58 protein-coding genes and 1 riboswitch (2 of these 59 running past the window's edge) are annotated in these 54,491 nt (G+C 72.4%); of the genes, 23 read left to right on the top strand and 35 right to left on the bottom strand.

Annotated elements, in window-relative coordinates; genetic code table 11:
* Positions 1-476: the 5' end (the start) of an APC family permease gene (locus AV521_RS09805; RefSeq protein WP_076086443.1), read on the bottom strand. Its footprint begins 1,165 nt before the window's first position; only the first 476 of its 1,641 coding nucleotides appear in the window; the start codon lies at positions 474-476; its stop codon lies off the left edge, out of view.
* A gap of 227 nt (positions 477-703) precedes the next feature.
* Positions 704-1,111, bottom strand: coding sequence for a CoA-binding protein (locus AV521_RS09800; RefSeq protein ID WP_076086440.1), 408 nt, complete (start codon positions 1,109-1,111; stop codon positions 704-706).
* Positions 1,112-1,257: 146 nt separating this feature from the next.
* On the opposite strand from AV521_RS09800, the gene AV521_RS50650 reads away from it, so the two are divergent.
* From AV521_RS50650 to AV521_RS09770, 5 genes are all read left to right on the top strand, one after another.
* Entirely contained in the window at positions 1,258-2,214 is a 957-nt protein-coding gene (locus AV521_RS50650) for a hypothetical protein (protein ID WP_256725485.1), read from the top strand.
* Positions 2,211-2,753, top strand: a complete 543-nt coding sequence (locus AV521_RS09785; RefSeq protein WP_076086437.1) for a histidine phosphatase family protein — start codon at positions 2,211-2,213, stop codon at positions 2,751-2,753. Before AV521_RS50650 ends, AV521_RS09785 begins: the two co-directional genes overlap by 4 nt.
* 45 nt (positions 2,754-2,798) lie before the next feature.
* Positions 2,799-3,428, top strand: a complete 630-nt coding sequence (locus tag AV521_RS09780; RefSeq protein ID WP_076086434.1) for a YigZ family protein — start codon at positions 2,799-2,801, stop codon at positions 3,426-3,428.
* A gap of 107 nt (positions 3,429-3,535) precedes the next feature.
* Positions 3,536-4,699: an exonuclease SbcCD subunit D gene (locus AV521_RS09775; RefSeq protein WP_076086431.1), complete on the top strand. Its 1,164-nt coding sequence runs from the start codon at positions 3,536-3,538 to the stop codon at positions 4,697-4,699.
* Complete coding sequence (locus tag AV521_RS09770) at positions 4,696-7,686, top strand: AAA family ATPase (RefSeq protein WP_076086428.1); 2,991 nt, start codon at positions 4,696-4,698, stop codon at positions 7,684-7,686. Before AV521_RS09775 ends, AV521_RS09770 begins: the two co-directional genes overlap by 4 nt.
* A 5-nt stretch (positions 7,687-7,691) precedes the next feature.
* Here the strand turns inward: AV521_RS09770 and AV521_RS09765 are convergent, their stop codons facing one another.
* Entirely contained in the window at positions 7,692-8,138 is a 447-nt protein-coding gene (locus tag AV521_RS09765; protein ID WP_076086425.1) for an Lrp/AsnC family transcriptional regulator, read from the bottom strand.
* Positions 8,139-8,231: 93 nt separating this feature from the next.
* On the opposite strand from AV521_RS09765, the gene AV521_RS09760 reads away from it, so the two are divergent.
* Both AV521_RS09760 and AV521_RS09755 read left to right on the top strand, forming a co-directional pair.
* On the top strand, positions 8,232-8,717 hold the full coding sequence (locus tag AV521_RS09760; protein ID WP_076086422.1) for a rhodanese-like domain-containing protein: 486 nt from the start codon (positions 8,232-8,234) through the stop codon (positions 8,715-8,717).
* Positions 8,718-8,742: 25 nt separating this feature from the next.
* Positions 8,743-9,258, top strand: a complete 516-nt coding sequence (locus AV521_RS09755; protein ID WP_076086419.1) for an immunity 21 family protein — start codon at positions 8,743-8,745, stop codon at positions 9,256-9,258.
* A gap of 19 nt (positions 9,259-9,277) precedes the next feature.
* Here AV521_RS09755 and AV521_RS09750 read toward each other — a convergent pair whose 3' ends face one another.
* From AV521_RS09750 to AV521_RS09735, 4 genes are all read right to left on the bottom strand, one after another.
* A complete protein-coding gene (locus tag AV521_RS09750; RefSeq protein WP_076086416.1) occupies positions 9,278-10,516 on the bottom strand; it encodes a cytochrome P450 in 1,239 nt (412 codons plus the stop codon).
* Positions 10,517-10,550: 34 nt separating this feature from the next.
* On the bottom strand, positions 10,551-11,942 hold the full coding sequence (locus AV521_RS09745) for an NAD(P)/FAD-dependent oxidoreductase (RefSeq protein ID WP_076086413.1): 1,392 nt from the start codon (positions 11,940-11,942) through the stop codon (positions 10,551-10,553).
* Positions 11,932-12,177 carry a ferredoxin gene (locus tag AV521_RS09740; RefSeq protein WP_076086410.1) on the bottom strand — a complete coding sequence of 82 codons (246 nt, stop codon included), beginning with the start codon at positions 12,175-12,177 and terminating at the stop codon, positions 11,932-11,934. The genes AV521_RS09745 and AV521_RS09740 overlap by 11 nt, the downstream gene beginning before the upstream one ends.
* 218 nt (positions 12,178-12,395) lie before the next feature.
* A complete protein-coding gene (locus AV521_RS09735) occupies positions 12,396-13,067 on the bottom strand; it encodes a hypothetical protein (RefSeq protein ID WP_076086407.1) in 672 nt (223 codons plus the stop codon).
* A 453-nt stretch (positions 13,068-13,520) separates the two neighbouring features.
* Between AV521_RS09735 and AV521_RS09730 the strand changes: the two genes are divergently transcribed.
* Positions 13,521-14,363 carry an SDR family oxidoreductase gene (locus AV521_RS09730; RefSeq protein ID WP_076086403.1) on the top strand — a complete coding sequence of 281 codons (843 nt, stop codon included), beginning with the start codon at positions 13,521-13,523 and terminating at the stop codon, positions 14,361-14,363.
* A gap of 95 nt (positions 14,364-14,458) precedes the next feature.
* Here the strand turns inward: AV521_RS09730 and AV521_RS09725 are convergent, their stop codons facing one another.
* Together AV521_RS09725 and AV521_RS09720 are read right to left on the bottom strand one after the other, a co-directional pair.
* The gene (locus AV521_RS09725) at positions 14,459-16,150 is read right to left on the bottom strand and encodes a DUF885 domain-containing protein (RefSeq protein ID WP_076086400.1); all 1,692 of its coding nucleotides are present in this window, start codon (positions 16,148-16,150) and stop codon (positions 14,459-14,461) included.
* Between the two features lie 51 nt (positions 16,151-16,201).
* A complete protein-coding gene (locus AV521_RS09720; protein WP_076086397.1) occupies positions 16,202-16,687 on the bottom strand; it encodes an Lrp/AsnC family transcriptional regulator in 486 nt (161 codons plus the stop codon).
* Between the two features lie 60 nt (positions 16,688-16,747).
* Between AV521_RS09720 and AV521_RS09715 the strand changes: the two genes are divergently transcribed.
* On the top strand, positions 16,748-17,947 hold the full coding sequence (locus AV521_RS09715; protein ID WP_076086394.1) for a PLP-dependent aspartate aminotransferase family protein: 1,200 nt from the start codon (positions 16,748-16,750) through the stop codon (positions 17,945-17,947).
* A 152-nt stretch (positions 17,948-18,099) separates the two neighbouring features.
* Here AV521_RS09715 and AV521_RS09710 read toward each other — a convergent pair whose 3' ends face one another.
* The 4 genes from AV521_RS09710 to AV521_RS09695 form a co-directional block, all read right to left on the bottom strand.
* On the bottom strand, positions 18,100-19,533 hold the full coding sequence (locus AV521_RS09710; protein WP_076086391.1) for a GNAT family N-acetyltransferase: 1,434 nt from the start codon (positions 19,531-19,533) through the stop codon (positions 18,100-18,102).
* Positions 19,534-19,816: 283 nt separating this feature from the next.
* Positions 19,817-21,400 carry an alkaline phosphatase gene (locus AV521_RS09705; protein ID WP_076086388.1) on the bottom strand — a complete coding sequence of 528 codons (1,584 nt, stop codon included), beginning with the start codon at positions 21,398-21,400 and terminating at the stop codon, positions 19,817-19,819.
* A gap of 239 nt (positions 21,401-21,639) precedes the next feature.
* On the bottom strand, positions 21,640-22,473 hold the full coding sequence (locus AV521_RS09700) for an alpha/beta fold hydrolase (protein ID WP_076086385.1): 834 nt from the start codon (positions 22,471-22,473) through the stop codon (positions 21,640-21,642).
* Positions 22,474-22,577: 104 nt separating this feature from the next.
* Positions 22,578-23,231, bottom strand: a complete 654-nt coding sequence (locus AV521_RS09695) for an NADPH-dependent F420 reductase (protein ID WP_076086382.1) — start codon at positions 23,229-23,231, stop codon at positions 22,578-22,580.
* 122 nt (positions 23,232-23,353) lie between these two features.
* Here AV521_RS09695 and AV521_RS09690 point away from each other — a divergent pair, with 122 nt between their 5' ends.
* A complete protein-coding gene (locus AV521_RS09690; RefSeq protein WP_076086379.1) occupies positions 23,354-24,238 on the top strand; it encodes an RNA polymerase sigma-70 factor in 885 nt (294 codons plus the stop codon).
* 240 nt (positions 24,239-24,478) lie between these two features.
* Complete coding sequence (locus tag AV521_RS09685) at positions 24,479-25,240, top strand: GntR family transcriptional regulator (protein WP_076086376.1); 762 nt, start codon at positions 24,479-24,481, stop codon at positions 25,238-25,240.
* A 190-nt stretch (positions 25,241-25,430) separates the two neighbouring features.
* Here AV521_RS09685 and AV521_RS09680 read toward each other — a convergent pair whose 3' ends face one another.
* The 3 genes from AV521_RS09680 to AV521_RS09670 all read right to left on the bottom strand — a co-directional run bounded on the left by AV521_RS09680 (position 25,431) and on the right by AV521_RS09670 (position 28,539).
* Positions 25,431-26,585, bottom strand: coding sequence for an ROK family transcriptional regulator (locus AV521_RS09680; protein ID WP_076086740.1), 1,155 nt, complete (start codon positions 26,583-26,585; stop codon positions 25,431-25,433).
* 101 nt (positions 26,586-26,686) lie between these two features.
* Positions 26,687-27,343, bottom strand: a complete 657-nt coding sequence (locus AV521_RS09675; protein ID WP_076086373.1) for a response regulator transcription factor — start codon at positions 27,341-27,343, stop codon at positions 26,687-26,689.
* 41 nt (positions 27,344-27,384) lie between these two features.
* The gene (locus AV521_RS09670; protein WP_076086370.1) at positions 27,385-28,539 is read right to left on the bottom strand and encodes a sensor histidine kinase; all 1,155 of its coding nucleotides are present in this window, start codon (positions 28,537-28,539) and stop codon (positions 27,385-27,387) included.
* Between the two features lie 107 nt (positions 28,540-28,646).
* Here AV521_RS09670 and AV521_RS09665 point away from each other — a divergent pair, with 107 nt between their 5' ends.
* Genes AV521_RS09665 through AV521_RS09655 form a run of 3 tightly spaced genes read left to right on the top strand, consistent with a single transcriptional unit; the run spans position 28,647 to position 30,765 of the window.
* Positions 28,647-29,567, top strand: coding sequence for an ATP-binding cassette domain-containing protein (locus tag AV521_RS09665; RefSeq protein ID WP_076086366.1), 921 nt, complete (start codon positions 28,647-28,649; stop codon positions 29,565-29,567).
* A 2-nt stretch (positions 29,568-29,569) separates the two neighbouring features.
* On the top strand, positions 29,570-30,280 hold the full coding sequence (locus tag AV521_RS09660; protein ID WP_076086364.1) for an ABC transporter permease: 711 nt from the start codon (positions 29,570-29,572) through the stop codon (positions 30,278-30,280).
* Positions 30,281-30,321: 41 nt separating this feature from the next.
* Positions 30,322-30,765 carry a hypothetical protein gene (locus AV521_RS09655; protein ID WP_076086361.1) on the top strand — a complete coding sequence of 148 codons (444 nt, stop codon included), beginning with the start codon at positions 30,322-30,324 and terminating at the stop codon, positions 30,763-30,765.
* A gap of 13 nt (positions 30,766-30,778) precedes the next feature.
* Here the strand turns inward: AV521_RS09655 and mug are convergent, their stop codons facing one another.
* The 9 genes from mug to AV521_RS09610 all read right to left on the bottom strand — a co-directional run bounded on the left by mug (position 30,779) and on the right by AV521_RS09610 (position 40,494).
* Positions 30,779-31,294 (bottom strand): G/U mismatch-specific DNA glycosylase, encoded by a 516-nt coding sequence (gene mug, locus AV521_RS09650; RefSeq protein WP_076086738.1) that lies wholly within the window; start codon positions 31,292-31,294, stop codon positions 30,779-30,781.
* A gap of 38 nt (positions 31,295-31,332) precedes the next feature.
* Positions 31,333-32,775, bottom strand: coding sequence for an adenylosuccinate lyase (gene purB, locus AV521_RS09645; protein ID WP_076086359.1), 1,443 nt, complete (start codon positions 32,773-32,775; stop codon positions 31,333-31,335).
* A gap of 73 nt (positions 32,776-32,848) precedes the next feature.
* Entirely contained in the window at positions 32,849-33,190 is a 342-nt protein-coding gene (locus AV521_RS09640) for a DUF4326 domain-containing protein (RefSeq protein WP_076086356.1), read from the bottom strand.
* 11 nt (positions 33,191-33,201) lie between these two features.
* Positions 33,202-33,990, bottom strand: a complete 789-nt coding sequence (locus tag AV521_RS09635; protein ID WP_076086353.1) for an SGNH/GDSL hydrolase family protein — start codon at positions 33,988-33,990, stop codon at positions 33,202-33,204.
* Between the two features lie 62 nt (positions 33,991-34,052).
* On the bottom strand, positions 34,053-35,072 hold the full coding sequence (locus AV521_RS09630) for a hemolysin family protein (protein WP_076086351.1): 1,020 nt from the start codon (positions 35,070-35,072) through the stop codon (positions 34,053-34,055).
* Positions 35,069-36,412 (bottom strand): hemolysin family protein, encoded by a 1,344-nt coding sequence (locus AV521_RS09625; protein ID WP_076086348.1) that lies wholly within the window; start codon positions 36,410-36,412, stop codon positions 35,069-35,071. Before AV521_RS09625 ends, AV521_RS09630 begins: the two co-directional genes overlap by 4 nt.
* A gap of 152 nt (positions 36,413-36,564) precedes the next feature.
* The gene (locus AV521_RS09620) at positions 36,565-36,990 is read right to left on the bottom strand and encodes a GNAT family N-acetyltransferase (RefSeq protein ID WP_076086344.1); all 426 of its coding nucleotides are present in this window, start codon (positions 36,988-36,990) and stop codon (positions 36,565-36,567) included.
* A gap of 128 nt (positions 36,991-37,118) precedes the next feature.
* The gene (locus AV521_RS09615) at positions 37,119-39,689 is read right to left on the bottom strand and encodes an ABC transporter permease (protein ID WP_076086736.1); all 2,571 of its coding nucleotides are present in this window, start codon (positions 39,687-39,689) and stop codon (positions 37,119-37,121) included.
* Between the two features lie 4 nt (positions 39,690-39,693).
* Positions 39,694-40,494: an ABC transporter ATP-binding protein gene (locus AV521_RS09610; protein ID WP_076086341.1), complete on the bottom strand. Its 801-nt coding sequence runs from the start codon at positions 40,492-40,494 to the stop codon at positions 39,694-39,696.
* Positions 40,495-40,656: 162 nt separating this feature from the next.
* On the opposite strand from AV521_RS09610, the gene AV521_RS09605 reads away from it, so the two are divergent.
* Together AV521_RS09605 and AV521_RS09600 are read left to right on the top strand one after the other, a co-directional pair.
* Positions 40,657-40,896, top strand: a complete 240-nt coding sequence (locus tag AV521_RS09605; RefSeq protein WP_076086338.1) for a toxin-antitoxin system, antitoxin component — start codon at positions 40,657-40,659, stop codon at positions 40,894-40,896.
* Between the two features lie 4 nt (positions 40,897-40,900).
* Positions 40,901-41,275 carry a hypothetical protein gene (locus AV521_RS09600; RefSeq protein ID WP_023552541.1) on the top strand — a complete coding sequence of 125 codons (375 nt, stop codon included), beginning with the start codon at positions 40,901-40,903 and terminating at the stop codon, positions 41,273-41,275.
* Here the strand turns inward: AV521_RS09600 and AV521_RS09595 are convergent, their stop codons facing one another.
* From AV521_RS09595 to bioB, 4 genes are all read right to left on the bottom strand, one after another.
* Positions 41,276-41,968: a class I SAM-dependent methyltransferase gene (locus AV521_RS09595; RefSeq protein ID WP_076086335.1), complete on the bottom strand. Its 693-nt coding sequence runs from the start codon at positions 41,966-41,968 to the stop codon at positions 41,276-41,278.
* A gap of 232 nt (positions 41,969-42,200) precedes the next feature.
* The gene (gene bioD / locus AV521_RS09590) at positions 42,201-42,917 is read right to left on the bottom strand and encodes a dethiobiotin synthase (protein ID WP_079249191.1); all 717 of its coding nucleotides are present in this window, start codon (positions 42,915-42,917) and stop codon (positions 42,201-42,203) included.
* Between the two features lies 1 nt (position 42,918).
* Positions 42,919-44,217: an adenosylmethionine--8-amino-7-oxononanoate transaminase gene (locus tag AV521_RS09585; RefSeq protein ID WP_076086332.1), complete on the bottom strand. Its 1,299-nt coding sequence runs from the start codon at positions 44,215-44,217 to the stop codon at positions 42,919-42,921.
* Positions 44,210-45,397, bottom strand: coding sequence for a biotin synthase BioB (gene bioB / locus AV521_RS09580; RefSeq protein ID WP_076086329.1), 1,188 nt, complete (start codon positions 45,395-45,397; stop codon positions 44,210-44,212). The genes AV521_RS09585 and bioB overlap by 8 nt, the downstream gene beginning before the upstream one ends.
* Positions 45,398-45,544: 147 nt before the next feature.
* Between bioB and AV521_RS09575 the strand changes: the two genes are divergently transcribed.
* The gene (locus AV521_RS09575) at positions 45,545-46,672 is read left to right on the top strand and encodes an 8-amino-7-oxononanoate synthase (protein ID WP_076086326.1); all 1,128 of its coding nucleotides are present in this window, start codon (positions 45,545-45,547) and stop codon (positions 46,670-46,672) included.
* A gap of 56 nt (positions 46,673-46,728) precedes the next feature.
* Here AV521_RS09575 and AV521_RS09570 read toward each other — a convergent pair whose 3' ends face one another.
* Entirely contained in the window at positions 46,729-46,950 is a 222-nt protein-coding gene (locus tag AV521_RS09570) for a DUF397 domain-containing protein (protein WP_076086323.1), read from the bottom strand.
* Between the two features lie 9 nt (positions 46,951-46,959).
* Complete coding sequence (locus tag AV521_RS09565; RefSeq protein WP_076086320.1) at positions 46,960-47,820, bottom strand: helix-turn-helix transcriptional regulator; 861 nt, start codon at positions 47,818-47,820, stop codon at positions 46,960-46,962.
* A gap of 213 nt (positions 47,821-48,033) precedes the next feature.
* Here AV521_RS09565 and AV521_RS09560 point away from each other — a divergent pair, with 213 nt between their 5' ends.
* Positions 48,034-48,471 (top strand): ATP-binding protein, encoded by a 438-nt coding sequence (locus AV521_RS09560; protein ID WP_076086317.1) that lies wholly within the window; start codon positions 48,034-48,036, stop codon positions 48,469-48,471.
* Between the two features lie 22 nt (positions 48,472-48,493).
* Here the strand turns inward: AV521_RS09560 and AV521_RS09555 are convergent, their stop codons facing one another.
* On the bottom strand, positions 48,494-49,405 hold the full coding sequence (locus tag AV521_RS09555) for a LysR family transcriptional regulator (protein WP_076086314.1): 912 nt from the start codon (positions 49,403-49,405) through the stop codon (positions 48,494-48,496).
* A gap of 83 nt (positions 49,406-49,488) precedes the next feature.
* Here AV521_RS09555 and AV521_RS09550 point away from each other — a divergent pair, with 83 nt between their 5' ends.
* Positions 49,489-50,106, top strand: a complete 618-nt coding sequence (locus tag AV521_RS09550; protein WP_076086311.1) for a LysE family translocator — start codon at positions 49,489-49,491, stop codon at positions 50,104-50,106.
* 7 nt (positions 50,107-50,113) lie between these two features.
* On the opposite strand, the gene AV521_RS09545 is transcribed toward AV521_RS09550, so the two are convergent.
* The 3 genes from AV521_RS09545 to AV521_RS09535 form a co-directional block, all read right to left on the bottom strand.
* Positions 50,114-50,587 carry a C40 family peptidase gene (locus tag AV521_RS09545; RefSeq protein ID WP_076086308.1) on the bottom strand — a complete coding sequence of 158 codons (474 nt, stop codon included), beginning with the start codon at positions 50,585-50,587 and terminating at the stop codon, positions 50,114-50,116.
* A 2-nt stretch (positions 50,588-50,589) separates the two neighbouring features.
* Positions 50,590-50,728: riboswitch (cyclic di-AMP (ydaO/yuaA leader) on the bottom strand.
* 435 nt (positions 50,729-51,163) lie between these two features.
* Positions 51,164-51,469 carry a hypothetical protein gene (locus AV521_RS09540; protein WP_076086305.1) on the bottom strand — a complete coding sequence of 102 codons (306 nt, stop codon included), beginning with the start codon at positions 51,467-51,469 and terminating at the stop codon, positions 51,164-51,166.
* Between the two features lie 7 nt (positions 51,470-51,476).
* Entirely contained in the window at positions 51,477-52,112 is a 636-nt protein-coding gene (locus tag AV521_RS09535) for an ATP-dependent Clp protease proteolytic subunit (protein ID WP_076086302.1), read from the bottom strand.
* An 87-nt stretch (positions 52,113-52,199) separates the two neighbouring features.
* Here AV521_RS09535 and AV521_RS09530 point away from each other — a divergent pair, with 87 nt between their 5' ends.
* The 4 genes from AV521_RS09530 to AV521_RS09515 all read left to right on the top strand — a co-directional run.
* Positions 52,200-52,478: a type II toxin-antitoxin system Phd/YefM family antitoxin gene (locus AV521_RS09530; protein WP_076086299.1), complete on the top strand. Its 279-nt coding sequence runs from the start codon at positions 52,200-52,202 to the stop codon at positions 52,476-52,478.
* Positions 52,479-52,704: 226 nt separating this feature from the next.
* A complete protein-coding gene (locus AV521_RS09525; protein WP_076086296.1) occupies positions 52,705-53,007 on the top strand; it encodes an urease subunit gamma in 303 nt (100 codons plus the stop codon).
* Between the two features lie 10 nt (positions 53,008-53,017).
* Entirely contained in the window at positions 53,018-53,329 is a 312-nt protein-coding gene (locus tag AV521_RS09520; protein WP_076086293.1) for an urease subunit beta, read from the top strand.
* Positions 53,322-54,491, top strand: partial view of an urease subunit alpha gene (locus AV521_RS09515; protein ID WP_076086290.1) — the 5' portion only. It continues 552 nt past the right edge of the window; only the first 1,170 of its 1,722 coding nucleotides appear in the window; it begins with the start codon at positions 53,322-53,324; the stop codon falls past the right edge of the window. The genes AV521_RS09520 and AV521_RS09515 overlap by 8 nt, the downstream gene beginning before the upstream one ends.

The raw sequence follows: 54,491 nt of genomic DNA, 5'->3' as shown, positions 1-54,491 counted from the left end.
GCGACGAATACCGCCATGAGCAGGACCGCGACGACGATGCCGCTGGTCGTGAGCGTGCCGTTGGCGTTCTGCAGCCCGTCGGCGAAATGCCAGTGCTTGGCATAGCCGATCATGGCCTCGACCTCGATCGGGGCCACCGTCGCGGCCTGGAGCCAGGAGAACCAGCCGAAGGACATACCGGCCAGGCCGCCGAAGGCGTAGTGCGGGTAGCGGGCGGTACCGCCGGCCACGGGGAACATGCCGCCGAGCTCGGCGTGCACGAGCGCGAGCAGCACGATGGCCACCGCGCCGATCACCCACGAGATGATCGCCGCGGGGCCCGCCGCCACGACCGCTTTCTCGGCACCGAAGAGCCAGCCGGACCCGATGATCGAGCCGACAGAGGCCCACATCAGACCGATGAGTCCGACGTCTCGGCGCAGACCACCACCGGTGTCGCTTGTGGCTACCGGTGCAGCCTGGTCGACATTCGCCATGTCAAGTGGCCTCTCAGATCGTAAACGCAGGTTTAACGGGGATGGAGCTGCCACAGGCTAGGGATGCATTCCGAGCGAGCAAAAGAGTGTTAACCAAATTTTGACCTTCGATCTTAGGTGTCTTGGGCGCACGTTCGGTCACCGACTTGTCACAGCTCAGACGCCCAGTCGGAATGTCAATATTCAGCGGCGAATTGTAAGTAGAAGGAGAGATTCGCTGGGATTCACTACCCCAGCAGGGGAAATTCGATAGCCGGGCAGCGGTCCATGACCATGTCCAGACCGGCTGACCGGGTCCGCTCGTAGGCGGACTCGTCCACCACGCCGAGCTGGAACCACACCGCCCTGGCGCCCTTCGCCACCGCCTCGTCGGCCACCGCGCCGGCCAGCTCGCTGTTCACGAAGACGTCGACCACGTCGACGTCGAAGGGGATGTCCGCCAGGGAGGCATAGCCCCGTTCGCCGTGGACCGTCTCGGCCCTGGGATGCACCGGCACGATCCGCTTGCCGTACCGCTGGAGCACCAGCGCCACCCGGTAGGCGATCCGGTTCTGGTTGGTGGACAGGCCCACCACCGCCCAGGTGTCGCCCAGCTCGTTCAGGATCCTGCGGATCGTCGCATCGTCGCCGTACACGGCCGTCTCCTCGGGCTGCGGTGAACTGTTTCCCCCGCCAACAGCACCCCGGCGGGTCCGGATTCCCGGCCCCGTGACCCCGCCACCATGTCCGGAATCGGCGCAAGGTGCCTGCGTACGGCCGTCCGCCCGCCTACGCTCAGCCCGTGCTGCGCATCCTCGACGCCCGAACCGGTCAGCCCGTCCCCGCCGCCCCCGCCCGCCGTGGCCTGACCCGCATCGAGGCCCGTGCCTCCGGCCTCGACCCCACGGCACTGCGGGTGCTGCTCACCGCCGACCTGCTCGTCCGCGCCCTGGAACTGGGCGGCACCCCGGTCTGGACGATCCTGACCGCGCCCCACCGCCACGCCGAGCTGCGCGCCGCCGCGACGACCCTGTCCATCCGCCCCTTCGAGGACGGCCACGACCTGGCGTCGGGACTGGGCGAGGCCCAGGCGATCCACGTGACGGCCGAGGGCACGGACGTCCCCGGCGGTGGGCCGGTGGTGCGGGTTGCTCCGGTGGAGTGGACGGGGGAGCTGTCGGAGGGCCGGGGGGCGGGGTGGTCTTCGGCGGGGGACGTGGACACGTCGCCGGGTGCGGCCGGATCGCCGGGCGGCACCGCGGAGCCCGGCGTTCCGGGTCAGGCGGAGCCCGCGTCCGAGTCCGCTCCTGGGCGCGCGTCGGAGTCTGCTCCTGGGCGTACGTCCGAGCCCGCGTTCCGGCCCGTGCCCGGCCGTACGTCCGAGCCTGCCGCTCACCCCGCCCTCCCGGCCCTGCTCGCCGATCCCGCCGCTCTCCGGCTCGCCCTGCTCGCCGTCCCGCGCGGTGCGCCCGTCCGGCTGGACGCCGCGGCGCTGGAGGAGGCCGCCGGATGGCTCGCGGGCCGGCGGCGGGACGTGGCCGGGTGGGCGCGGCAGCCCTCGCGGCCGGTGCCCGACGAGGTGCGGGCGCGGTTGCGCTCCGCGTGGGAGGACGACCTCGACCTCCCCGCGGTGCTGGAGGTGCTGCGGGCCGTGGCGAGCGCCCCCGGCCTGTCCGACGGAGCCCGCTTCGAGACGTACGTCTACGCCGACCGCCTGCTGGCCCTCGACCTCGCCCGCGACCTCGGGAGCCTCGCGTGATCGCGCGGGCGGGCACCGGCCCGCTGCGCCGGCTCGTGGTGCTGCGGCACGCCAAGTCCGCCTGGCCCGAGGGTGTCGAGGACCACGAGAGGCCACTCGCCACGCGCGGCCGGCGCGACGCCCCGGCCGCCGGACGCGCCCTCGCCGAGGCCGACTGCCTGCCCGACCTGGTCCTGTGCTCCACGGCCGTACGCGCCCGCCGCACCTGGGAGCTGGCCTCCGCCGAGTGGGGCACGCCACCGCCGGTGCGCTACGACGAGCGGCTGTACGCGGCCGACGTACCGGATCTGCTGGAGGTGGTGCGCGAGGCGCCGCCCGAGGTGGAGACGCTGCTGGTGGTCGGGCACAACCCCGGGCTGGAGGAGCTGGTCCTGGAGCTGGCGCGGGAGGGTCTCGACGACACGCTGGACCGGGTGCGGACGAAGTTCCCCACGTCCGCGATCGCCGTCCTGTCCTGGCACGGCACCGGCTGGCCGGCCCTCGCCCCCGGCACGGCCCTTCTGACGTCGCTGACCGTGCCGCGCGGGAGCAAGGAGTGACACCGCGCGCGTACCGCGCCCCGCGTCACCGCATAGGGTGATCGGATGCAGGACGAGTACCGCACAGTCGCCCACGCGGGCGTGCACGAGATCGAGATCAACCGCTCCCGCTTTCTGTGCGCCCTCGCCCCGGCCGCCACCGAGCAGGAGGCGCAGGACTTCATCGCCTCCGTGCGCAAGGAGCACGCCGACGCCACCCACAACTGCTGGGCGTACGTCATCGGTGCCGACGCCTCCGTGCAGAAGGCCAGCGACGACGGCGAACCGGGCGGCACCGCCGGCGTCCCCATGCTCCAGATGCTGCTGCGCCGTGAGATGCGCTACGTCGTCGCGGTCGTCACCCGTTACTACGGAGGCGTCAAGCTCGGCGCCGGCGGACTCATCCGCGCCTACGGCGGCGCCGTCGGCGAGGCCCTCGACACGCTCGGCACGCTCACCCGGCGCCGCTTCCGGCTCGCCACGGTGACCGTCGACCACCAGCGCGCGGGCAAGGTCCAGAACGACCTGCACGCCACCGGACGCGAGGTGCGGGACGTCCGCTACGGCGCCGAGGCCGTCACCATCGAGATCGGCCTGCCCGACGCCGACGTGGACGCCTTCCGTGCCTGGCTCGCGGACGCGACGGCGGGCACGGCGGGATTCGAACTGGGCGGAGAAGCCTACGGAGATGCATGACATACGTCCTTAATCGGGCATAAGGGGAGCTGAAGTAGCCGGTCATGACGGGCTGATACGGGAGTAACCGCCCGTGCTGTCAGACCCGGCCGTTAGTCTCGGGGATCATGAGACTCCTGCACACGTCCGACTGGCATCTCGGCCGGGCCTTCCACCGGGTGAACATGCTCGGGGCCCAGGCCGAGTTCATCGGTCACCTCGTTACCACCGTGCGCGAGCGCGAGGTGGACGCGGTGGTCGTGTCGGGTGATGTGTACGACCGCGCGGTGCCCCCGCTCGCCGCGGTCGAGCTGTTCGACGAAGCGCTGCACCGCCTCGCCGGCCTCGGCGTGCCCACGGTGATGATCTCCGGCAACCACGACTCGGCCCGCCGCCTCGGCGTCGGCGCCGGACTCATCGACCGCGCCGGCATCCACCTGCGCACCGAGCCGTCCGCCGCCGCCACCCCGGTCGTCCTCGGCGACGCCCACGGCGACGTCGCCTTCTACGGTCTGCCGTACCTCGAACCCGCCCTGGTGAAGGACGAGTTCGCGGTCGACAAGGCCGGTCATGAAGCGGTGCTCGGCGCCGCCATGGACCGCGTCCGCGCCGACCTCGCCACGCGTGCTCCCGGCACCCGCTCGGTCGTCCTCGCCCACGCCTTCGTCACCGGCGGCCAGGCCAGCGACAGCGAGCGGGACATCACCGTCGGCGGGGTCGCCGCCGTGCCCGCCGGGGTCTTCGACGGGGTCGACTATGTGGCGCTCGGCCATCTGCACGGCTGCCAGACCCTCACCGAGCGCGTGCGCTACTCCGGCTCCCCGCTCGCCTACTCCTTCTCCGAGACCGACCACCGCAAGAGCACATGGCTGGTCGACCTCGATGCCGACGGCTCCGTCTCGGCCGAGCGCGTCGACTGCCCGGTGCCCCGCCCGCTGGCCCGCATCAAGGGCACGCTGGACGGCCTCCTCGCCGATCCCGGCCTCGCCCGGCACGAGGAGGCCTGGGTCGAGGCCACCCTCACCGACGCGGTCCGCCCCGCCGACCCCATGGCCCGGCTCACCGAGCGCTTCCCGCACACCCTCAGCCTGGTCTTCGCCCCCGAGCGCGCCCCGGACGACCCCTCGGTGTCGTACGCCCGGCGCCTCGCCGGCCGCAGCGACCAGCAGATCGCCCAGGACTTCGTCGCCCATGTGCGCGGCCTCGGGCCCGACGAGCGCGAGACGGCCGTCCTGCGCGAGGCCTTCGACGCCGCGCGCGCCGACGCCGTCGTACGGGAGGTGGCCCGATGAGGCTGCACCGGCTCGACATCACAGCCTTCGGGCCCTTCGGCGGCTCCCGCGGCGTCGACTTCGACGCCCTGTCCGCCGCAGGGCTCTTCCTGCTGCACGGCCCCACCGGCGCCGGCAAGACCTCCGTCCTGGACGCCGTCTGCTACGCCCTGTACGGCTCCGTCCCCGGCGCCCGGCAGAGCGGCCAGGGCATGCACCTGCGCAGCGACCACGCCGAGCCGCGCACCCGCACCGAGGTCCGCCTCGACCTCACCGTCGCCGGACGCCGGCTGGAGATCATCCGGCAGCCACCGTGGGAGCGGCCCAAACTGCGCGGCACGGGCACGACCGTCGACAAGGCCCAGACCTGGCTGCGCGAGTACGACGCCACGGCCGGAGCCTGGAAGGACCTCAGCCGCTCCCACCAGGAGATCGGTGAGGAGATCACCCAGCTGCTCGGCATGAGCCGCGAGCAGTTCTGCCAGGTCGTGCTGCTGCCACAGGGCGACTTCGCCCGCTTCCTGCGCGCCGACGCCGAGGCCCGCGGCAAGCTGCTGGGCCGCCTCTTCGACACCCAGCGGTTCGCCGACGTCGAGAAGCGCCTCGCCGAGCGCCGCAGGGCCACCGAGGCCCGTGTACGGGAAGGCGACGCGGCGCTGCTCGCCGACGCCCACCGCATGCAGCAGGAAGCCGGCGACGCCATGGAGCTGCCCGAGCTGGCGCCCGGCGAACCCGGCCTGGCCGACGCCGTCCTCGACGCCGCGGCCCTCGCCCGCGCCACCGCCCGCGAGCGCCTCACTGTCGCGCACTGCCGCCTCGCCGCCGCCGAGTCCGCGCACACCGAGACCCGGCACGCCCTGGACGACGTACGCGAACTCGCCCGGCTGCAGAGCCGGTTCACCGAGGCCCGGCAGCGCGCCGAGCGGCTCCAGGAGCGGGCCGGCGCCCACCACGAGGCGCAGCGGCGCATGGAGCGGTCCCGCAAGGCGGAGGCGGTCGCGCCCGCGCTTGAGCTGCGCGAGGCCGCCGAGGAGGAGCACCACAGGGCGGCCCGCGCCGAGGCACACGCGCGTGGCATGCTGCCCGACTCCTACGCCGACGCGGGCGCGGCCGGACTCGCCTCCGCCGCCCGCCGGGCCGCGGAAGAGCTGGGCGGCCTGGACGCGGCCCGCCGCGCCGAGCGGCGGCTCGCCGGTCTGGCCGAGGAGCGGTCCGGGCTCGACCGCCAGGAGCGCGCCGACGAGGAGGTGCTGCGCGAGGCCGACACCTGGCTCGACGCGTGGGACGCCACGCGCGCGGCCCTGCAGTCCCGCGTCGACTCCGCCCAGGAGGCCGCCACCCGCGCCGAGCAGCTTGCCGTCCAGCGCGACCCGATGCGCAGGCGGCTCACCGCGGCCCGCACCCGGGACACGCTGGCCGCCGACCTGGAGGACGCACAGCGCCGGGCGCTCGCCTCCGAGCAGCAGGCGCTCGGTTCCCGCGCCCACTGGCTAGACCTCAAGGAACAGCGCCTGAACGGCATCGCCGCGGAGCTGGCCGCCCACCTCACCGACGGCGAGCCCTGCGCCGTCTGCGGAGCCACCGAACACCCCGCACCGGCCCGCAAGGTCGCCGGACACATCGACCGTGAGGCGGAGGGAAAGGCCCACAAGGCCTCCCAGCAGGCCGACCGGCAGCACACCGAGGACGAGCGGCGGCTCGGCGTCGTCCGCGAGGCCCTGGCCGCCGCCACGGCCGAGGCCGGTGACACTGCCACCGCGCAACTCGAAGAGAGCGCCGCCGAGTTGGAGCAGGAGTACGCCCGCGCCCGTCGTGCCGCCTCCGCCCTGCACGCCGCCCACGAAGAGCTGCGGGGCGCCGAGCGTGAGCGCGAGCAGCGTCTCGCCGACCGCCAGCAGGCCGCCGTGCGGGCCGCGTCCCGGGTCACCCGGCGCGAGACCCTGGAGCATGAACAGGGCCAGTTGGAGGAGGAGTTGCGCAAGGCACGCGGCAGCTCCGGCAGCGTGGCCGCGCGGGCCGCGCAGCTGGAGCGGCAGGTGGCGCTGCTCACCGAAGCCGCCGACGCCGCGCGCACCGCCGAGGACACCGCGCAGCGCCTGAAGGACGCCGACGCCCGTCTCGCCGACGCCGCCTACCGTGCCGGTTTCGACACCCCGCAGGCCGCGGCCGCCGCTCTCCTGGACGCCACCGCCCACCGTGAGCTGCAGCACCGCCTGGACGCCTGGCAGACGGAGGAGGCCGCCGTACGCGCGGTGCTCGCGGAGGCCGGCACCGCGGCTGCCGCCCAGCTACCGGCCGCCGACCCGGCCACGGCCGAGCACGCGGCGACGAGGGCCGAACTCCGGCTGCGCGAGGCGGCGTCCGCGTGGGACGCGGCCGCCCGCTGCTGTGCCGAGCTGGACCGCCTCTCCGCGCGCGCCACCGAGGCCGTACGCCGCCTCGCCCCGCTCCGCGAGGAGTACGACCGGGTCGCCCGCCTCGCCGCCCTCACCGCGGGCACCTCCGCCGACAACGAACGCAGGATGCGCCTGGAGTCGTATGTGCTCGCGGCCCGGCTGGAACAGGTCGCCGCCGCCGCGACCGCCCGGCTGCAGCGCATGTCGGCGGGCCGCTACACGCTCGTCCACTCCGACGACCGCACCGGACGCGGCCGCAGCGGCCTCGGGCTGCACGTGGTCGACGCCTGGACCGGACGGGAACGCGACACCGCCACCCTGTCCGGCGGCGAGACCTTCTTCGCCTCCCTCGCGCTCGCCCTCGGCCTCGCGGACGTCGTCACCGACGAGGCCGGCGGCGTCCGCCTCGACACGCTCTTCATCGACGAGGGCTTCGGCAGCCTCGACGACCAGACCCTCGACGAGGTCCTCGACGTCCTCGACTCGCTGCGCGAACGCGACCGCAGCGTCGGCATCGTCAGCCACGTCCCCGACCTGCGCCGCCGCATCCATGCCCAGCTGGAGGTCGTCAAGGGCAGAGCGGGCTCGACGCTCCGGCAGCGGGGGGTCTGACCGGTTCAGCGGCCCAGCGGGCGCCGGGGCAGGGGAGAGGAGTACACGACACTGGTGGTCACTGAGCCCAGTGCGCCGATCCTCCCGGAGATCTCCTCCAGATGCGCCATGGACCGCGCGGCGACCTTGATGACGAAACAGTCGTCGCCCGTCACATGGTGCGCTTCCAGGATCTCGGGCGTCGCGGCCACCAGGTCGTGGAACGGCTTGTAGTTGCCGTTCGGATACCGCAGCCGTACGAACGCCAGGATCGGCAGCCCGAGCCGCTCGGGGTCGACGACCGCCGCGTACCCCTGGATCACGCCCGCCTCCTCAAGCCGCCGGACCCGCTCGGTGACGGCGCTCGGCGACATGGAGACGGCGCGCGCCAGCTCGGCGTAGCTGGCCCGGCCCTCCCGCTGGAGGACCTCGAGAATGCGCCAGTCGGTGGCGTCCGGGGAATACACGGTCATCCCGGATGGATAGCAGGGAATTCCCGGCTCGGGCAAGGCCGCGCCGTGGATTGTCACTTCAGGGACTCGGCTTCGGGCCGTAGATTTCCAGTCATGATCACCAAGACCGCCCAGACCTCTGTGAACCCCGTCCTGCGGGTCGCTCCCGCCGCTCCCGCCGAGGCCGCGGCCTACTTCCGGGCGAGCCTGGCCTTCCACGCCGACGTCTCCGACGTGGCCGCCGCGCTCGCGGCCGGCGGCGACCCCGGCTTCGCCGTCGTCGACACACGCTCGACCGAGTCCTGGGACCAGGGCCACATCCCGGGCGCCGTCCACCTGCCCACCGCGCTCATCCCCGAGCAGGCCGGGCAGCTCCTGGACAAGTCCGTGCCGGTGGTGACGTACTGCTGGGGCCCCGGCTGCAACGGCGCCACCCGTGCCGCGCTCGCCCTCGCCGAACTCGGCTACCAGGTCAAGGAGATGCTCGGCGGCTTCGAGTACTGGGCCCGCGAGGGCTTCGCCTACGACACCTGGCAGGGTCCCGGCCGTCGCGAAGCCGACCCGCTGACCGCGCCCGTCGAAGGCGAGTGCGGCTGCTGACGAACGCCGTGTAGGTTCTCTGCCCATGGCTCGATACGCGGATCCAGGCGCGCTGGAGTGGGTGGAATCGGGCGGTGGCCCGCTGATAGCCGTCCCGGAGACGGTGCTGCCGTTCTGGGCGGGCGCCGACAGCGAGGAACTCGACACCGACTACGACCGGGCGTGCGAGGTCGACGGGTATGTCGGCCTGCTGCCCGTCGGCGACAGCGCGGCCCTGGTGTTCGGTGACGACCCCGCCTCCACCTCGTTCCTGCCGGACCACGCCACCTTCGTACGGTGGTCCGCCGCGAGCTCCGAGGCGGAACTGCTCGCCACCGTCCCCGCCGCCCTCGACGCGGCGGTGTGGGGGAGCGAGGTGCGCTGGCGGGTGCCCGGCCCGGTGCTGCTGTTCGACTCGGCCTGGCCCGGCCAGGCCGCCGACCGCACCGAACACCTCCGGGTGCCGCTGGAGGCGGGCACGTACGCGGTGCGGGCCGCCTATGTGCAGCCGGGGCCGGAGACCTGGGTCGGGCTGGTACGGCTCACCCGGCTCGCGCACTGACCCGGCGCGTGTCCTGACGTCACACGGTCTGCCGCAACCCGTCGAAGGCGATCTCCAGATGCCGGGGGCCGCGCAGCACCGCGTTCTGCCGGTACGGCGGCGGATCCGCCACCAGGCGGGGATGCTCCAGCCGCCGGGCCAGCTCGGACAGCGCGATCTGGGCCTCCAGCCGGGCCAGCGGGGCGCCGAAGCAGCTGTGGATGCCGCTGCCGAAACCCAGGTGCTGGATGTCCTCGCGATCCGGGTCGAAGCGCTCGGGATCCTGGAAACGCTCGGGGTCGCGGTTGCCCGCGGCCAGCATCAGCCAGATGCGCGAGCCCTTGGGGATGGTCACCCCGCGCACCTCGATGTCGGCGATACACGTGCGCTGCGGCACGATCTGCACCGGCGGCTCGTAGCGCAGCAGCTCCTCCACGATCCGCACCGACAGGCCCGGATCGTTGCGCAGCCGCTCCAGGACCTCCGGATGGCGCAGCAGCGTGAGCATGCCGTTGGTGATGAGGTTGACGGTCGTCTCATGGCCCGCGATGAGGAGCAGGACCGCAGTGCTGAGTACTTCCATCGTCGTCATGGCGCCGTCCGGACCGCGGCTGTTCACCAGGTCGGAGAGCATGTCGTCGCGAGGTTCCTTGGCGCGCTGTTCCACCAGCCCGTTCAAGTACATGCCGAGCTGCAACCGTGCCTCCTGCGCGGTCCGCTGGGATTCGGCGCTCGTACGAGTGTCGGGGTCCAGACCGGCGACGATCGGGTCGACCCAGGCACGGAAGCGGGGCTCGTCCTCGCGCGGAACGCCGAGCAGTCGGCAGATCACGGTCACCGGGAAGGGGTACGCGAACTGGTCGACCAGGTCGATCTGCCGCGCGTCCCCGAAGCCGTCGATCAGCCCGGTGACGATCTCGCCCAGCTCGCTCCGCATGTTCTCGATCCGGCGTGGCCTGTGCGGTGGCCCGAAGGAGCTGTTGGCGATCCTCCGCAGCCGGTCGTGCTCCGGCGGGTCGAGTCGGATGAAGCTCGGAGGCAGCCCCGTCGCTTCCGGCCCGGCCGGCTCGTCGTCCCCGGGCGCGGCCAGATTGGCGGCGTCGGAGCTGATCCGCGGATCGTGCAGCAGCGCCTCGATGTCCCAGTACGAGCTGAGGACGTACGGACCGCCCTCCTCCTCGTGCAGGACCGGGTTCTTGCGCAGCTCCTCGTACAGCGGGTACGGGTTGGCGCGGTTGGCGAAGTCGGTGATCTGCTGGAACAGCGGGGCTCGCGTCATGACAGGTCCTCGGAGCGTCGGGGCCGTGCGGCGATCAGTGCCGCGCCGGGTGGAAGACCAGCTGCTGGTCGGCCGGTGAGTAACCGGTGAGGGTCACGGTCGGGCCGTGGGTCGGCAGGGACGGGTCGGGGAAATCCGCCGCCATCGGCTGCCGGCCCTCGGGACGCCGGTCCATCGTCGGGAACTCCACCGGGAACGGAGCGCCCCGTTCGATCTGCCGCGCGTAGAACTCCAGCCACCGGGTGTTGTCGAAGCTCACGGCGGCGATGACGCGTCCCTGGTAGCCGTACACGCCGATGAACCGGCGTTCGGCCAGCGAACCCTGCGTGATCATGAGCTGGTCACCCATGGGCGGCACCCCGACCGACTTGATGTTCACACCGAACATCGACGACCAGAAGGCGGGCATCCACAGATGCGGGCGCCGGTCGGCGCCGTGGCAGATCATGTTGTGGGCGGCCGTCTCCGCCTGGGCCACGGCGTTGCCCCAGTGCTCCAGCGAGAGGAACTGATAGCCGAACAGCGCGTGCGGGGAGCGTGCGACATCGCCCGCGACGAACACGTCGTCGGTGACGATGCCCCGGAAGTCGAAGGCACGGCAGCCCGCGTCACAGGCGATGCCCCGGGGCCCCGCGCCCAGCCCCGACCCGGTCAGCCAGTCGGTGTTGCGCACCGAGCCCAGCGAGACCACGACCACGTCCGCCTCGACGACACTCTCGTCGGACAGATGGACCGCACGCACCCTGCCGACCGAGTCGCCCTCCAGCGAGGTCACCGTGACATGGGTGCGCAGGTCCACGCCGTTCTCGGTCTGCAGATCGGCGGCGACCGCGCCGATCACGCCGCCGAGCGCCCCCACCAGAGGCGCACCCGCGCGCTCCGCCACGGTCACGGGGGTGCCCATCTCCCGGCACGCCGAGGCGACCTCCGAACCGGCGAACCCGGCGCCGATCACGAACACCCGGTGCGGCCCCGCCTTCAACCGCTGGTACAGACCGGCCGCGTCGTCCCGCGTGCGCAGCAGGCAGACGCCGTCCAGCCGGGCCTCGTCCGCCTTCGGCCAGGGCCGGGCGCGCACCCCGGTCGCGATGAGCAGCCGGTCGTACTCGACCTCGTCCCCGTCGGCCAGCTTGACCCGTTTGGCCGGCAGATCCAGACCGGTCGCCGCGACGCCGAGCCGCCACTTGGCGTCGATCTCCCGGCGGTGCGGCAGCTCGGTCCGGTGCGGGGACGCCATGCCCAGCAGGACCGACTTGGACAGCGGCGGCCGGTCGTACGGCTCGTACGGCTCGTCACCGATCAGGGTCAGCTCACCGGCGAAACCCTCCGCACGCAGGGTCTCGGCGGCCCGCAGACCCGCCAGCGAGGCGCCGACGATCACGATCCGGCCCTCGCGCCTGAGCCAGTCGAGATAGTCAGCGGGCATCGCGCGCCTCCTGGGCGGAGTCGGCGCCCCGCCCACCCGTGCCGTCCAGCCCGTCCGCCGTGATCGCCTGCACCGGGCAGGCCGCGACGGCTCGGGCCAGCCGCTCGCGCTGTTCCTCGGGCGCGTGCGGGTTGTAGACCAGTGACTCCTCGCCGTGCATGGCGAAGACATCGGGAGCGAGGAACGCGCACTGGGCGTACCCCTGACATTTGTTGAGATCGACGACGAGCCGCATCGACGCTCCGCCCTTCCGGTGGCAGGTCCGGCGCGCACCGGTCTTTCGCACGGCACTCCCGGACGGCGGTCATGTCCCGTTTGCCAGCATGAGTGCGACGGAGCAACATCGCCCGTCGGGAAACCCCCCATTCGGGCCGCGGTGCGGCTGGGCCACCGGGGCGCCGCGCTGCCGGGCCGCAGGCCGCCCGGTGCACGGGCGCCACGGCGATGCGTCCGTCACGGGTTCGCAGCGGTGCGGGACCGGGCGCGGCCGCTCGCCAGGATGATGTAGACGCTCAGCACCAGCGACCAGGCGGGGAAGACCAGCTCCGCCCAGGGCACGTTGGACGCGGCGAAGAGCAGCGTGAGGGCGGTCAGCAGACCCAGGACCGACAGCCAGCGGGGCTGGATGCCCAGGCGGTGGCCGATCACCGACATGGAGCAGGCGAAGACGGCCGCCATCCGCGTGGCGTACTCCGTCATCAGCGTGTACGCGAGATGCCGGCCGAAGTCCCAGGAGGACGGCGCGGGCGTCGTAGCGGCGGGATGGCTGACCACGAGGACGGCACCGGCGGCCGCGGCGGCGCCGAACACGGTGGCGGTGAAGACGAGCCCGCTGCCGAGGAAGACGGTGGCCAGGAACTTGTCCTCGCCGGTACCGATGTGCGCCCGGACCGCGCCGATGAACCACAGGAAGAAGATCCCGGCGAACGGCACGAGCGCGAGGGCGGCACGCACCGCGCTGCGGCGCCCGGAATCGGTGAACCCCCAAGCGGTGACCGACTCCGCCCCCTCGGGAATGCCCAGCCGCACCAGGACGATCGCCGCCGCCAGCAACAGCGCGAACACGACTCCCGCCAGCCCGGCGGCCCGCGGAGTCTCCAGCACCCGTTGCGCCTGCTGCTGCATGCCGCTCCGCCTCCTCCACCTCGCCTCCGGCACCAGCTAGCCGCCGCCGGGCCGGTTACGCCACCGGGGGACGGCCGGACGGCCGAGCGCCCGGCGGCACGGCCACAGGGCGAGGCGAGTCGCCAGGCTCCGGACCCACCCGGACGGCCTTCGCCGAGGACGGCGAAGTCCGGTCGCTCCGCGATCGGCCCGGGACGGTGAGGGCTTTTGCGGCGTGGACCAGGGAGATCGCCGACGCGGGGCAGAAGCGTCGGCCTGCACCGTACGACAGGTGAGCCAACCGTTGCCCGGGCTCGTCCCGGGAGGACCCCACACGATGATCGTCCAGGGCCTGCGGTTCACTGCAGGCCTACGTCACTGCTCGCATGCCTGTGCGTGGAAGACGTCCGTGGGCCGGACCGCGCCCCCTGATTCGCTCGCGCGGCGCTCCGCACGCCCCTAGGCTGATCCGCCATGCCCTCCCCTGTGCGCCCTGCCCCGGAAGACCTGCGTCGTGACCCGCAGCCGCTGCGCGGTCGTACCGCCCTCGTGACCGGCGCGAGTCGGCGTGCCGGGATCGGACATGCCGTGGCGAGGCGGCTGGCCGCGTACGGGGCGAGCGTGTATCTGCATCATCATGTGGCGCACGACCGGGCCATGCCGTGGGGCGCCGACAGCATCGAGGCGGTCGTCGGTTCCGTGCGTGAGGTGGTGGGGGATCCGGGGGCGCGGGTCGTCGCGGGCCCCGGGGATCTGGCCGACCCGGCCGAACCGGCACGGCTGATCGACACCGTCGTCGGCGAGTTCGGCCGACTGGACATTCTCGTCGCCAATCACGCCCTCAGCGGTTCGGACGGCACCCTGGACGAGATCGACGCCGCGATGCTCGACGCGCACTGGGCGGTCGACACCCGCTCGGTCCTGCTGCTCGTGCAGGCCTACGCCCGTGCGCGCGCCGCACTGCCTGATGGCGTCCCCGGCGGGCGCGTGGTGCTGATGACGTCGGGGCAGGACATCGCAGGCGGTATGCCGGGCGAGATCGCCTACGCCCTCCAGAAGGGCGCCCTCGCCTCGATCACCCGATCCCTGGCCGACACGCTCGCCGAGCGCGGCATCACGGTGAACGCGGTCAACCCGGGCCCGGTGGACACCGGTTACGCGACCGGTGAGGTCCACGCCGCCGTGGCCGCGCGGTTCCCCGGCGGACGCTGGGGCCTCCCCGACGATCCGGCCCGCCTCGTCGCCTGGCTGGTGACGGACGAGGCCGGGTGGATCACCGGGGAGGTCATCAACTCGGAAGGCGGCTTCCGGCGTTGAGGCCTGGGACCCTCTGGGGACCCAGGGAGGACCTCTGAGACCCCCGGGGCGCCTGAGAACTTCTGGGATCTTCGGGCGCCAGGGACCCCTGGCCGTCAGAGCTGGGACAGTTCGTCCACCAGGTCGTCCAGGCCCAGCGAGCCCTGGGACAGGGCCGCCATGTGCCAGGCCTTCAGATCGAAGGCGTCACCGTGCCGCGCGCGGGCGTTCTCCCGGCCCAGCAGCCACGCCCGCTCGCCGAGCTTGTAGCCGATCGCCTGGCCCGGAATCGTCAGGTACCGGGTCAGCTCGCTCTCCACGAAGTCCGCCGGCCGGCTGCTGTGCGAGCCGAAGAACTCCTGCGCCAGCTCCGGAGTCCACCGCTCACCGGGGTGGAACGGCGAGTCGGCGGGAATCTCCAGCTCCAGATGCATGCCGATGTCCACGATCACCCGCGCCGCCCGCATCATCTGCGCGTCCAGATAGCCGAGCCGCTCATCGGGACTGGTGAGGTAGCCCAGCTCGTCCATCAGCCGCTCCGCGTACAGCGCCCAGCCCTCGGCGTTGGCGCTGACCCCGCCGATCGTCGCCTGGTAGCGGGAGAGGTTCTCGGCCACGTGCGCCCACTGCGCGAGCTGCAGATGATGCCCGGGCACACCCTCGTGGTACCAGGTCGAGACGAGGTCGTACACCGGGAACCGCGTCTGGCCCATCGTCGGCAGCCAGGTGCGGCCCGGGCGGGAGAAGTCCTCCGACGGTGCCGTGTAGTAGGGAGCCGCGGCACCGCCGGGCGGCGCGATGCGCGATTCCACCTTCCGCACCCGCTCGGCGAGTTCGAAGTGCGTGCCGTCCAGGTCCTCGATGGCCTTGTCCATCAGGCCCTGCAGCCACTCCCGGACCTCTTCCACGCCCTCGATGTGCCGGCCGTGCTCGTCGAGGTGCGCGAGCGCCACCCAGGGGGTCTCGGCGCCGGGCAGGATCTTGTCCGCCTCCTGCTTCATCTCGCCGAGGATCCGGTGGAACTCCGCCCAGCCGTACGCGTACGCCTCGTCCAGGTCCAGATCGGTGCCGTTGAAGTAGCGGGCCCAGCGCGCATACCGCTCGCGGCCCACCGTGTTCGGGGCGCCCTCGATCGCCGGCGCGTACACGTCCCGCAGCCAGTCCCGCAGCTCCACCAGCGCGCCGGTCGCCGCGCGGGCCGCCTCGTCCAGCTCCGTGCGCAGCGCCTCGGGACCCGCGGCGGCGAAGTCCTCGTACCAGCCGCGGCCCTGGCCGTCCGTGTCCGTCCACTCGGTGAGCTGCTGGATGTACGTCGCCGTCGGCCGCGGCGCCGCGAACAGCTTGCGGTCCAGGCCCAGTTGCAGCGATTCACGGTAGCCCGCGAGCGCGCCCGGCACCGCGCGCAGCCGCTCGGCGATCGCCGCCCAGTCCTCGTCCGTCTGCGCCGGGGTGACCGTGAAGATGTCCCGCACCGAGTGGCCCGGCGTGCTCATGTTGCCGACCGCGCGCAGGTGCTCGTCCGCCTCGTGCACGGCGAGTTCGGCGGTCAGCCGCTCCCGCAGCAGCCGCCCGCAGCGCCGCTCCACGTCACTGTCCGCACCGGGCTGCCGCTCCGCCGCGTCCAGCTTCGTGAGGGTGGCCCGGGCCAGCTCCGCGAGGGCCGCCTGGCCCGCGGGCGAGTAGTCGGGCAGCCGGCTCGAACTCTCCTTCACACCGAGGTAGGTTCCGGTGACCGGGTCGAGGGCGATGAGGTCGTCCACGTACGCGTCGGCGACCTGACGGGGCAGCGGGCTCTTCGTCTCAGACATGTCGCCATCCTCGTACGACAACGATCTCCGCGTCACCCACGTTTGGGGGATTCAGCTCTGGGCGTGGCCGGGAGGCAACAGCGGGCCGCACTCCCACTGCTGGAAGATCAACCGGGTCTCCACCCGTGCCACCTCGCGCCGCGCGGTGAACTCGTCGAGCACCAGACGCTGCAGATCGGCCATGTCCGCGACGGCCACATGCACCAGATAGTCGTCCGGCCCGGTCAGATGGAACACCGTCCGTGCTTCCGGCAGCGCCCGGATCCGCTCGACGAAGGGGCCGACCAGCTCCCGCCGGTGCGGCCTGACCTGCACCAGCAGCAGTGCCTGCAGCCCGCGCCCCAGCTTGGCCGGATCCAGCCGCAGCTCATGGCCGAGGATCACGCCCGAGCGGCGCAGCCGGGTCACCCGGTCCAGACACGTCGACGGCGCCACACCCACCTGTTCGGCGAGGTCGCGGTAGGTGATCCGGGCGTCGTTCTGCAGCAGCCGCAGCAGATGAAGATCAACCGGATCCAGTACGACAGATTCGGCCATGACTCGAACGTAGCACGGTGTTCGATCCCAGAGAACCGCTCACTGTTCACCCTTCCGCCCATGGACACAGCGACCACCGGTGCCTACGACGGCGTACGCACCGCATCGAGAGCCCTGGCCACCGAGGCCGTGCATGCCGGCCGCGACGATCTCGCCCGCCAGGGCCTGCACGCCCCGCCGATCGACCTGTCCACCACCTACCCCTCCTACGACAGCCGCGCCGAGGCCGCCCGTATCGACGCCTTCGCCACCGACGGCGCCGACCCGGTGGGACCGCCCGTCTACGGCCGTCTCGGCAACCCGACCGTCGCCCGCTTCGAGACCGCCCTCGCCCGGCTGGAGGGCACCGAGTCCGCGGTCGCCTTCGCCAGCGGCATGGCGGCGCTCAGCGCCGTCCTGCTGGCTCGCTCCTCCCTGGGCCTGCGCCATGTGGTCGCGGTACGGCCCCTGTACGGCTGCAGCGACCATCTGCTCACCGCCGGGCTGCTCGGCACCGAGGTCACCTGGACCGACCCGGCCGGCATCGCCGACGCGGTGCGCCCGGACACCGGCCTGGTGATGGTCGAGTCCCCGGCCAACCCGACCCTCGCCGAGCTGGACCTGCGGGCCATCGCGCACGCCTGCGGCGCGGTACCGCTGCTCGCCGACAACACCTTCGCCACACCCGTACTGCAACGCCCGGCCGAGCACGGCGCCCGTATGGTGCTGCACAGCGCCACCAAGTACCTCGGCGGGCACGGCGATGTGCTCGCCGGAGTGGTCGCCTGCGACGAGGAGTTCGCCGGCCGGCTCCGCCAGATACGGTTCGCCACCGGCGGTGTGCTGCATCCGCTGGCCGGCTATCTGCTGCTGCGCGGGCTGTCCACCCTGCCGGTGCGGGTGCGGGCGGCCTCCGCGAACGCCGCCGAACTGGCCCGCCGGCTCGCCGCCGACCCGCGAGTGGCCCGCGTCCACTACCCACGGCTCGGCGGCGCGATGATCGCCTTCGAGGTGGACGGCGACCCCCACGAGGTCATCTCCCGGGTCCGGCTCGTCACCCCTGCGGTCAGCCTGGGCAGCGTCGACACGCTCATCCAGCACCCCGCCTCCATCAGCCACCGCATCGTCGACGCCGACGACCGGCGCGGGGCCGGGGTGAGCGACCGGCTCCTGCGGTTGTCGGTGGGGCTGGAGGACGTCGACGATCTCTGGGCCGACCTGGATCAGGCGTTGGGGGAACGGACCCGGGAGCCGCTACCGCTTCAGGAAGCGGCACGCTGAGCGGTACCGGTCGACGGTGGGCTGCGCAGAGAGGGGCACCGCCGCGGACGCCGACGTCGTGGCCGAGAGCCGTCGCGGCGGATTCGTCCGGGCTGGTGCACCGCGTGCGGCTCGGCCGAGGGCACCGGGCCGTCGTCCCCGCGTGAGCGCTGTCAGTCGCGGCGGGCCGGGTCGCCGAGCCGGCGCCCGGTGTCCTGCCGCAGCCGGGAAGCGGCCGGTACGACGTCCAGGCGGGCCGTGATCACCAGCGTGCCCTCCTCGATCTGGTAGTCCAGCGGCAGCCCGAGACCGCGCATCGCGGCGACCATGCCGGTGTTGGAGGCCTGCGTGACGGCGTACACGCTCTCGCAGCCGGCTTCCACGGCCATCGCCACGAGCCGACCGAGCAGCTCGCCGCCGATGCCGCGCTGCTGCCACTCGTCCTCGATCAGCAGCGCGACCTCGGTCTCGTCGCCGTCCCACAGCAGATGCCCGAGGCCGACTATGCGGCCGGAGGCGGTCTGCGCGGCCAGGGTGCGGCCGAAACGGGGGCTGAGCAGGTGGTTCAGATAGCGGCCCGCGTCGCTGACCGGGCCGTGGTAGCGCAGGTCGAGGGTGCGCGGCGAGCACCGCTCGTGCATCGCCTTCGCCGCGGCCACGTCTGTGGTGTCGACCCGGCGGACCGTGATGTCGTTGCCCTCGGGCAGCGTCAGCACGTCCTTGCCGCGCGGGATGCGCGGACCGAGCCGGTTGTCCAGCTCCACCAGGGCACGGGCCCTGGCGAACTCGGTCGGTGTGAACGGCAGATACGGCCGCTCCACGGTGAGCACGCCGCCCTCCGGCGCCCGCAGCCGCATCACGGTGTCCTCCAGCACGCCCTCGACCGGCACCGGCTGCGGCCCGCGGTCCCCGCCGACCGGTGTCCCGGGCAGTGAGCGGATCGTGCACCGGCCCAGCAACTGGCGCAGTGCCAGCGGCAGTTCGGCGGCGTCCAGCGCGGTGCGCGCGGCCAGGCCGAGCACCCGGGTGGGGGCGTCGACCAGGTCGTGGGCATCGGCCCGCTCGATCCAGGTGGACGCGCCGCCGGCCAGCGAGACCACTCGGCTGATCTCGCCCGCCGCCAGCGCGCCGGGCGCCCGCAGCAGGAACTCGTCCACGGTGCCGTCGGCCAGCGGGTGTGTCTGGAGGCTCAGGATGTCGACGTGCCGCTCGGCCAGCGCCGTGCACAGCGCCGCCAGCGAACCCGGCTCGTCCTTGACCGTCGTCCGCATCCGCCACAGGGCACCGGCGGCCGCCGTGTCGTCCGCCGGCTCGCCCGGCCGCTCGCAGGGCCCGGCCGACCGCGTCTCGGCGGACGGCCGGGCGCCGGTATCTTCGGTCGGCGGTGCGTGTCCGTGGCGCCGTGCCCACCATGTGTGGAAGCCTGCCGTCGCGGCCAGCACGAGGGCCGAGATGACCAGCAGAGCGGGGCCGTCGGGGCCGTGCCCGATCAGATTCGCCACTCCGTCGGCGACCGCCACGGCGGTGAACAGGGCAGCGAGTTCCACGAGATCGCGCCGCCAATGGTGGACGGGCCGGCCGTGCTTCGCCCGGGTCACATCAGACATGTCTGCACTCATGCACCCACTGTGAAGGAAGGGTGTTGCGTGATCACGAACTGTTTGTGACCGATGGGTAAAGCATGCTCCGTCCTTTTTGTGTTGAATTTTACGATCGGGCGGGCTCGCACCGTGCGGCCCCAGATCGTGGCGTTGTCGTCCTCCGCCGACTTCGGCGCGGAGGGACGGGAAAGGGTCATGGCCTGCAGTGATCGCGTCATACGAAAACCGTAGCCGCGACCACTGACAATCGGCCTGACCTGCGAAAAGGGCTGCTGGGTCCAGGGGTTGCCTACTGGCCGACCCGGCCCGGCCGGAGCGTCTGCGTGAACAGCACCGTGCCGTCGTACTCGCGCAGCCGGACCGTCAGTTCGCCGCTGTCGCCGTCGATGTCCACCTCGCCGAAGAACTGGTAGCCCTCGGCCGGTGACACGTTCGCGGTGGTGGGTGCCTTGACGTACACCCGGTCCGGGCCGAACGTGCCGTCCAGGGCGTTGGCCGGGAAGGCGCCGGCGTTGAGCGGGCCCGAGACGAACTCCCAGAACGGCTCGAAGTCCTTGAACGCGGCTCGCGAGGGGTCGTAGTGCTGGGCGGAGGTGTGGTGCACGTCGGCCGTCAGCCACACCGTGCCGGTGATCCGCCGGTGCTTGATGAAGCGCAGCAACTCGGCGATCTGCAGCTCGCGGCCGAGCGGGGCGCCCGGGTCGCCCTGCGCCACCGCCTCGAAGTTCGGCTTGCCCTCCACCGGGTCGGGCACGACCAGCCCGAGCGGCATGTCGTTGGCGATCACCTTCCACACCGCACGGGACTTCGCCAGCTCGCGCTTGAGCCACTCCAGCTGCTCACGGCCGAGGATGCCCACCGGGTCCGTGGTCTGGTTGTCCGGCGAGTTCGCGTTGCGGTAGGTGCGCATGTCGAGCACGAACACGTCGAGCAGCGGACCGTGGCTGATGACGCGGTAGATGCGGCCGTCCGGGCGTCCGCTGATCGTGGAGATCGGGAAGTACTCGGAGAAGGCCTGCCGGGAGCGCAGCGCCAGGTCGTCGAGCCTGGTGCCGGCCGGGTACGGGGTGCCGGTGCCGATGACCTCGCCCGGGTACCAGTTGTTGCGCACCTCGTGGTCGTCCCACTGGATGATGTTCGGCACCTGGGCGTTGAACCGGCGCAGTGCCGAGTCCAGCAGGTTGTAGCGGAAGTTGCCCCGGTAGTCGTCCAGGGTGACCGCGACGTGCGACTTCTCCTCGGTCGTGACGTTCCGGTAGACGCCGCCGTCGGGCAGGCTCGCGGTTGCCGCGATCGGGCCGTCGGCGTAGATGTTGTCGCCGCTGCACAGGAAGAAGTCCGGGTCGACCTTCGCCATGGCGTCGAAGATGCGGTAGCCGCCGATGGACTCGTTGATGCCCCAACCCTGTCCGGCCAGGTCGCCCGACCACACGAACCGCACGTCCTGGCGCCGCTTGACGGGCGCCGTGCGGAAGGTGCCGGTCACCGGCTCGCCGGTGCGGCGCGGGTCGTCCGGGTCGGCGAGCAGCACGCGGTAATGGATCTGCTCGCCGGAGGGCAGGCCGTGCAGCCGCGTGGTGCCGGTGAAGTCCGTGCCGGCGCCCAGCAAGGGACCGTGCCATCTGCGCGGATTGCGGAACGACTCGGTGGCCGCGGTCTCCACGATCATCCGCGCCGGCCGGTCCGAACGCACCCACACCAGGCCGGAGTCGGTGGTCACGTCACCCGCCTGCACACCCCAGCCGGCCTGAGGGCGCCCGGAGCGGGCGAACGCCGGGGCGGCGCCGAGACCGACGGGCAGGGCGAGGGCCGCCGACGCGGCGAGGGAGCCGCGCAGCACGCTGCGGCGGCCGGGGAACGAACGGTCTGACATGGCTGCGCCTCCAGGGAAAGGATCCGGCCGGTGTGCCGGAACAACACCTACTGGGACGCTGCGGCGCGTGCGGAAACCCGGAGTGAACAACGGTCCTTGGGGCGCCGCGCGGGCTGCCGCGCCCTGTCTTGGCACGGTCCGTCGGCCGGCCTCTCCCGCAGAGGGACCGGCCGCCGGGTCCGGCCCCTCAGCGAGCCGGGTCCCGGTGGCGGGCCGGCGTGTCACGTCCGCCGGCCGGTTCAGCGGCTGCTGCCGTCCAGGATGACCCGGGCGACCAGCGCGGGGTCGTCGTTCATCGGGCAGTGTCCGCAGCCGGGCAGCCGCACCAGCCGGGCGTGCGGGATGAGCTGCTTGGCGCGTACGCCCTGCCGGCGTACGAGGAGCCGGTCCTGCGCGCCCCAGGCCACTGTGACCGGCAGGCCCGGCAGATCGTCGGTGAACCGGACGGCGCTGCCCGCCCGCAGCGTCGCGTCGAACCCGGTGGCGCCCGCCAGCGCGAGCGTCTCGGCGACCACGGCTTCCGGGGCACGCCGCGCGGGGCGTGCGTAGATGGTGCTCGTCAGCGCGGTACGGCCGGCCGCGGTGCGCGACAGCCGCTCCACCAGCGGCAGCGGGAGCCGCTGGGCGATGCCCCGCATCGCGAGCAGCACCGCGAAGGCGTACCGGCGTTCGGCGTCCGTCCAGAACCCGGCAGGGGAGAGGGCCGTGACGGACCGCACGCGCTTCTCCCGGCCCAGCTCCAGGGCCAGCAGGCCGCCCAGCGAGTTGCCCGCGATGTGCGGGCGGTCCAGCTCCAGCGCCTCGAACAGGGCGCCGAGTACGGAGTCGGTGGTCGGAAGGTCGTAGGCGAGGCCGTCAGGCAGGCCCGGGGACGCGCCGAAGCCCGGCAGGTCGACGGCGATGACGTCGCGCTCGGTGGCGAGGATGTCCACGACCGGGTCCCAGGCCTGCCGGTGATGGCCGATCCCGTGCAGCAGGACGAGCGGTTCCCCGTGTCCCACGCGCGCGTAGGACACGGTCACGTCCCCCGGGCCGTGCGGAGTGGGGACCTTGAAGGAGACGGTGGCGGACATGGGGTGCTCCTCGTCTGGGTGCTGACCGACGCTGTAGACAGCTTGTCAGCAATTGCTACCTGCCGGTAGCCCCCGATGGGCCTACACGCGTTCTCCCGCGCCGGTCAACCCGCGCGGCGCACCTCGATGTTGAAGTCCGCGGTCCCGAACCGCCGCATCATGGTGAGCCACAGCGGCAGATACATCTCCACCGTCCGGGCCGCTTGGATGCCGCCCAGGTCCAGCACCCGCTCCGCCGGCCATCCGAACTCCCCGAGCATGGCCGTCACCTGTTCCTTGGCTCCCGCGTCCTCACCGCACACGAACAGGTGGTGCGCGCCCGGCACCCGCCCCGGATCCACCATCACCCGACAGTTGACCGTGTTCAGCGTCTTCACCACGCGCGCGTGCGGGAAGGCCCGCTGGATCTGCTCGCCCACGCTGTCCGACTCCACCGGATCCAGCCGCGGTTCCCCGTCCTCGAAGGCCAGCGGATTGCACACGTCCACCAGGATCTTGCCGTCCAGGTTCTCCGCGCCGGCCGCCCGCAGGGCGTCGAGCGCCACCCGGCCGCTCACCGCGTTGACGACCACCTCGGCCGCCGCGGCAGCCTCCGCGAACGTGCCCGCGCGGGCCCGCTCCGCCGCGGCCGTGGCCCACTCCAGCGCCACCGGGTTGTCCTTGGTGCGGGACCCGAGGGTCACCTCGTGCCCCAGCTCCACCAGCCTGCCGCCCAGAGTGCGGCCCACCTCGCCCGTGCCCAGCACCGCATACCGCATCGGCCACCTCCAGGTCACCGGCCGCCGACCCCCGGCGGCCCGCGGTCATTGTGATCCGGACCCGCGCCGCACGGGCCGATTCCGGCTGGACACATCCGTCGCGTGTCGGATGGGATGGAGCGGTGACCGCCGACACCGCGACCGACGTCTTCGAAGAGCACCGGCCCCTGCTCACGGGCGTCGCCTACCGCATGCTCGGCCGGCTGCCCGATGCCGAGGACGTGGTCCAGGACGCCTGGCTGCGCTGGTCCCGCGCGGACCGCGCGGCGGTCCGCGAACCGCGCGCCTACCTGGTGCGCATCACCACCCGCCTGGCCATCGACCGGCTGCGCCAGGTGCAGGCGCGCGGCGAGACGTACGTCGGGCCATGGCTGCCGGAGCCCTACCTCACAGAGTTCGGCGACACCGCCCCGGACGCGGCGGACCGCGCCGAGCTCTCCGACAGCGTCTCCTTCGCGGTACTGGTCGTCCTGGAGTCGCTGTCGCCGCTGGAACGGGCCGTGTTCGTACTCCGGGAGGCGTTCGGCTACCCGTACGCCGAGATCGCCGCCCTCCTCGACCGCGGCGAGGCGGCCGTACGGCAACTCGCCGGGCGGGCGCGGCGGCACGTCGACGAACGGCGGCCACGCTACGACGTCGACCCGGCCCGGCGACGCGAGCTGACCGATCGTTTCCTCACCGCCGCGGCAGAGGGCGACCTGGACGGACTCGTGTCCCTGCTCGCGCCGGACGTCCGCCTGGTCAGCGACAGCGGCGGCAAGGCCAAGGCGGCGCTGCGGATCGTGCACACCGCCGACAAGGTCGCCCGCTTCCTGGTCGGCGTCGCACGGCTGTCCCCGCCGGACCTGTCCGTCCGCCTGCTGGAGACCAACGGTGGCCCGGCCGTGCTGCTCCTGTCCGGCGGCATCCCCGACAGCCTGCTCCAGGTGGACGTCGCGGACGGCCGCGTCACGACCGTGTACGTCGTCCGCAACCCGGACAAGCTGCGGCACCTCGCCGAGGGCTGACCCCCGAGCGCCCCGCGAGCCCCTGTCCTGCGACGGGGGCTTTGCCGCGATGTCACACACACCGTCGCGTACGAACGCCTCATGAACGCTCCGCGGCAGGTCACCTTCGCGCTGCGCAAGGGGCCGAGGATTGGTCTTGACCAAGGGTGACGGCCGCCCTATGGTCGCAGAGAAGTGCAACAACCTTTAATAAACAAGGGCGCTAAAAACCGCCGGACCACGGCTCTTGCGGAGGACAGGGTGGGGACCACGCAGCTGGAATCGGTGCCGGAACCGAAGTACTGGCATCTCAAGACCGTGCTCACCGAAGCACTCGACTCCGAGTTCTCGGTCGGCGAGATCCTGCCCAACGAACGCGATCTCGCCGCCCGCTTCGGCGTGGCCCGCGCCACGCTCCGCCAGGCCCTCGAACAGCTGGAGCTGGAAGGCCGGCTGCAACGCCGCCGCGGCGTCGGTACGACCGTCGCGCCGCCGCGCGTGGGCGTGGCCGTCGGCACCGAACAGCATGCCTGGCCGGGCGCCGCCTCCGACGCCTGGCAGCCCGTCGACTGCGAGCAGGCAGCGCCGCCCGCAGCCGTCGCCTCCGCCCTGGAGACCGGCGCGGACGAGCCCGTCCACACCGTGCGCCGCATCCGGATGTCCCACGGTCAGCCCGTCGCCACCGAACTGCTCTACATCCCGGCCGCCTCGGTGCCCGACCTGACCGCGATCGACGCCCCGTCCGGCCCGGCACGCGCGCGTGCGGTGCTGCGCGAACTCCAGCGCCTGACGCTGGAGGGCCAGGACCGTGCCGTCGAGCTGGGCTCCGCCCGCGCGGACGACGCCAAGGAACTCGACCGGCTCCCCGGCTCACCCGTCCTGGTCGTCACCACCCGCTTCTTCGCCGCGGGCCGCACCGCCGCGCTGTCCGTCGCGACGTACCGCGCCGACACCTGCCGGCTGACCTTCGGCGACTCACCGGACGTGGAGATACACCACGACCCGGAGCGCCAGGCTTCCTGATCACCTTCGCGCCCCGGAACTCGACCGGGGCGCGCGCACTCCCACATCTCCGGGTATCACCGGAACGCCGGGCGGGGACAAACCCCTAGGGGCCCGGGGCTGCGTCGGACATGCGGGTCCGCCGTGCGGGCGCGACCAGCCACGACGGCGCCGCAGCGGCGCGAGACCCACGCCCGTCACGGCGTAACGCTCAGCGCCGCGCCGCCGTGCCGTCCACGGCGAACAACTGCTCCTCGACATGGTCCAGGGCCAAGCGCAGCGCCCCCGTAGCCACGGCCGCCTCACCCAACAGCGACAACGCCACCCGAGGCGGCCGCAGGCAGTAGCGGGCCAGTTCGCGCCGCAGCGGTTCCAGGACGCCGTCCAGGCCGGCCGCCCAGCCGCCGACCACGACCAGCTCCGGATCGAGCGCCAGCACCAGCGCGGCCACGTCGTGCACGAGCCGCTGGATGAACCGCTCGACGGCCGCCCGCGCCCGCTGGTCGCCCTCCCGGGCCAGCGCGAACACCTCGGCGACCGCCTGCTCGTCCAGCGGGTGCAGCGGCTCGTCGGTGGTGGACAGCAGCGTCTCCGGAGTCTCCTCCCGGCCCAGCAGATGCAGCGCGCCGATCTCCCCGGCGGCGCCGCCGAAACCGCGGTGCAGCCGCCCGCCGATCAGTGAACCCGCACCCGGACTCAGCCCGGCCAGCACGAACACCACGTCGTCCGTCTCTGCCGCCGCGCCCTTCCAGTGCTCGGCGACGGCCGCCGCGTTGGCGTCGTTCTCCACCAGCACCGGGCACTTGAAGGAGCGGCTGAGCCGCTCGCCCAGCTTCAGACCCGTCCACTGCGGCAGCGCCGTACTCAGCCGCACCGTGCCGTCGGCCTCCACGATCCCCGGCGTGCCCACGCCCACGGCCCGCAGCGAGCTGCGGGCGACCCCGGCGCGCCGCAGCAGCTCGGCGACCGTGCCGCGCAGCCGGTCGAGCCGCTCGTCCGCCGCGGCCGTCTCGGCCACTTCCTTGGCCTGCGTGCCCAGCACCCGCCCGTCCAGGTCGGACAGCAGCGCGGCGACCCGGTGCGGCCCGATCTCCAGGCCCAGCAGATGCCCCGCCTCGGCCCGGAACCGGAACCGGCGCGCGGGCCGCCCCTGACGGCGTGCACTGCCCTCGTCGGCCGCCGTCTCCACGACGAGCCCGCCCTCGATGAGCCCTTCGACGACCCCCTCCACGGTCGGCCGGGAGAGTCCCGTGACCCGGGTGATCTCGGTGAGCGTCGCGCAGTCCGTGGCACGCAGCGCGTGCAGCACCACCGCGGAATTGATCCTTCGCAGCAGCGAGGGATCGCCGCCGGTCAGCTGCGCCACCCGTCCGTCCTTCCAGCTCGCGGGCGTGTTGGCCGGATCGTACTCGGCCACGCGTACCCCGGCGAGTGCCGGGTTCCGCACAAGGCGGCCGCCGGTGGGGCTCAGCCCGGTGCCACGAACCCCGACTCGTAGGCCGCGATCACCGCCTGGGTGCGGTCGCGCGCGCCGAGCTTGGCCAGTACGGCGCTCACATGCGACTTGACCGTCTCCGTGCCCACGACCAGCCGGGCGGCGATCTCCGCGTTCGACAGCCCCCGCGCCATGAGCCGCAGCACCTCCGCCTCACGCTCCGTCAGCCGGGCCCGCTCCAGCACGGCACGCGCCGGCCGGTCGCCGTCGCCGTACCGGGCCGCCAGGCGGCGTACCGAGGCCGGGAACAGCAGCGACTCGCCCTCCGCGACCAGTCGTACCGCGTGCACGATCTCGGCCGGCCGGGCCCGCTTCAGCAGAAACCCGTCGGCACCCGCGCGCAGCGCCTCGTACACGAACTCGTCGTCCTCGAAGGTCGTCACCACGAGGATCTTCGGCGGCTCGGGCACCGTGCGCAGCACCACGCGGGTGGCCTCGATGCCGTCCAGCAGGGGCATACGCACATCCATGGCGACCACGTCCGGCCGCAGTTGCCGCACCAGCGGGACGACCGCGGCTCCGTCGGCAGCCTCGCCCACCACCTCGATGTCGGGCTGTGCCTCCAGCACGGCCCGCAGACCCACGCGGACCAGGGGTTCGTCGTCGACCAGGAGTACAGTGAGCGGCATCCCGCCAGCCTAGATCAGCCGCGCGGACCCACCCGCCCCGATCAGCCGAGTGGCAGCTCCGCCCGCACCTGCCAGTCGCCCTCTTCCGGGCCGGTGAGCGCGCTGCCGCCCAGCAGGGCGGCCCGCTCGCGTATGCCGCGCAGACCGCTGCCCCGCGCGGGGCCGGGTATCGGGCGCGGCAGGGGATTGCGGACCTCCAGGGCGAGGGCGCCGTCGCCGACCGTGACCCGGACGCGCACCGGGACGGCCCCGGCGTGCCGCAGCACGTTGGTCAGCGCCTCCTGAAGGATCCGGTACCCCTCCCGGGACACCGGCCCGGGCACGGCCGCGACCGGACCCGTCACCTCGGCGTCGACCTTCGCTCCGGAGGCCCGCGCCGAGTCCAGCAGCCGGCCCGCGTCGGCGAGCGTGGGCCGGGCGCTCACCGGCCGCTCGCTCTCGCGCAGAATGCCCAGCACCCGCTCCAGGTCCTCCAGGGCCACCCGGCCAGTCTCCTCGATGGCGTCCAGTGCGCGCTCGGTGAACTCCGGGTCGCCCGCCGCCCGCGCGGCACCGGCCTGCACCACCGCCACCGTCAGGGCGTGCCCGATCGAGTCGTGCAACTCCCGCGCGATACGCGTGCGTTCCAGCAGCTGCTCGGTGCGCTCCTCCAGCGCCGCCAGCCGCTCGGCCGCCGACGGCCCCAGCAGGCGGCGCGCGCAGACCGTGATCAGCGTGCCGAGGCCCACGACCACGCCGTACAGGACGAGCAGCGGGAGCGGCGTCAGCAGTGCCCAGGCGCGGTGCGGCGGCAGTTGGCCCAGCACGGGAAGGCCGGACGGCGCCCGCCCCCAGGCGGCCCGCGCCAGCTCGAACGCGACGACGAGCAGCCACACCGTGACGAACATGCTGATCCAGCCGAGGACCCAGCGCAGTTCCAGCCACACCACCGTGCGCGTCCGGTCCCGCCAGGTCGTCGACGGCGCCTCGGAGATGCCCGGCTCCTGCTCACCCGGCGTCAGCAACAGCCGCGCCTGCACCCCCTCGCCCCTGCGCACGGCGGGCACGAGGCCCAGCAGGACGAGCATCACGCCCGGGACCCAGGGCTTCGACATGTCGATGAACATCCACATGCTCTGGATCAGCATGGGCACCCACTGGTGCAGCAGGCGCGTGTACGTCGTCCCGCGCAGCAGCGGGCGCAGGAAGCGGACCATGCGGATATCGTCGCAGCCGGCACGGACGACGGGCCTCCCCCGCACGGGGGAGACGCTCTCCACCGGCGGGGGAGGCCCCGACGTCCCCGCACGGCGAGGCTGGTGCCATGACCAGCATCGACGTACGCGACCTGACCAAGGAGTACGGCGGACTGCGGGCCGTGGACCAGCTCACCTTCAGCGTGCGCCCCGGCCGCGTCACCGGATTCCTCGGCCCCAACGGCGCCGGCAAGTCCACCACCATGCGCCTCGTCCTCGGCCTCGACCGGCCCACCTCCGGCACCGCCACCATCGGCGGCCGGGCCTATGCCGGGATCGGCGAACCCCTGCGCACGGTGGGCGCGTTGCTCGACGCGCGGGCCGCGCACGGCTCCCGCACCGCCCGCGACCATCTGCGCGCCCTCGCCGCGAGCAACCGCATCCCGGACCGCCGGGTCGACACCGTCCTGGAGGAGACCGGGCTGGCCGCGGTGGCACGGCGCCGGGTGCGGACGTATTCCCTCGGCATGCGCCAGCGGCTCGGCATCGCCGCCGCCCTGCTCGGCGACCCCGAGGTGATCCTGCTCGACGAGCCCGCCAACGGCCTCGACCCCGAGGGCATCGTCTGGATCCGCACCCTGCTCCGCCGCCTCGCCGCACAGGGCCGTACGGTCCTGGTCTCCAGCCATCTGATGGGCGAGACCGCCGTCTTCGCCGACCACCTCGTGATCCTCGGCCGGGGCCGGCTGCTCGCCGACACACCCGTCCAGGAGTTCATCCACGCGCGCGTACGGCCCCACGTCCGGATCCGCACCACCGACCCCGCCGCGCTGGACGACCTCCTCGCCCGCCACGGTCTCGACGCCTCCCAGGACGCCGACGGCGCCCGGACCGTGCGCCACGCGCACGTGGACGACCTCGGCCGGATCATGGCCGAGGCGGGCGTACCCGTCCTGGAACTCGCCGCGCGGGAAGCCACCTTGGAGGAGGCCTACCTCGATCTGACCACGGCCGAGGCCGAGTTCACCGCACTGACCCAGGAGGCCTGACCATGCCGTTCGCACCCGTGCTGCACGCCGAATGGATCAAGATCCGCACCCTGCCGTCGCTCCTCGGCGGCCTGGCCGGGATCCTCCTCGCCACCACCGGATTCTCGGCCCTCGCGGCCGCCGGCGCCGACGGTTCGGACCCGCTGTACTCCGCGTTCTTCGGCGTGAGCCTCGGCCAGATCGCCGCGATCGCCTTCGGTGCGACGGCCGTCTCGGCGGAGTTCCGGGGCGGCGCGCTGCGGCTGACGCTGTCGGCGGTGCCCGACCGCCGGCGGTGGTTCGCCGCCAAGGCCACCGCGATCGCCCTGCCCGCGCTGGCCGTCGGCCTCCTCACCGGGCTGGTCACCCTGCTGGTCGGCAAGGCGGTCCTGGGCGCCGACGGACCGACGTGGGGCGAGGGTCTGCGCGGTGCCGTCGGCTGCGGCCTCCAGCTGACTCTGATGGCTCTGTTCGCCGCCGGACTCGCGGCCGTGCTGCGCAGCGGCGCCGCCACCCTGTCCGTCCTGATCCCGTTCGTGCTGATCGTGTCCTTCGTCGTCGGAGACCTGTCCGGCAGCGTCGCCGACTACTTCCCCGACCGGGCCGGTCAAGTCGCCCTGCACAGCACCTGGGACGGCGCCCTCGGCCCATGGAGCGGGCTCGCGGTGACCGCGCTGTGGACGGCGACCGCGCTGCTCGCGGGCGCCTGGCGCATCGACCGCGGGGACGCCTGACAGCCCGCCAATTGTCAGTGCGGCCCGCTTTACTGGATCGCATGGACATCGCGAAGTGCCTGACCGCCATCGAGTCGCTGTGCGCACGGGAGTTCCCCGCGGCATACAGCAGAACGGAACACGGCGAGAGCGGGCCCGGATTCCACATAGCCGCCTTAGAGACGAGCGGCGACTTCTGGGAGGACGACGGGACCGGGCGGGAGGAGACGGCTGCCCAGTTCGAGGCCGACCGGGACGCACTGGCCGAGCGGATGGCGGAGCGGTGGGGGCCCGCGCAGTACATCAGCCTGTACAGCGTCCTGGAGCGGACGACGCTCGGCGAGGACATACCGCAGCCGTGGGCCGGCCTCGGCGGGCATGTCCCGGACGTCAAGCTCTGGCAGCTGCCCGCGAGCGGCGGCTGGCTCGCCCTCGGGGTGTCCCAGTGGGCCGATCACGCGCCGTTCCAGCTGTTGGCAGTGGTCACCGCCGTGGACCCGCCGTGACCCGATTCCGGGCTTACGCAGCGTCGCGCAGCCGGGCGAACTCCTCCGCCATGGTCGCCGCCGTCCAGTGCGCGTTCAGCCCGCTCGGATTGGGCAGCACCCACACCCGGGTGTTCCCGAACGTCCGCTCCTGCGACCCCACTTGGGCCGCCCGGTCACCGAAGGCTGCCCGGTACGCGGTCACCCCGACCACGGCCAGCCACCTCGGCCGCAGCCGTGCCACCTTCCCGGCCAGCAACCGCCCGCCCTCGACGTACTCCTCGGCGCTCAGCTCGTCGGCCCGCGCCGTCGCCCGCGCCACGACGTTCGTGATGCCCAGTCCGTACGACAGCAGTTCCCGCTGCTCGGCCGGCTGCATCAGCCTCGGCGTGAAGCCGGACAGATGCAGCACCGGCCAGAAGCGGTTGCCGGGGCGGGCGAAGTGATGGCCGGTCGCGGCCGTCATCAGCCCCGGGTTGATGCCGCAGAACAGCACCTGGAGACCGTCCGCGACGACGTCCGGTACGAGACGGTCGCGAGCGGCCTCCAGCTCCGCCTTCGTGAAGCGCGGCGAGCGGGGTGCGCGGGTCAGAGGATCGCTCCTGGCGTGTAGCCGGCCGCCTCCGGGTGCTGCTTGACGATCTCCTCGATCCGGCCGACGACCACACCGACCTGGGCCGCCGCCGCGCCGGTGAAGGACAGCTTGTCGGCCATCAGGGCCGCCAGCCGCTCCCGGTCGAGCGGGAGGCGCTCGTCGGCGGCCAGCTTGTCGAGCAGATCGTTGCGCTCGGCGCCCTGTTCGCGCATCGCGAGCGCGGTGGCGACGGCGTTCTCCTTGATCGCCTCGTGCGCGACCTCGCGGCCCACCCCGGCCCGCACCGCGCCCATGAGCACCTTGGTGGTGGCCAGGAACGGCAGGTAGCGGTCCAGCTCGCGGGCGATGACCGCCGGGAAGGCGCCGAACTCGTCGAGGACCGTCAGGAAGGTCTCCAGCAGACCGTCCAGGGCGAAGAAGGCGTCGGGGAGGGCCACCCGGCGCACCACCGAGCAGGACACGTCGCCCTCGTTCCACTGGTCGCCCGCCAGCTCGCCGGTCATCGAGGCGTAGCCGCGCAGGATGACCATGAGGCCGTTGACGCGCTCGCAGGAGCGGGTGTTCATCTTGTGCGGCATCGCGGAGGAGCCGACCTGGCCCGGCTTGAAGCCCTCGGTGACCAGCTCGTGCCCGGCCATCAGCCGGATCGTCTTGGCCAGCGAGGACGGCGCCGCCGCCAGCTGCACCAGCGTGGTGACGACCTCGTAGTCCAGCGAGCGAGGGTAGACCTGGCCGACCGAGGTGAACGCCTGTGAGAAGCCCAGGTGCCCGGCGATCCGGTCCTCCAGCCCGGCGAGCTTGGCCGCGTCACCGCCGAGCAGGTCCAGCATGTCCTGCGCGGTGCCGACCGGGCCCTTGATGCCGCGCAGCGGGTAGCGGCCGAGCAGCTCTTCGACCCGGCCGTGGGCGACGAGCAGCTCGTCTGCGGCGGTCGCGAACCGCTTGCCGAGGGTGGTGGCCTGCGCGGCCACGTTGTGCGAGCGGCCGGCCATGACCAGCTCGGCGTACTCGCCGGCCAGCTTGCCGAGGCGCGCCAGCACGGCGACCGTACGGTCGCGCACCAGCTCCAGCGAGAGCCGGATCTGCAGCTGCTCGACGTTCTCCGTGAGGTCGCGGGAGGTCATGCCCTTGTGCACGTGCTCGTGCCCGGCGAGGTCGTTGAACTCCTCGATCCGGGCCTTCACATCGTGCCGGGTGACCTTCTCGCGCTCGGCGATGGAGGCCAGGTCGACGGTGTCGAGGACACGCTCGTAGTCGGCGATCGCCGCGTCCGGCACCTCGATGCCGAGGTCCTTCTGGGCGCGCAGCACGGCGAGCCAGAGCTGCCGCTCCAGCTTCACCTTCTGCTCGGGGGACCAGAGCGTGGCGAGCTCGGCGGAGGCGTAGCGTCCGGCGAGGACGTTCGGGATACGGGGCTTGGCGGGCGCAGAAGTCACGTGACCAGATTCTACTGGCGATTTGTGCAGGCCAGCCCCCCGCCCCCGCTCGGCGGAAGCTACGAGACCCGCGTCACCCGTCGGTGTCGGCCAGCTCCGCCAGCACGTCCGCGTGACACAGCTCCGGCGCGCACCAGCAGGCCAGGGTCCTGCCGCGCAGCTCCGCGACCAGCTCCAGCAGCTCCGGCCGCTCCAGCAGATGGGCCCGGTACACCGCCATGACCTCGGCGCGGGTGCCGTCCCGCTTCTTCTTCGGGGTGTCGTAGGCGAACGGGTTGTACAGCGGATGCCGGGACAGATCCCAGCCGCCCATCGTCCACCGCCGCCCGACATAGACCACGTCCTCGGGGGCGTGCTCCAGCCGGGGGCCGAACTCGTGGATCCGGCCCCGTACGTTGATCACCCGCGTGGTCATGGCAGCAGACGCTACGCCTGACCCTCGTACGGCAGCAGCTCCGGGCGCTTCGCCGGGCGGCCGTCGCCGGAGGAGCGGCCGGTCAGGCGCCGCCCGATCCACGGCAGCAGGTGCTGCCGGGCGAACCGTGCGTCCGCGACCCGGCGCGCCCCCCAGCCCGGCGGGGGCGTGGCCGGCATCGGCACCCGCCACTCGGCGTCCTCCGGCTCGTGCCCGAGCGTCTGCCACACCGCCTCGGCGACCCGGCGGTGCCCCTCCGCCGTCAGATGCAGCCGGTCCACGTCCCACAGCCGGGGGTCGCCGAGCGACGGCGCCCCGTACAGGTCGACGACGAGCGCGCCGTGCCGCGCCGCCAGCTCCTCGACGCAGGCGAACAGCTCCTCCATGCGCGGGCGGAACCGCTCCAGCACCGGGCCCTGGCGGCCGGGGCTGCGCATCAGTACGAGCTGTTTGCAGGACGGGGCCAGCCGCTCCACGGCCTCGGTCAGCAGGCCCTTCACCCGGCCCATGTCGCACTTGGGCCGCAGGGTGTCGTTGAGCCCGCCGACCAGCGTGATCACGTCGGCTTTCATGGCCGCCGCCACGCCCACCTGCTCGTCGACGATCTGCCCGATCAGCTTCCCGCGCACGGCCAGGTTGGCGTACCGGAAGCCCGGCGTCCGGGCAGCCATCCGTGCGGCGAGCAGGTCGGCCCAGCCCCGGTAGGAGCCGTCGGGGAGCAGGTCCGACATGCCCTCGGTGAAGGAGTCACCGACCGCGACCAGGCTGCTGTACGGGGGAGGTGTGGGATTCGTCTGCATGGCGTGAGCGATGGTATCCCGGCTCCATACCCGCCGGTCGGTCGCCCCGGGACCGACCGGCGTCAGCCCGGAGCCGGCTGCCCGAACAGCTCCCGCAGTACGTCCTCCATGGTCACCAGACCGGCCAGCCGGCCGTCGTCGCCGAGCACCGCGGCGAGATGCGTACGGCTGCCCCGCATCGCGGTGAGCACGTCGTCCAGCGGGGTCCGCTCCCGTACCCGCGCGATGGGCCGCATGTCACGCAGCCGGAACGGCATGTCCCGCGGCGAGGCGTCCAGCGCGTCCTTGATGTGCAGATAGCCCACGATCCGACGGCCCACGTCGACCACCGGGAACCGGGAGAAGCCCGACTCCGCCGACAGCCGCTCCACCTGCTCCGGGGTGACGCCCACATGCGCGTACACCACCCGCTCCAGCGGCACCACGACGTCACGCACCGGCCGGCTGCCCAGCTCCAGCGCGTCGTGCAGCCGCTCCCGGGCACGGTCGTCGATCAGGCCCGCCTCGCCGGCGTCCCTGACGATCTCGGCCAGCTCAAGATCCGTGAACGTCGCCGCGACCTCGCCCTTCGCCTCCACCCTGAGCAGCTTCAGCAGCCCGTTCGCGAAGGCGTTGATCGTGAAGATCACCGGGCGCAGCGCCCGGGACAGCGCCACCAGCGGCGGGCCGAGCAGCAGTGCGCTGCGCACCGGTTCCGCGAGCGCGATGTTCTTCGGGACCATCTCGCCCAGCAGCATGTGCAGATAGGTCGCGAGGGCCAGCGCGATCACGAAGGACACGACGTGCCCCGCGCTCTCGGGCACGCCGATGGTGTGGAACACCGGCTCCAGCAGATGCGCGATCGCCGGCTCGGCGACCACACCCAGGACCAGCGTGCACAGGGTGATGCCGAGCTGGGCGGCGGCCAGTAGCGCCGAGACATGCTCCAGGCCCCACAGGACGGCCTTCGCCCGCCGGTCGCCCTCCTGGGCCAGCGGCTCGATCTGCGAGCGGCGCACGGAGATCAGCGCGAACTCGGCGCCGACGAAGAAGGCGTTGACGACCAGCGTCGCCAGGCCGATCAGCAGCTGTACGGCGGTCATCGCGCCCCCTCCGTGGTCTCGTCGGCCCGCTCGTCGTCCAGCGGCGCGTGCAGCAGCACCCGCGCCGCCCGGCGGCCCGTGGCGTCCACCACGTCCAGCCGCCAGCCGGCGACCTCGACCGTGTCGCCGGTCCGCGGTATCCGGCCCAGCAGGGTCGCGACCAGGCCGGCCAGGGTCTCGTACGGCCCCTCGGGCACGCGTAGACCCACGCGTGCGAGCTGGTCGGTGCGGGCGGCGCCGTCGGCCGAGAACAGGGCCCGGCCGTCCTGGTCCGCGCCGGCCGGGGCGAGGTCCGGCGTCTCGTGCGGGTCGTGCTCGTCCCGCACCTCGCCGACGACCTCCTCGACGATGTCCTCCAGGGTCGCCACGCCGGCCGTGCCGCCGTACTCGTCGATGATGACGGCCATGGTGCGCCTGCCCCCGAGCCGGTCCAGCAGCCGGTCGACGGTCAGCGACTCGGGGACCAGCAGCGGCTCGCGCATCACCTGCGCCACACGGCGGTGCCGGCGCTGCTCGGCCGGCACTGCCAGCACGTCCTTGATGTGGGCGACGCCGACGACCGAGTCCAGGCTGCCCCGGTAGACCGGGAACCGGGACAGACCGGTGGCCCGGGTCGCGTTGGCCACGTCCTCGCAGCTCGCCTGGGTGTCGAGGGCGACGACCTGGACGCGTGGGGTCATCACGTTCTCCGCGGTCAGGTCGGCCAGGTTCAGCGTCCGTACGAACAGCTCGGCGGTGTCCGCCTCCAGGGCGCCCTCCTTGGCGGAGTGCCGGGCGAGCGCCGCCAGCTCCTGCGGACCGCGCGCCGAGGCCAGTTCCTCGGCGGGTTCGATGCCGAACCGGAGCACGACATGGTTGGCCGTGTTGTTCAGGTGCGTGATGAAGGGCCGGAAGGCCGCGCTGAACCAGCGCTGCGGGTTGCCGACCCGCTTGGCCACGGCCAGCGGCGAGGAGATGGCCCAGTTCTTCGGCACCAGCTCACCGACGACCATCAGGAACACCGTCGACAGGGCCGTACCGAGCACCAGGGCGACCGAACTCGCCATGCCGCCCGACAGGCCCATCGCCCGGAACGGCCCGGCGAGCAGCTTGGCGATGGACGGCTCGGAGAGCATGCCGACGACCAGGTTGGTGACCGTGATGCCGAGCTGGGCGCCGGAGAGCTGGAAGGTCAGGTTCCGTGCGGCCTTGAGGGCGCCGGGGGCGCCGCGCTCGCCGCGCTCGGCGGCGCGCTCCAGCTCGCCGCGCTCGACCGTGGTCAGCGAGAACTCCGCCGCCACGAAGGCACCGCAGGCCAGCGACAGCAGGATCGCCACCAGGAGGAGGAGCACTTCGGTCATCGGGTCACCCCCGTCCCATGATCGGACAGGGCAGGACGGGACGCGCGGTGGCGCGGACTGGGAGGCTCGCCCATGGGCGGACGCTCACAACCTTTCATAGCGGGCCGAGTGCTCCCTCAATGGTAAAGGATGAGCAAAGAGGGCTTGGTGTCTCACTCCTTGAGGGGCTTCACCCAGCGCCGCCAGTGCTCCTCCGGGCCGTATCCGGCCGCGCCCCAGGCTTGCTGCGCCCGCTCGTTGCGAACCAGCACCATCGCGTCCGCGCGCCGCCCGCCGAGCCGTACGAACCGCTCCTCGGCGGCCGCCAGCAGCGCCGAGCCGATGCCCTGCCGGCGCCGTTCCGGATGCACCGCGAGCCGGTACAGATGGCAGCGCCAGCCGTCGAAGCCCGCGATCACGGTGCCGACCAGCTCGCCGTCCCTCTCGGCGAGGATCAGCGCCTCGGGATCGCGGTCCACCAGCCGGTCCACCCCGGCCCGGTCGTCGCTGATGCTGGTGCCCTCGGCGGCCGTCTTCCAAAAGGCGAGAACACGGTCCAGGTCGTCGTGCGCTGCCGGACGTATACACAGGTCAGTCATGTGATCACCGGATCACGGGGTGCGTCCCTCGTGCGGGGATTTCCATCATGCGGACTCCTTGCGTCTGCCGTGGGTGACTTGAGCCCGGACCGGACCTGCGCCTCCGTCCCGGAGGGAGGGAGGCCCCGTCACTCGTGGGCGATCGCCGCCAGCACGTTCATCCGTGACGCCCGCAGTGCAGGCAGCAGGGCCGCCACCACGCCGACCACGGCCGAGCCGAGTACGACGGCGACGATCGTGGTCCAGGGGATCGCCAGCGCCGTCAGTCCGCGCAGGGCCAGTACCCGCTGCATGCACACGCCCCACACAAGCCCCAGCCCCAGCCCGAGGACCGCGCCGAACACCGCGATCACCACCGACTCCAGCCGGATCATCCGGCGCAACTGCCGCCGCCCCAGCCCGATCGCGCGCAGCAGCCCGATCTCGCGGGTCCGCTCCACCACCGACAGCGCGAGGGTGTTGACCACTCCGAGCACGGCGATGACGATCGCCAGCGCGAGCAGCGCGTACACCAGGTACAGCAGGACGGCGATCTGGTCGTGGACCAGCTGCTTGTAGTCGCTCTGGTTGCGCACCTGGACCTGGGGGTACGGCTTGAGCGCCCGTTCCAGCCGGAGGCGCAGGTCCTTCGGCGCGGTGCCGCCGGCCGCGTTGACGTAGAGCACGGAGTCCTGTGCGTCCGGCAGATACCTGTCCAGGGTCGCCAGGCCGAAGTAGAGGCCGCCCTGGGTGCCGAACCCGTCCGCCGTTTCCTGGTCGGTGAGTGCGCCGACGGTCAGCTCGGTGTGCCGCCCGCCCGGGAACTCGACCGGGAGGACGCTGCCGACGCGCACGCCGTGGCTCCTCGCGAAACCGGCGTCCATGGCGAGGTGACCGTCCGCCAGCGCGGCCGCCGAACCGCCCCGTGCGTACGTGATGTGCACGACGTCGTCGAGCCGCGGACCGTACGCGGCGGCGGCCGTCTGGACCCGGTCGCCGTCCGGCAGTCGTACGGCGACCTGGGTGAGCCGCTGTGGTACGACGAGCCCCACGCCGCGCGTCGCCGCCACGGTGTCCCGCACCTTCTTGGTGAACGGGACGAAGTTGGTGTTCTGGACGATGAAGTCGGCGCCGAGTTTCTTGTCGATCTGCTGGTCGAACGAAGCGGACATGGAGGCGCTCGCCACCGACATGCCGCCCACCAGGGCCAGGCCCACCATCAGCGCGGCGGCCGTGGCGCCCGTACGGCGCGGATTGCGCAGGGCGTTGCGCTGGCTCATCCGGCCGACCGGGCCGAACAGGGCGGGAAAGGCCGCACCCAGCACCCGGATCACCGGCCGCACCAGCAGAGGTCCGGCGATGACGGTCGCGATCAGTGTCAGGGCCACGCCGAGCCCGAGCAGCGAGGCCGCCTGCGCGGTCTTCGTGGCCGCGGCGCACCCGGCCAGCGCGGCCGCGCCGATCGCCCCGACCACCCCGCCGACGACGGCCCGCGCCTTCAACGGCTTGCCCACACCGGCGACTTCGGCGTCCACCAGCGCCGCCATGGGCGACACCGCCGCAGCGCGCCGGGCGGGCAGATAGGCGGCCACGAAGGTGACGCCGACACCGACGACGTACGCCGCGACGGGCGTGCCCCAGCCGATGACCATCTCTGTGGCCTTCAGGTTCATCCCGAACGCGGTCATCAGCCGGATCAGCGCGAGCGCCAGCCCGATCCCGGCGGCGAGACCGAGCGTCGAACCGACCAGCCCGAGCAGCAGCGCCTCCGTGAGCACCGAGCGCCGCACCTGCCGCCGGTCCGCGCCGAGTGCCCGCAGCAGGCCCAGTTCCCGGGTGCGCTGGGCGATCAGCATGGAGAAGGTGTTGACGATGAGGAACACGCCCACCAGGAGCGCGACACCGGCGAAGCCCAGCATCACGTACTTGATGACGTCCAGGAACGTCCCGAGGCTGGCCGCCGCCGACTTGGCCTGCTCGTTCGCGGTCTTCAGATCGTAGGTGCCGGTGCCGACCGCCGCGCCGATCCGGTGCTTGAGCTCCGCGTCGGACACTCCCTTGGCCGCGTCCGCCGTGACGCTGGTCGCCAGCGCGGCCGACCCCAGCAGCTCGCGGCCCGCCACCGCCGGGTCCAGGAAGACCAGGGCCGCGCCGGGGTTGGTGGTGGTGAACGTGGCGATGCCGACGACCCGCACCCGGAAACTGCCCGGCTGCGCCTGCACGGTCAGCGTGTCGCCGATCCGTACGTGCTTCTTGTCTGCCGTGTCGGCGTCCAGCAGCGCCTCGCCCGCACCGCGCGGCGCATGGCCGGAGGTGAGCTTCACCGGGCTGCGATCGGTCGGATGCCAGGCCATGGCTATGGTCGGGGCGCCGGTGGTCGGGCCGACGGACCTGTTGCGGCTGTCGACCACGACGGCGTTCTGCACCGACACCTCGGCGCGGGCCGCCGCGACCCCGCCGACCTTCGCCACCCGGTCCCGCAGCGCGGCGGGCAGGGTCTGCACCGCACCGCTCACCCGGGCCGACCGCAGATCCTGCTGCTTCGGCTGGACCGTCACATCGGCGGCCGTGGAGGCGAACAGCCGGTCGAACGTGCGGGTGACCGTGTCGGAGAAGATCAGGCTGCCCGCGACGAACGCCACGGACAGGATCACGGCCAGCGCGGACAGCGCGAGCCGCCCCTTGTGCGCGAGGAAACTCCTCAGGGTCGCCTTGAGCACCGGGTCAGTCCTCCAGGGCGGTGCCGTCGTCGCCGAGCCGGTCCCGGACGACATCGAACTGCTTCATGCGGTCCAGTACGGCCTCCGCCGTCGGCCGTTCCATCCCGTCCACGATCCGCCCGTCGCCCAGGAAGAGCACCAGGTCGGAATGGGCGGCCGCGCCGGGGTCGTGGGTGACCATGACGACCGTCTGCCCGAGATCGTCCACCGCGCCGCGCAGGAAGCCCAGCACCTCCAGACCGGCCCGCGAGTCGAGGTTGCCGGTCGGCTCGTCGGCGAAGATCAGCTCCGGCCGGGAGGCCAGCGCCCGCGCGCACGCGACGCGCTGCTGCTGACCGCCGGAGAGCTGGGCGGGCCGGTGCGTCAGCCGGTCGCGCAGGCCGAGCGTGTCGATGACCTGCCGCAGCCACCGCTCGTCGGGCTTGCGACCCGCGATGTCCATGGGCAGGGTGATGTTCTCGGCGGCCGTCAGCGTCGGGATGAGGTTGAACGACTGGAACATGAACCCGACCCGGTCGCGCCTCAGCCGGGTCAGCTCCCGTTCCCTCAGCCCGGTGATCTCGGTGCCGCCCAGCCACACCTGGCCGGCCGACACCGTGTCGAGCCCGGCCAGACAGTGCATGAGCGTGGACTTCCCGGACCCCGATGGCCCCATCACGGCGGTGAAACGGCCGCGCGCGATGTCGACGTCCACCGAGTCCAGGGCGATGACGGCCGTCTCGCCGGAGCCGTACGCCTTGGTGAGGCCGCGGGCGCGGGCCGCGACGGCGCCTTCGGGTGCGTGCAGTGCAGCAGGTGTGGACAAGACCGCCTCCCGATCGCCTGAACCGCCCGTCCCGGGCGAGCGTAAGGGACGCACCGACCCGGCGCAGCCCTTCCGTGCGCCCTGGCTGTGCAGACCGTGCGCCCGTGCCTTGTCATCCGTGCGCCCTTGCCTTTGCTAGCAAGCCGGCGCTAGCGTCGAGGCATGGCGAAGACCCAGCTGAACGTGCGCGTGGACGAGGGCACCGCCCGCGCGGCCCGTGAACGCGCCCTGGCCCGTGGCATCAGCGTCAACCGCTATATCGAAGAGCTGGTCAGACAGGACACCGGGGAGGCCGGCCGTACGTTCGTCGAGGCCGCCGCCGACTTCATGAAGCAGTACGAGTCCGTGTTCGCCGAGGAGTTCACCGAGACCCGCGGCACCCGCACCGGGGACGGCCGCTGATCCCTTGAACGAGCTCAGCATCGACCTCGCCTGGCTCCTCATGCTCGCCGAACAGAAGACGCCCGGGGACCCGCAGGTCACCGACTGGGGCGCGCTGGTGGCCGCCGTCGCCCGGCACCGCGCGGAGATATTCGGCGTGCCCGTCTACGACGACCCGTACGCCCGCGCCGCCGCCCTGCTCCAGCTGCTGATCCATGTGCCGGCGCTGGAGCGGTCCAACGCGCTGTTCGCCTCCGCGGTCGCCTATGCCTACCTGGTCGCCAGCGGTGCGAAGGTGGCCACCTCGCCCGAGCAGGTGCGCGACCTCGCCCGGCTGGTGAAGGAGGGTGCGGCCGACGTGGACGACATCGCGCGCGAGCTGCGCCGCTGGAGCCTTTGATCAGCGCGCGGCCGGTTCGTCCGGCCGCCAGGCGACCCCGAGCGTGCAGTACGAGGACGGCAGCGTGGGCCCGTTCTCAGGCAACAGCACCGGTCGCTGGGGGCCGAGGGTGAACCCGGCCGCGCGCAGCGCCGCCACCGGCTGCCGGGCCAGATGGCAGCCGCCGGTCAGCGTGGGCCACACCGTCCGGTCCAGGGTGCGCTGGGTCAGCGTCATCAGCCGGCCGCCGCCCAGCCCGTGCTCGAAGTACCGCACCTGGCCGCCCGGCTTGAGCACGCGCCGCACCTCGCCGAGCGCCCGTGGCACGTCCCGCACACTGCACAGCACCAGGGACAGCACCGCCGCGTCGAACGCCTCGCTCTTGACCGGCAGTGCCTCGGCGGCGCCCGGTACCACGTCGACCGGCACCTGGGCGCGCAGCGCCGACTCCAGCGCCAACTGCCTGAGCAACGGCTCCGGTTCGATCGCGACGACCTCCGCGACGGTTCCCGGATAGTGCGAGAAGTTCAGCCCGTTGCCCGCACCGATCTCGATCACCCGCCCCGACAGCCCGGCGAGCAGCCGCTCCCGCAGCCCGGCCACACCCAGCCGGGTCTCGGCGCGGACGCTGACGCGGGCGTAGCAGCGTGCGAAGACCGGATGGTGGACAGGACTCCCCGTCACCTTGCCGGAGGCGGAGGACAGCAATCGCATGACAACCTCCCGGAGCAGGACGGCTCTGGGAAGAGTGTCCCCCGTACGGCGCCGCCGCACCCTCGGCACACGCCATGGGCCGCAGCGCTCCGCGTCGAACCGCCGCACTGCGCCGTCGGTCGTCCGCGGCGCCGTCGTGGCCGGTCGCTCCGCCGAGTTCTCGGCTTCGCTCGAACCCGGGGGACTCCCATCGCGGCGTCAGCCGCGCATCAGGCACAGACCCCGTGCCCCGTCAGGATGCCTCCCGCGTCCGGAACGCCGCTGCGTCCCATGTACCGTCCAGTCGGGGTGCGAGCCAGCCGCGCGCCGCCGTGCGGAAGCCGGCCGGTGACAGACCGCCCGCCCCGGAGGGAATCGCCCCGAGCAGAGGCGCCTGCGCCACCTCCGGCAGATCCGCGACGTTGCAGCGGGTGGCCAGGTCCGGGGAGCCGGGCCAGCTGCCGATGACCACGCCTGCCAACTCCAGCTCCCGGCGCCGTAGTTCGCGAGCCGTCAGCTCCGTGGTGTTCAGGGTGCCGAGCCCGGCCGAGGCCACGACCAGCAGCGGCGCGCCCAGCAGCTCCGCCGTGTCGGCCAGCGTGCCGCCGGCCGCGTCGAAGCGGACGAGCAGCCCGCCCGCCCCCTCCACCAGCACCAGATCGTGCTCGGCGGCCAGCTTGGCCGCCCGCTCGGCCACCTCGTGCGGATGAACCGGGGCCATGCCCGCCCGCCGGGCCGCCGTGCCCGGCGCCAACGGCTCCGGATAGCGGGCGACTTCGGCAGTCGTGACCGCACCCGCGAGCCGCGCGACCTCGTCGGCGTCCCCGCGTTCGTCCGGCCGTACCCCCGTCTGGGCGGCCTTCAGCACGGCCACCGAGCGTCCGGCCGCGAGCGCGGCGGCGGCGACGGCGGCGGTGGTGACGGTCTTGCCGACCTCCGTGCCCGTCCCCGTGATCACCAGAACCGGCATGTCATCCCTCCCGCGCCGCGGCGCACACCGCGCGTGCGATCCGTGCCACGTCCTCGTCCGAGGTGATGTACGGCGGCATCGTGTAGACCAGATCGCGGAACGGGCGCAGCCAGACGCCCTCCCGCACGGCGGCCGCGGTGGCCGCGGCCATGTCCACCTCGTGGTCGAGCTGGACGACGCCGATCGCCCCGAGGACCCGGACGTCCCGTACCCCGGGCAGCTCACGGGCCGGCGACAGCCCCTCCCACAGGCCGGTCTCGATGCGTTTGACCTCCGCCTGCCAGTCCTGCCCCAGGAGTAGGTCGAGCGAGGCGCAGGCGACCGCGGCCGCCAGCGGGTTGCCCATGAACGTCGGGCCGTGCGCGAGCACCGGCACCTCGCCCCGCGAGATGCCCTCGGCGACCCGCGCGGTGCACAGCGTGGCCGCCAGCGTCAGATAGCCGCCGGTCAGCGCCTTGCCCACGCACATCACATCCGGGGTGACACCCGCGTGATCCGCCGCGAACAGCGCGCCGGTGCGGCCGAAGCCGGTGGCGATCTCGTCGAACACCAGCAGCACGTCGTGCGCGTCGCACGCCTCGCGCAGCACCCGCAGATACGCGGGGGAGTGGAAGCGCATCCCGCCCGCGCCCTGTACGACCGGTTCCACGATCACCGCGGCCAGCTCGTCCGCGTGCCGCCCGATCAGCTCCCGCAGCTGGTCGGCGTACGACTCCTCGTACTCCGTGGGCGGCGCGTCGGCGAACACCTGGCGCGGCAGTACACCGGACCACAGCCCGTGCATCCCGCCTTCCGGGTCGCACACCGACATCGGCTGCCAGGTGTCGCCGTGGTAGCCGCCCCGCCAGGTCAGCAGCCGCTGCTTGCCGGACCGGCCGAGCGAGCGCCAGTACTGCAGGCACATCTTCACCGCGACCTCGACCGACACCGATCCGGAGTCGGCCAGGAACACATGCTCAAGTCCCTCTGGTGACATGTCGACAAGGCGCTTCGCGAGCCGTACGGCGGGCTCGTGCGTGAGCCCGCCGAACATCACATGGCTCATCCGTCCGAGCTGTTCGTGCGCCGCCTCGTTGAGGACCGGGTGGTTGTAGCCGTGGATCGCCGACCACCAGGACGACATGCCGTCCACGACCTCGTCCTCGGATCCGTCGGCCAGCCGCAGTTTCAGACGCACCCCGCCGGCCGACTCCACGACCAGCGGTTCGGTACGTCCGGGCATCGGGCCGTACGGGTGCCAGACATGCCGTCGGTCCAGCTCCAGCAGCTCGGGCACGCCCAGGCGGGGCAGGTCAGGCATTGGGCGCGAGGTCCGTTCCGGCGCCCCGGCGGCGGACGGCGACGAGATCGGTGCGCGCCTCCTGAGCGGCCGGCGCGGCCGTCGTACCGCACACGTCCGCCCCCTCGTGGGAGCCACAGCCGGATCCAGACCCGCACCCGGCGCTGGCGTGCGAGCCACAGCCGCCCGCGGCCTCGACCCGGTGCTCCGGCAGGGTCACCTCGCCGGCGCCCTCCACCTCGAACCCGGCGTCGGCGATCATCTCCAGGTCCGCCTTGCCGGCCTGGCCCTCGCTGGTCAGGTAGTCGCCGAGGAAGATCGAGTTGGCGAGGTGCAGCGCGAGCGGCTGCATCGCGCGCAGATGGACCTCACGGCCGCCCGCGATGCGGACCTCCGCGTCCGGGCAGACGAACCGGACCATCGCGAGGATCCGCAGACAGCGCTGCGGGGTGAGGTTCCACTCCTTGGCGAGCGGAGTGCCCTCGAACGGGATGAGGAAGTTCACCGGCACCGAGTCCGGGTCCAGTTCCCGCAGCGAGAAGACCACGTCGACCAGGTCCTCGTCGCTCTCGCCCATGCCCGCGATCAGGCCGGAGCAGGCGGACAGGCCGGCCGCGTGCGCCTTGTTCACCGTGTCCACCCGGTCGGCGTAGGTGTGGGTGGTGGTGATGTCCCCGTAGGTGGACTCCGAGGTGTTGAGGTTGTGGTTGTAGGCGTCCGCGCCCGCCTTGCGCAGCCGCTCGGCCTGGCCGTCGGAGAGCAGACCGAGGCACGCGCACACCTCGACGTGCTCGTTCTGCTCCTTGATCGTCTTGATGGTCTCCGAGACCCGGTCCACGTCCCGGTCCGTCGGGCCGCGTCCGCTCGCCACCAGGCAGACCCGCTTGGCGCCGCCCGCGAGACCGGCGGCGGCCGCCTGGGAGGCCTCGTCGGGCTTCAGCCAGGTGTACTTCAGGATCTCGGCCTTCGAGCCGAGCCGCTGGGAACAGTAGGAGCAGTCCTCCGGGCACAGGCCCGACTTGAGGTTGACGAGATAGTTGAGTTTCACCCGTCGCCCGAACCAGTGCCGACGCACCTTTCCGGCCGCGGCCACCACATCGAGCACATCGTCGTCGGAGGTGGCCAGCACGGCGAGCGCTTCCTCGCGGGTCGGCAGCTCACGCCGAAGCCCCTTGTCCACCAGCGTCTTCAGCAGGTCCATGAGGCCTGATCCTGTCCTACGAGGCCGCTCCGGGCCAAGGAGAGTTTGCACAACGGAGACGGTTCACCGTGTGGGTATTGCCACACCCTGGGCGGCCGACCGTACCGCTAGGGTCTGTCCGCTACCTACAAAAGCCCCGGAGGACCCATGGCGTTCGGCTGGATCGACGAGCAGGCCGAGGCGCGCCGCCGCGCCGGACTCGTACGCACCCTGCGCCCCCGCCCCGCCGACTCGCCCCTGCTGGACATGGCGAGCAATGACTACCTCGGCCTCGCCCACCACCCCGAGGTCACCGAGGGGGCCGCCCGGGCCGCCCGGCTCTGGGGCGGCGGCTCCACCGGCTCCCGGCTGGTCACCGGCACCACCGAGCTGCACACCGAGCTGGAGCGCGAACTGGCCGCCTTCTGCGGCTTCGAGGCCGCGCTGGTCTTCTCCTCCGGGTACGCCGCCAACCTGGCCGCGGTCACCGCGCTGGCCCCGCACGGCTCGCTGATCGTCTCCGACGCCGGCAACCACGCCTCCCTCATCGACGGCTGCCGGCTCGCCCGCGGCGAGAGGCAGGTCGTCGGGCACGCCGACCCGGAGGCGGTGCGCAAGGCCCTGGCCACCCATCAGGGGCCGGCGATCGCCGTCTCCGACACCGTGTTCTCGGTCGACGGCGACCGGGCCCCGCTGGAGGCGCTGGCCGAGGCGTGCCGGGAGTACGGCGCGGGACTGGTCGTCGACGACGCGCACGGGCTCGGGGTGCTGGGCGACGGCGGCCGGGGCGCGCCGTACGCGGCGGGGCTGGCGGGCGCCGCGGACGTGGTGGTCACGGCCACCCTGTCCAAGTCGCTGGGCAGCCAGGGCGGAGTGGTGCTCGGCCCGGCGCGGGTGATCGGCCATCTGGTCAACGCGGCCCGGACCTTCATCTTCGACACGGGCCTGGCGCCTGCGGCGGCCGGCGCCGCGCTCGCGGCACTGCGGCTGCTCGTGCGCGAACCGGAGCGCGCGGCGCGCGCCCGTGCGGTGGCCACGGAACTGCACACCCGGCTGACCGCCGCGGGTCTGGAAGCGGTGCGTCCGGACGCCGCGGTGGTCTCCGTGCGCGCTCCGTCCCCGGAGCAGGCGGTGCGCTGGGCGGCCGACTGCCGTGCCGCGGGGCTGGCCGTGGGCTGCTTCCGTCCTCCTTCCGTGCCCGACGGCATCTCACGGCTGCGGCTGACCGCCCGGGCGGACCTGTCCGGGGCGGAGATCGAACGCGCTGTACGGGTGATCGGCGAAACGCGACCATGAGTCGGCGTGACACGGCCGTGCTTCACCTATGAGTGATTACCTGTGATCGATTTTGATCAGAGTGCGGTCAGGAACCCGGCCCAGCTCCGGGCCGAGAAGAGCACCGCGGGTCCGGCGGGGCTCTTGGAGTCGCGCACGGCGAGCAGTCCGGCCCAGGGGCCGGAGCGCGGCCGGGCCGTCTCGACGCAGTTGTTGGCTCCCGTGCTGTAGCTGCTGCGCAGCCATCGCACGTCGTGCAGATCGGTACTGGCAGGGACGTTCCGAGGCAGTGCTGACATGGTGCCTCCTTACGCGCCGTCACCTATCCCGGCGATGTAATCCAACGATTCCTTGGGTGAAAGGGCGTGCATCCGAAGGGTGTCGAAGGCCTCTGAGTAGGCCATGAGGTCTTCTTTCCGCTCCAGGTAGAGGCTACTCGTCAACTGGTCGAGAACAACCACGTCTAGATCAGAAGTGCTCGGAAATGAGAAGATTACGAAAGGTCCGGTGAGGCCGACATGCGCACCGGCGCCGAACGGCAGGATCTGGAGCCGGACTTGGGGCAGCCGGGCCGCGTCCATCAGCCGTTCCAGCTGCCGGGCCATCACCTCGGGGCCGCCGATCTCGCGCCGCAGCACCGCCTCGTCCAGCACCGCGCTCAGCCTGAGCGGCCGTTCGGTGCGCAGCACGTCCTGCCGGGCCAGCCGAACCTCCACCAGCGTGTCCAGGCGTTCGTCGTCCAGGTCCGTCACGGCCGCCCGGGTCACCGCGCGGGCGTACTCGGGCGTCTGGAGCAGTCCGGGTACGACCGTGGTCTCCAGGGTCCGCATCGCGCTGGCCTGCGACTCCAGGCTGATGAAATCGCGGTAGGTGGGCGGCAGCACCCCGCGGTAGGCGTGCCACCAGCGGTGCCGGTCGCCCGCTTCCTCGGAGCCCGCCAGCATCAGCAGCAGCTCGCGCAGCTGCCCGTCCCGCACCTCGTACGCGTCCAGGAGTAACCGCACGTCGGCCGGTTTCGCGCCGCTGGCACCCGTCTCGATACGGCTAACCTTCGACTGGTGCCAGCCGACCAGCCGGGCCGCCTCACCGCTCGTGAGCCCCGCACCGGTACGCAGCATGCGCAATTCGGCGCCCAGTTTGCGGCGCCGCACCGCCGGCCCGTTCTGCATGGGCTCCTCCTTACTCCTTCCGGGCCGCCCAAATACGGTCTCGCGTCGTAGAGTTCACCGCTTCGGGCGACAGATATATGCATATCTTGGTGGATCGCTCCCCGTGACCGGCCCGGTGATGGCAGGCTGACGAGCAAGCACCAGTCCGGGACCGTACTCGAACCTTCCGCTCCGTGTCGGACTGCGGTCCCGTGGGAAAGGGACGACGTCGCCATGGCAGACCATCTGGAAGCATCCGTCACTCTGCCGAGCGATCCAGCCTCGGTCTCCGCCGCCCGTTCCTACGTCGTGGGCACGCTCGCGGAGTGGGGCCTGCCGTCGGACACCGACGTGGCCGACACGGTGCGGCTCATCGTCTCCGAACTCGCCACGAACGCCGTACAGCACACCCTCGGACAGTCACCCACCTTCACGGTCGACATCGCGCTGGACCGTGACGAACATCTGCGCATCGGCGTCACGGACAGTCACCCGCGCTTCCCGAAGAGACTGCCCGCCGCCGTCCAGCAGGACAACGGCCGCGGCATGGTCATCATCCGCTGTCTCACCGCCGAGTGCGGCGGCAAACTCCGTGTCCGCCCCACCCGCGAGGGCGGCAAGACGGTTTCGATCGAACTCCCGTGGACGGCTCCGGTGGAACCGGTGCCGTAGCCGTCGTGGCACTCCAGGAGCGCTATCGCCCGGCTCGGCCGAAGGCCCCCCGCAGCAGCGTCCGGAAGGCGTCCGCGGCCGGAGTCGTCTCGTCCGCGCGGTGGGCCACCGAGATGGTCCGGCGCAGACGGCCCGCCTCCAGAGGGCGTACTCCGACCGGTGTGGCCGCGGTACGGGCCACCATCTCCGGTACGACGGCCACCCCGAGGCCGGCGCTGACGAGCGCGCACACCACGGCGTAGCCGGGGGTCGGCACCAGTAGCGCAGGCGTGGCGCCCGCCTCCGCGAGCAGGCCCTCGACCTCGCGGCGGGCCGGATGGTGCGGTGCCATGCTGATCAGCGGCTGCCCGGCCAGCTCCGCCAGCGGCAGCCGGGACGAGGCACTGCTCAGAGCGTGTCCCGGCGCGGTCACCAGCACCAGCTCCTCCACCAGGACCGGCTCCAGACGCACCGACGACGGCACGGGCACGGGCTCGGCCGGGTGGTAGGTGTGGGTCAGCGCCAGGTCCACCTCGCCGGCCGCCACCGCCGTGACCCCGGCCGGCGGGTCGTAGTCCGCGACGGACAGCGTGACATCGGGATGCGCCCGGCGGAACGCGCTCAGTGCCGGCGGCAGCAGATGGACCCCGGCGGTCGGGAAGGTGCCGAGCCGCAGCGCCCCACCGGTGAGCCCGGTCAGCCGCGCCAGCTCGTGCCGGGCCCGCTCCAGCTCGTCCAGCACGATCCGGGCCCGCGCCACCAGCACTTCGCCCGCCTCGGTCAGCCGGGCCCCGCGGTGATGGCGGACCAGCAGAGACGTGCCCGCCTCCCGCTCCAGCTTGGCCAGCTGCTGGGAGAGGGCGGGCGGGGTGTAGCCGAGCCGGTCGGCGGCGCGCGTGATCGAGCCGGCCTCCGCCACGGCCACCAGCGCGGCCAGCCGGGTGGGGTCGTACATGCCGCCAGCCTAAAGCATCCCTTTAGGTCCACGCAGAAAATCCGAAATACCTGCTGAAGGCTCTGCCAGGGCACGCTGGCGGCATGGATGTACAGCTCATCGCCTTCACCGGGATCGCCGCCGGACTGGTCGCCATGCCGGGCGCCGACTTCGCCGTGGTCGTACGCAACGCGCTGGTCTCACGCCGGGCCGGCGCGGTCTGCGGACTCGGCATCGCCGGGGGACTCCTGGTCCACACCACCCTGGCGGTGGCCGGTGTCGCGGCCGTGCTGGTGGCCGTGCCCGCGCTGTTCCGGGCGTTGCAGCTGCTGGGCGGCGCCTATGTGCTGCAGCTCGGGGTGCGCACCCTGTGGTCGCTGCGCGGGTCCGCCGAGGCGCCCGAGGAGACGGCGGCCAAGGCGGCGCACCCGCTGCGCCAGGGCTTTGTCACCAACGTCCTCAATCCGAAGGCGTCGCTGACCTTCCTCAGCCTGCTCCCGCAGTTCGTGCCCGCCGGGGGCCATGCGCTGCCCCGGACGCTGCTGCTCGCGCTGATCGTGTGCGTGCTGGCACTGGTGTGGTTCCAGGTGGTCGTGCTGCTGGTCGACCGGCTGGGCAGGTGGCTGCGCCGGCCCCGGGCCGCCCGTGGGCTTCAGGCGGTCACCGGGGTGGCGCTGACGGTGCTGGGAGCGGCCCTGCTGCTGGAGCCGCTCCTGAGCTGACGCAGGGTCAGTTGATCCGGCCGTACCAGACGCTCGACGTCCAGATCTTCTGGAGCCGTACCACGTCCCCCGTCCTGGGCGCGTGCCAGATCTTCCCGTGGCCGGCGTAGATGCCGACGTGGTAGACGTTGGAGCCCGAGTGGAAGAACACCAGGTCACCGGCCCTACGGCTGCCGGCCGAGATGTGGTGTGACTTGTTGTACTGCGCGGCGGCGGTGCGCGGCAGGCTCTTGCCCGCCTTCTTGAACGAGTAGAGCGTCAGCCCCGAGCAGTCGAACCTGTGCGGCCCGGTGGCTCCCCATTGGTACGGCGCCCCCTTCTGCGAGGCCGCGACCTGCAGTGCTTTCGACGCGAGGGTCGCGGCCGAGGCCTCGGGGGCGAGACCGGGAACCGTGATCGAGCCGCCGACGGCGGCGAGGGTGAGTGCCGAGGCCGTACTGGCCCGGGCCATGAGCGACGGGACACGATTGAGCGCAGTCATGCGCAACCCTTCGTCAGCCGCCTGTGAAGGATGACCTGTCGGATTCGGGCTGGCGAAGTTGCCCGGCCGCGTTGCCGCGGCTTCACCCCTAGGGCTGCTCGGAATCTCCGCCCGTCTGCGACGACCAGACGAACTTCCGTTCCGGCGACCCGTCTTGCTTGGGTCCTCCACTCCTGCCGATCCACTCCTGTCGACCGGTCGTCCGGGCGGCGGCAGGACTCGGCGTCCGCCCGGACCGCCCCGCCGCGGTGGCGGGGGCTTGTCGTCAGACAGGGATCTTCACCTACAGCTGTCGGAAAATCCCAACGGAATCGGGGATTTGTGGCGTTACTCACCACTCGCCCGTTCGGGTGGACAGTGTGGTGTTCGAGGCGTCGTCAGCTCCTGGTCGTAGCCCCGGACCTGGGGCGGAGTACCGCGTTCCATGCCGGAGGCCCGCGCGGTGCGCAAGTCGGGAGATCCGATGAACGACCTGGATATACCCCGGTCGGCGGTACGCCGTTCGGGCCGTTTCACCTCTGTTGCGAGCGGCGCCCGTCGACATGCGGATCATGTCCGGCCTCTCGGGTGTCCGGATCAGCGGTCACCGTCGGGCGGGAGCGCGACGCGCGCGGTACGACGTTCACCGTCCAGGACCCGCAAAGCCCGTGCCAGCGTGTCCCGGTACAGCTCCGTCTCGCCCCGCTGGTGCATCAACGCGAGGGCGTCACGCAGCTCTGCGGCCTTGCGCACCAGGGCCTGGGCCGCGCGCAGCCCGCGATAGGTGTCTCCGCCGTGCGCGGGATTGATACGGCCCAGCAGGTCGGCCGCCTCCAGGTAACGGTCGATCAGATCGCCCTCGGCACGCGTCAGTGCGGGCAGCGGCGGCAGGTCCGGCAGCATCGGCGGCTCACTTGGGGTCCGGTGCGCCGGGCATGCTCCGCCGGCTGGGCACGATGCCGTCCACCAGGCCGTAGGCCATCGCGGCGGGGGCGTCCAGGACCAGGTCCCGCTCCAGATCCTGGTGCACCTCCTCCGCCGTGCGCCCTGTGTGCCGTACGAGCATCTCCTCCGTCAGTGCGCGCACCCGGGCCAACTCCTCGGCCTCGATGAACAGGTCGCTGGGCTGGCCCTCCACCGGCTCGGGCAGGCGCGGTTGCTCGATCACCATGCGTGCGCCGGGCAGGGTGAACCGCTTGCCCGGTGTGCCGGCCGCGAGCAGCAGCGCGGCGTGGGACGCGGCCTGGCCCAGGCAGTACGTCGACACATCGCAACTGATGTAGCGCATCGTGTCGTAGACGGCCGTCAGCGCGCTGAACGTACCGCCCGGGGAGTTGATGTACAGCGTGATGTCCCGCTCCGGGGTCGCGTGTTCGAGGTACATGAACTGGGCCATCACGTCGTTCGCGGCCGTGTCGTCGAGCGCGGTGCCTAGGAAGACGATCCGGTCCTCGAAGAGCTTTCCGTAGGGATCGAGCGTGCGCTCGCCGCCGCTGGTGCGCTCGGTGAACTCAGGCAGGACATGACGGGCGAAAGCATGGGACATGGGCACACCCCTCCTCATCGCACGGCCTCCGATGGGCTCGGCTTCTGTAAAAAATGTACAGGACGTACGTGACGTTAGAATGGGGTCATGGTCTATGAGATTCCGGTGACGCAAGCCAGGGCTGAGCTCGCCGACCTGATCAACCGGGTGGTGTACGGCGGCGAGCGCGTCGTCGTCACACGGCACGGCAAGCCGCTGGTCGCGCTGGTCTCGGCCGCTGATCTGGAGCGGCTGGACGCCCTCGGCGAGCCGGCCGGGGAGCAGGTCGTCAGCTCGGTCTCAGGGGTCCGCGAGATCGGTTCCGCCCCGCGCGAACAGCAGCGGTTCGGGATCGCCGCGGAGCATCGCGGCCCCGCCGTGTCCTGACCCGCACGGGTATCGGCGCCCCCATCGCGCGGTCATCCGTGGATCAAGGTCTGGTTAACGTCGTTGAAACTCCGGCGAACTAACCTGCCGCTCCACGCCATCAGGGGTTTTTCTGCCCGGATTGAGGATGATTCGGGGATTTGTCTGTGTGTTACACCTATCCCCGTCGTGATGGCAGCGGCAACCGGACCCCGCACGGTCCGGAGCAAGGACTGTGAGGTGGGACGTGCAACTGACCCCGCATGAGCAAGAGAGGCTGCTCATCCATGTGGCGGCCGACGTCGCCGAGAAGCGCCGGGCCCGCGGGCTGAAGCTCAACCACCCGGAAGCGGTCGCCCTCATCACGTCGCACATCCTCGAAGGAGCCCGTGACGGCCGTACCGTCGCCGAGCTGATGTCGTCCGGCCGTAAGCTCCTCACCAGGGACGACGTCATGGCCGGGATCCCGGAGATGATCCACGACGTCCAGGTCGAGGCCACCTTCCCGGACGGCACCAAGCTCGTCACCGTCCATGATCCGATCATCTGAGGCGGCTGCGATGATTCCCGGAGAGATCCTGTTCGCGGACGATCCCGTCCAAGTCAACGCAGGCCGTGAGATCACCCGGCTGACCGTGCTCAACGCCGCCGACCGGCCGGTCCAGGTCGGCTCCCACTATCACTTCGCCGAGGCCAACCCCGGCCTGGCGTTCGACCGCGCCGCGGCCCGCGGCAAGCGGCTGAACGTCGCCGCCGGTACCGCGGTCCGCTTCGAGCCCGGCATCCCCGTCGAGGTCGAGCTCGTACCCCTCGCCGGCGCCCGGGTCGTGCCGGGTCTGCGCGGGGAGACCGGAGGTGCCCTCGATGCCTGAGATCGCCCGCGGCGCCTACGCCGACCTCTTCGGACCCACCACCGGCGACCGCATCCGGCTCGCCGACACCGACCTGCTGATCGAGATCGAGGAGGACCGCTCCGGCGGCCCCGGCGCCTCCGGGGACGAGGCGGTCTTCGGCGGCGGCAAGGTCATCCGCGAGTCGATGGGCCAGTCCCGCGCCACCCGCGCCGACGGCACCCCCGACACCGTGATCACCGGCGCCGTCGTCGTGGACCACTGGGGTGTCGTCAAGGCCGACGTCGGCATCCGCGACGGCCGGATCGCCGCGATCGGCAAGGCCGGCAACCCGGACACCATGGACGGCGTCCACCCCGACCTGGTCATCGGCCCCGAGACCGAGATCATCGCGGGCAACGGGCGGATCCTCACCGCCGGCGCCATCGACGCGCACGTCCACTTCATCTGCCCGCAGATCGCCGACGAGGCGCTGGCCTCCGGCATCACCACCCTGGTCGGCGGCGGCACCGGCCCCGCCGAGGGCTCCAAGGCCACCACGGTCACACCCGGCCCCTGGCACCTCGCCCGGATGTTCGAGGCGATGGAGGCCTACCCGGTCAACGTCGGTTTCCTCGGCAAGGGCAACACCGTCTCCCACGAGGCGATGCTCTCCCAGATCCGCGGCGGCGCGGCCGGCCTGAAGCTGCACGAGGACTGGGGCTCCACCCCGGCCGTCATCGACGCGGCCCTGACCGTCGCCGACCGCACCGGCATCCAGATCGCCATCCACACGGACACCCTCAACGAGGCGGGCTTCGTCGGCGACACCCTCGCCGCGATCGCGGGCCGGGGTATCCACTCGTACCACACCGAAGGCGCCGGCGGCGGGCATGCGCCGGACATCATGACCGTGGTCTCGCAGCCCAACGTGCTGCCCAGCTCCACCAATCCGACCCGGCCGTACACCGTCAACACCGCCGAGGAACACCTCGACATGCTGATGGTGTGCCACCACCTCAACCCCGCCGTCCCCGAGGACCTGGCGTTCGCCGAGTCCCGGATCCGTCCGTCGACCATAGGAGCGGAGGACATCCTCCACGACCTGGGCGCGATCTCGATCATCTCCTCCGACTCCCAGGCGATGGGACGGGTGGGTGAGGTGATCCTGCGGACCTGGCAGACCGCCCATGTCATGAAGCGG

The sequence above is a fragment of the Streptomyces sp. IMTB 2501 genome, assembly GCF_001953885.1.
GTDB lineage: Bacteria > Actinomycetota > Actinomycetes > Streptomycetales > Streptomycetaceae > Streptomyces.
The sequence above is the reverse complement of the archived record's forward strand: the minus strand, read 5'-3'. Positions and strand labels throughout refer to the sequence as shown.

Excerpts from the sequence above, each read along its gene's own strand:
- AV521_RS09720 (WP_076086397.1), bottom strand. The coding sequence starts at position 16,687 with ATGGCCGAATCTGTCGTACTGGATCCGGTTGATCTTCATCTGCTGCGG.
- AV521_RS09715 (WP_076086394.1), top strand. The coding sequence starts at position 16,748 with ATGGACACAGCGACCACCGGTGCCTACGACGGCGTACGCACCGCATCG.
- AV521_RS09730 (WP_076086403.1), top strand. The coding sequence starts at position 13,521 with ATGCCCTCCCCTGTGCGCCCTGCCCCGGAAGACCTGCGTCGTGACCCG.
- AV521_RS09585 (WP_076086332.1), bottom strand. The coding sequence starts at position 44,217 with ATGCCTGACCTGCCCCGCCTGGGCGTGCCCGAGCTGCTGGAGCTGGAC.
- AV521_RS09630 (WP_076086351.1), bottom strand. The coding sequence starts at position 35,072 with ATGACCGCCGTACAGCTGCTGATCGGCCTGGCGACGCTGGTCGTCAAC.
- AV521_RS09540 (WP_076086305.1), bottom strand. The coding sequence starts at position 51,469 with ATGCTGCCGGACCTGCCGCCGCTGCCCGCACTGACGCGTGCCGAGGGC.
- AV521_RS09745 (WP_076086413.1), bottom strand. The coding sequence starts at position 11,942 with ATGCCCGCTGACTATCTCGACTGGCTCAGGCGCGAGGGCCGGATCGTG.
- bioB (WP_076086329.1), bottom strand. The coding sequence starts at position 45,397 with ATGGACCTGCTGAAGACGCTGGTGGACAAGGGGCTTCGGCGTGAGCTG.
- AV521_RS09660 (WP_076086364.1), top strand. The coding sequence starts at position 29,570 with ATGCCGTTCGCACCCGTGCTGCACGCCGAATGGATCAAGATCCGCACC.
- AV521_RS09750 (WP_076086416.1), bottom strand. The coding sequence starts at position 10,516 with ATGACGCGAGCCCCGCTGTTCCAGCAGATCACCGACTTCGCCAACCGC.
- AV521_RS09665 (WP_076086366.1), top strand. The coding sequence starts at position 28,647 with ATGACCAGCATCGACGTACGCGACCTGACCAAGGAGTACGGCGGACTG.
- AV521_RS09770 (WP_076086428.1), top strand. The coding sequence starts at position 4,696 with ATGAGGCTGCACCGGCTCGACATCACAGCCTTCGGGCCCTTCGGCGGC.
- AV521_RS09670 (WP_076086370.1), bottom strand. The coding sequence starts at position 28,539 with ATGGTCCGCTTCCTGCGCCCGCTGCTGCGCGGGACGACGTACACGCGC.
- AV521_RS09710 (WP_076086391.1), bottom strand. The coding sequence starts at position 19,533 with ATGTCTGATGTGACCCGGGCGAAGCACGGCCGGCCCGTCCACCATTGG.
- AV521_RS09550 (WP_076086311.1), top strand. The coding sequence starts at position 49,489 with ATGGATGTACAGCTCATCGCCTTCACCGGGATCGCCGCCGGACTGGTC.
- AV521_RS09655 (WP_076086361.1), top strand. The coding sequence starts at position 30,322 with ATGGACATCGCGAAGTGCCTGACCGCCATCGAGTCGCTGTGCGCACGG.
- AV521_RS09535 (WP_076086302.1), bottom strand. The coding sequence starts at position 52,112 with ATGTCCCATGCTTTCGCCCGTCATGTCCTGCCTGAGTTCACCGAGCGC.
- AV521_RS09555 (WP_076086314.1), bottom strand. The coding sequence starts at position 49,405 with ATGTACGACCCCACCCGGCTGGCCGCGCTGGTGGCCGTGGCGGAGGCC.
- AV521_RS09725 (WP_076086400.1), bottom strand. The coding sequence starts at position 16,150 with ATGTCTGAGACGAAGAGCCCGCTGCCCCGTCAGGTCGCCGACGCGTAC.
- AV521_RS09560 (WP_076086317.1), top strand. The coding sequence starts at position 48,034 with ATGGCAGACCATCTGGAAGCATCCGTCACTCTGCCGAGCGATCCAGCC.
- AV521_RS09780 (WP_076086434.1), top strand. The coding sequence starts at position 2,799 with ATGCAGGACGAGTACCGCACAGTCGCCCACGCGGGCGTGCACGAGATC.
- AV521_RS09755 (WP_076086419.1), top strand. The coding sequence starts at position 8,743 with ATGGCTCGATACGCGGATCCAGGCGCGCTGGAGTGGGTGGAATCGGGC.
- AV521_RS09530 (WP_076086299.1), top strand. The coding sequence starts at position 52,200 with ATGGTCTATGAGATTCCGGTGACGCAAGCCAGGGCTGAGCTCGCCGAC.
- AV521_RS09695 (WP_076086382.1), bottom strand. The coding sequence starts at position 23,231 with ATGCGGTATGCGGTGCTGGGCACGGGCGAGGTGGGCCGCACTCTGGGC.
- AV521_RS09570 (WP_076086323.1), bottom strand. The coding sequence starts at position 46,950 with ATGTCAGCACTGCCTCGGAACGTCCCTGCCAGTACCGATCTGCACGAC.
- AV521_RS09635 (WP_076086353.1), bottom strand. The coding sequence starts at position 33,990 with ATGCAGACGAATCCCACACCTCCCCCGTACAGCAGCCTGGTCGCGGTC.
- AV521_RS09565 (WP_076086320.1), bottom strand. The coding sequence starts at position 47,820 with ATGCAGAACGGGCCGGCGGTGCGGCGCCGCAAACTGGGCGCCGAATTG.
- AV521_RS09640 (WP_076086356.1), bottom strand. The coding sequence starts at position 33,190 with ATGACCACGCGGGTGATCAACGTACGGGGCCGGATCCACGAGTTCGGC.
- AV521_RS09700 (WP_076086385.1), bottom strand. The coding sequence starts at position 22,473 with ATGTCCGCCACCGTCTCCTTCAAGGTCCCCACTCCGCACGGCCCGGGG.
- AV521_RS09765 (WP_076086425.1), bottom strand. The coding sequence starts at position 8,138 with ATGACCGTGTATTCCCCGGACGCCACCGACTGGCGCATTCTCGAGGTC.
- AV521_RS09620 (WP_076086344.1), bottom strand. The coding sequence starts at position 36,990 with ATGACTGACCTGTGTATACGTCCGGCAGCGCACGACGACCTGGACCGT.
- bioD (WP_079249191.1), bottom strand. The coding sequence starts at position 42,917 with ATGCCGGTTCTGGTGATCACGGGGACGGGCACGGAGGTCGGCAAGACC.
- AV521_RS09760 (WP_076086422.1), top strand. The coding sequence starts at position 8,232 with ATGATCACCAAGACCGCCCAGACCTCTGTGAACCCCGTCCTGCGGGTC.
- AV521_RS09735 (WP_076086407.1), bottom strand. The coding sequence starts at position 13,067 with ATGCAGCAGCAGGCGCAACGGGTGCTGGAGACTCCGCGGGCCGCCGGG.
- AV521_RS09625 (WP_076086348.1), bottom strand. The coding sequence starts at position 36,412 with ATGACCGAAGTGCTCCTCCTCCTGGTGGCGATCCTGCTGTCGCTGGCC.
- AV521_RS09545 (WP_076086308.1), bottom strand. The coding sequence starts at position 50,587 with ATGACTGCGCTCAATCGTGTCCCGTCGCTCATGGCCCGGGCCAGTACG.
- AV521_RS09575 (WP_076086326.1), top strand. The coding sequence starts at position 45,545 with ATGGCGTTCGGCTGGATCGACGAGCAGGCCGAGGCGCGCCGCCGCGCC.
- AV521_RS09705 (WP_076086388.1), bottom strand. The coding sequence starts at position 21,400 with ATGTCAGACCGTTCGTTCCCCGGCCGCCGCAGCGTGCTGCGCGGCTCC.
- AV521_RS09595 (WP_076086335.1), bottom strand. The coding sequence starts at position 41,968 with ATGCGATTGCTGTCCTCCGCCTCCGGCAAGGTGACGGGGAGTCCTGTC.
- AV521_RS09775 (WP_076086431.1), top strand. The coding sequence starts at position 3,536 with ATGAGACTCCTGCACACGTCCGACTGGCATCTCGGCCGGGCCTTCCAC.
- AV521_RS09740 (WP_076086410.1), bottom strand. The coding sequence starts at position 12,177 with ATGCGGCTCGTCGTCGATCTCAACAAATGTCAGGGGTACGCCCAGTGC.
- AV521_RS09675 (WP_076086373.1), bottom strand. The coding sequence starts at position 27,343 with ATGCCGCTCACTGTACTCCTGGTCGACGACGAACCCCTGGTCCGCGTG.
- AV521_RS09520 (WP_076086293.1), top strand. The coding sequence starts at position 53,018 with ATGATTCCCGGAGAGATCCTGTTCGCGGACGATCCCGTCCAAGTCAAC.
- AV521_RS09605 (WP_076086338.1), top strand. The coding sequence starts at position 40,657 with ATGGCGAAGACCCAGCTGAACGTGCGCGTGGACGAGGGCACCGCCCGC.